Annotated in this window: 57 protein-coding genes (1 of these 57 cut by a window edge); 26 read left to right on the plus strand and 31 right to left on the minus strand. The window is 74.3% G+C overall.

From position 1 onward, the window contains the following. Positions 1-409: 409 nt before the first annotated feature. Complete coding sequence (locus tag Ae505Ps2_RS22285; protein ID WP_075306353.1) at positions 410-886, plus strand: GNAT family N-acetyltransferase; 477 nt, start codon at positions 410-412, stop codon at positions 884-886. A 189-nt stretch (positions 887-1,075) separates the two neighbouring features. After that, positions 1,076-1,555: a hypothetical protein gene (locus Ae505Ps2_RS22290; RefSeq protein ID WP_075306352.1), complete on the plus strand. Its 480-nt coding sequence runs from the start codon at positions 1,076-1,078 to the stop codon at positions 1,553-1,555. Positions 1,556-1,558: 3 nt separating this feature from the next. On the opposite strand, the gene serA is transcribed toward Ae505Ps2_RS22290, so the two are convergent. The 3 genes from serA to Ae505Ps2_RS22305 form a co-directional block, all read right to left on the minus strand. After that, positions 1,559-2,758: a phosphoglycerate dehydrogenase gene (serA, locus tag Ae505Ps2_RS22295; RefSeq protein WP_075306350.1), complete on the minus strand. Its 1,200-nt coding sequence runs from the start codon at positions 2,756-2,758 to the stop codon at positions 1,559-1,561. Positions 2,759-2,945: 187 nt separating this feature from the next. Further along, positions 2,946-4,454, minus strand: a complete 1,509-nt coding sequence (locus Ae505Ps2_RS22300; protein ID WP_075333437.1) for a glycosyltransferase — start codon at positions 4,452-4,454, stop codon at positions 2,946-2,948. A gap of 302 nt (positions 4,455-4,756) precedes the next feature. Further along, complete coding sequence (locus Ae505Ps2_RS22305; protein WP_075306346.1) at positions 4,757-4,981, minus strand: hypothetical protein; 225 nt, start codon at positions 4,979-4,981, stop codon at positions 4,757-4,759. A 222-nt stretch (positions 4,982-5,203) separates the two neighbouring features. Between Ae505Ps2_RS22305 and Ae505Ps2_RS22310 the strand changes: the two genes are divergently transcribed. Continuing rightward, a complete protein-coding gene (locus Ae505Ps2_RS22310; protein ID WP_075306344.1) occupies positions 5,204-5,596 on the plus strand; it encodes a VOC family protein in 393 nt (130 codons plus the stop codon). A gap of 10 nt (positions 5,597-5,606) precedes the next feature. On the opposite strand, the gene Ae505Ps2_RS22315 is transcribed toward Ae505Ps2_RS22310, so the two are convergent. Beyond that, positions 5,607-5,834 carry a DUF3072 domain-containing protein gene (locus Ae505Ps2_RS22315; protein WP_075306343.1) on the minus strand — a complete coding sequence of 76 codons (228 nt, stop codon included), beginning with the start codon at positions 5,832-5,834 and terminating at the stop codon, positions 5,607-5,609. Between the two features lie 113 nt (positions 5,835-5,947). On the opposite strand from Ae505Ps2_RS22315, the gene ligD reads away from it, so the two are divergent. The 5 genes from ligD to Ae505Ps2_RS22345 all read left to right on the plus strand — a co-directional run bounded on the left by ligD (position 5,948) and on the right by Ae505Ps2_RS22345 (position 12,523). Continuing rightward, positions 5,948-7,921 carry a non-homologous end-joining DNA ligase gene (gene ligD, locus Ae505Ps2_RS34300; RefSeq protein WP_212567659.1) on the plus strand — a complete coding sequence of 658 codons (1,974 nt, stop codon included), beginning with the start codon at positions 5,948-5,950 and terminating at the stop codon, positions 7,919-7,921. A 5-nt stretch (positions 7,922-7,926) separates the two neighbouring features. Further along, the gene (locus Ae505Ps2_RS22330; protein ID WP_075306341.1) at positions 7,927-8,694 is read left to right on the plus strand and encodes a glycerophosphodiester phosphodiesterase family protein; all 768 of its coding nucleotides are present in this window, start codon (positions 7,927-7,929) and stop codon (positions 8,692-8,694) included. A gap of 64 nt (positions 8,695-8,758) precedes the next feature. Then, complete coding sequence (locus Ae505Ps2_RS22335; protein WP_075306339.1) at positions 8,759-10,084, plus strand: MFS transporter; 1,326 nt, start codon at positions 8,759-8,761, stop codon at positions 10,082-10,084. 240 nt (positions 10,085-10,324) lie between these two features. Further along, positions 10,325-10,666, plus strand: a complete 342-nt coding sequence (locus Ae505Ps2_RS22340) for an RNA polymerase-binding protein RbpA (protein WP_020627709.1) — start codon at positions 10,325-10,327, stop codon at positions 10,664-10,666. A gap of 114 nt (positions 10,667-10,780) precedes the next feature. Next, entirely contained in the window at positions 10,781-12,523 is a 1,743-nt protein-coding gene (locus Ae505Ps2_RS22345) for a DUF885 domain-containing protein (protein WP_075553960.1), read from the plus strand. A gap of 26 nt (positions 12,524-12,549) precedes the next feature. On the opposite strand, the gene Ae505Ps2_RS22350 is transcribed toward Ae505Ps2_RS22345, so the two are convergent. From Ae505Ps2_RS22350 to Ae505Ps2_RS22370, 5 genes are all read right to left on the minus strand, one after another. Continuing rightward, on the minus strand, positions 12,550-13,326 hold the full coding sequence (locus Ae505Ps2_RS22350; RefSeq protein WP_075553961.1) for a polyprenol monophosphomannose synthase: 777 nt from the start codon (positions 13,324-13,326) through the stop codon (positions 12,550-12,552). 224 nt (positions 13,327-13,550) lie between these two features. Beyond that, the gene (locus tag Ae505Ps2_RS22355; RefSeq protein ID WP_075553962.1) at positions 13,551-14,357 is read right to left on the minus strand and encodes a PIG-L deacetylase family protein; all 807 of its coding nucleotides are present in this window, start codon (positions 14,355-14,357) and stop codon (positions 13,551-13,553) included. A 305-nt stretch (positions 14,358-14,662) separates the two neighbouring features. Continuing rightward, the gene (locus tag Ae505Ps2_RS22360; protein WP_075311787.1) at positions 14,663-14,857 is read right to left on the minus strand and encodes a PspC domain-containing protein; all 195 of its coding nucleotides are present in this window, start codon (positions 14,855-14,857) and stop codon (positions 14,663-14,665) included. Between the two features lie 139 nt (positions 14,858-14,996). Then, positions 14,997-16,124: a Xaa-Pro peptidase family protein gene (locus Ae505Ps2_RS22365; RefSeq protein ID WP_020622649.1), complete on the minus strand. Its 1,128-nt coding sequence runs from the start codon at positions 16,122-16,124 to the stop codon at positions 14,997-14,999. A gap of 129 nt (positions 16,125-16,253) precedes the next feature. Beyond that, positions 16,254-17,108 carry a GAF and ANTAR domain-containing protein gene (locus Ae505Ps2_RS22370; protein WP_075311786.1) on the minus strand — a complete coding sequence of 285 codons (855 nt, stop codon included), beginning with the start codon at positions 17,106-17,108 and terminating at the stop codon, positions 16,254-16,256. A gap of 70 nt (positions 17,109-17,178) precedes the next feature. On the opposite strand from Ae505Ps2_RS22370, the gene Ae505Ps2_RS22375 reads away from it, so the two are divergent. After that, positions 17,179-18,144, plus strand: a complete 966-nt coding sequence (locus tag Ae505Ps2_RS22375; RefSeq protein WP_075306332.1) for a 5'-3' exonuclease — start codon at positions 17,179-17,181, stop codon at positions 18,142-18,144. Further along, positions 18,141-19,499, plus strand: coding sequence for a M20 family metallopeptidase (locus Ae505Ps2_RS22380; RefSeq protein WP_212567660.1), 1,359 nt, complete (start codon positions 18,141-18,143; stop codon positions 19,497-19,499). Before Ae505Ps2_RS22375 ends, Ae505Ps2_RS22380 begins: the two co-directional genes overlap by 4 nt. Positions 19,500-19,520: 21 nt before the next feature. On the opposite strand, the gene Ae505Ps2_RS22385 is transcribed toward Ae505Ps2_RS22380, so the two are convergent. Next, positions 19,521-20,123 (minus strand): XRE family transcriptional regulator, encoded by a 603-nt coding sequence (locus Ae505Ps2_RS22385; RefSeq protein WP_233147542.1) that lies wholly within the window; start codon positions 20,121-20,123, stop codon positions 19,521-19,523. A gap of 66 nt (positions 20,124-20,189) precedes the next feature. Between Ae505Ps2_RS22385 and Ae505Ps2_RS22390 the strand changes: the two genes are divergently transcribed. After that, complete coding sequence (locus tag Ae505Ps2_RS22390; RefSeq protein ID WP_084786391.1) at positions 20,190-20,966, plus strand: class I SAM-dependent methyltransferase; 777 nt, start codon at positions 20,190-20,192, stop codon at positions 20,964-20,966. Between the two features lie 119 nt (positions 20,967-21,085). Here Ae505Ps2_RS22390 and Ae505Ps2_RS22395 read toward each other — a convergent pair whose 3' ends face one another. The 8 genes from Ae505Ps2_RS22395 to Ae505Ps2_RS22430 all read right to left on the minus strand — a co-directional run bounded on the left by Ae505Ps2_RS22395 (position 21,086) and on the right by Ae505Ps2_RS22430 (position 30,645). Continuing rightward, positions 21,086-22,351 (minus strand): GNAT family N-acetyltransferase, encoded by a 1,266-nt coding sequence (locus Ae505Ps2_RS22395; protein ID WP_075333440.1) that lies wholly within the window; start codon positions 22,349-22,351, stop codon positions 21,086-21,088. A gap of 67 nt (positions 22,352-22,418) precedes the next feature. After that, the gene (locus Ae505Ps2_RS22400) at positions 22,419-23,363 is read right to left on the minus strand and encodes a DUF4333 domain-containing protein (RefSeq protein ID WP_075306326.1); all 945 of its coding nucleotides are present in this window, start codon (positions 23,361-23,363) and stop codon (positions 22,419-22,421) included. Between the two features lie 114 nt (positions 23,364-23,477). After that, entirely contained in the window at positions 23,478-26,381 is a 2,904-nt protein-coding gene (locus Ae505Ps2_RS22405; protein WP_075553964.1) for a DEAD/DEAH box helicase, read from the minus strand. Positions 26,382-26,454: 73 nt separating this feature from the next. After that, positions 26,455-27,201: a UMP kinase gene (gene pyrH, locus Ae505Ps2_RS22410; protein WP_020625403.1), complete on the minus strand. Its 747-nt coding sequence runs from the start codon at positions 27,199-27,201 to the stop codon at positions 26,455-26,457. Positions 27,202-27,302: 101 nt separating this feature from the next. Next, positions 27,303-28,355 (minus strand): twin-arginine translocase subunit TatC, encoded by a 1,053-nt coding sequence (gene tatC, locus Ae505Ps2_RS22415; protein ID WP_083702357.1) that lies wholly within the window; start codon positions 28,353-28,355, stop codon positions 27,303-27,305. A 13-nt stretch (positions 28,356-28,368) separates the two neighbouring features. Beyond that, on the minus strand, positions 28,369-28,671 hold the full coding sequence (tatA, locus tag Ae505Ps2_RS22420; RefSeq protein WP_075306322.1) for a Sec-independent protein translocase subunit TatA: 303 nt from the start codon (positions 28,669-28,671) through the stop codon (positions 28,369-28,371). A gap of 160 nt (positions 28,672-28,831) precedes the next feature. Continuing rightward, positions 28,832-29,863, minus strand: a complete 1,032-nt coding sequence (locus Ae505Ps2_RS22425; RefSeq protein ID WP_075333443.1) for a YafY family protein — start codon at positions 29,861-29,863, stop codon at positions 28,832-28,834. Continuing rightward, entirely contained in the window at positions 29,860-30,645 is a 786-nt protein-coding gene (locus tag Ae505Ps2_RS22430) for a WYL domain-containing protein (RefSeq protein WP_075311783.1), read from the minus strand. Before Ae505Ps2_RS22430 ends, Ae505Ps2_RS22425 begins: the two co-directional genes overlap by 4 nt. A gap of 193 nt (positions 30,646-30,838) precedes the next feature. Here Ae505Ps2_RS22430 and Ae505Ps2_RS22435 point away from each other — a divergent pair, with 193 nt between their 5' ends. The 4 genes from Ae505Ps2_RS22435 to glsA (Ae505Ps2_RS22450) all read left to right on the plus strand — a co-directional run bounded on the left by Ae505Ps2_RS22435 (position 30,839) and on the right by glsA (Ae505Ps2_RS22450) (position 33,991). After that, positions 30,839-31,078 carry a hypothetical protein gene (locus tag Ae505Ps2_RS22435; RefSeq protein WP_075306321.1) on the plus strand — a complete coding sequence of 80 codons (240 nt, stop codon included), beginning with the start codon at positions 30,839-30,841 and terminating at the stop codon, positions 31,076-31,078. A 63-nt stretch (positions 31,079-31,141) separates the two neighbouring features. Then, positions 31,142-32,203, plus strand: coding sequence for a glutaminase A (gene glsA, locus Ae505Ps2_RS22440; RefSeq protein ID WP_075306319.1), 1,062 nt, complete (start codon positions 31,142-31,144; stop codon positions 32,201-32,203). Between the two features lie 73 nt (positions 32,204-32,276). Next, on the plus strand, positions 32,277-32,930 hold the full coding sequence (locus Ae505Ps2_RS22445; RefSeq protein ID WP_075306317.1) for a DUF6226 family protein: 654 nt from the start codon (positions 32,277-32,279) through the stop codon (positions 32,928-32,930). 65 nt (positions 32,931-32,995) lie between these two features. Further along, positions 32,996-33,991, plus strand: a complete 996-nt coding sequence (gene glsA / locus Ae505Ps2_RS22450) for a glutaminase A (RefSeq protein WP_075306315.1) — start codon at positions 32,996-32,998, stop codon at positions 33,989-33,991. Positions 33,992-34,035: 44 nt separating this feature from the next. Here the strand turns inward: glsA (Ae505Ps2_RS22450) and pafA are convergent, their stop codons facing one another. Next, on the minus strand, positions 34,036-35,397 hold the full coding sequence (gene pafA, locus Ae505Ps2_RS22455; RefSeq protein WP_075306313.1) for a Pup--protein ligase: 1,362 nt from the start codon (positions 35,395-35,397) through the stop codon (positions 34,036-34,038). Positions 35,398-35,439: 42 nt separating this feature from the next. Here pafA and Ae505Ps2_RS22460 point away from each other — a divergent pair, with 42 nt between their 5' ends. The 4 genes from Ae505Ps2_RS22460 (at position 35,440) to Ae505Ps2_RS22475 (ending at position 40,475) form a co-directional block, all read left to right on the plus strand. After that, entirely contained in the window at positions 35,440-37,017 is a 1,578-nt protein-coding gene (locus Ae505Ps2_RS22460) for a phosphatase PAP2 family protein (RefSeq protein WP_226358165.1), read from the plus strand. A gap of 5 nt (positions 37,018-37,022) precedes the next feature. Beyond that, complete coding sequence (locus tag Ae505Ps2_RS22465; RefSeq protein WP_349289837.1) at positions 37,023-38,525, plus strand: amidohydrolase family protein; 1,503 nt, start codon at positions 37,023-37,025, stop codon at positions 38,523-38,525. Between the two features lie 2 nt (positions 38,526-38,527). After that, entirely contained in the window at positions 38,528-39,178 is a 651-nt protein-coding gene (locus Ae505Ps2_RS22470) for a methyltransferase domain-containing protein (protein WP_075306311.1), read from the plus strand. 64 nt (positions 39,179-39,242) lie between these two features. Beyond that, a complete protein-coding gene (locus Ae505Ps2_RS22475) occupies positions 39,243-40,475 on the plus strand; it encodes an MFS transporter (RefSeq protein ID WP_337819503.1) in 1,233 nt (410 codons plus the stop codon). 4 nt (positions 40,476-40,479) lie between these two features. Here the strand turns inward: Ae505Ps2_RS22475 and Ae505Ps2_RS22480 are convergent, their stop codons facing one another. Next, entirely contained in the window at positions 40,480-41,388 is a 909-nt protein-coding gene (locus Ae505Ps2_RS22480; protein WP_075306309.1) for an SDR family oxidoreductase, read from the minus strand. A gap of 45 nt (positions 41,389-41,433) precedes the next feature. Here Ae505Ps2_RS22480 and Ae505Ps2_RS22485 point away from each other — a divergent pair, with 45 nt between their 5' ends. Beyond that, on the plus strand, positions 41,434-41,988 hold the full coding sequence (locus Ae505Ps2_RS22485) for a TetR family transcriptional regulator (protein WP_075333446.1): 555 nt from the start codon (positions 41,434-41,436) through the stop codon (positions 41,986-41,988). A gap of 73 nt (positions 41,989-42,061) precedes the next feature. Here the strand turns inward: Ae505Ps2_RS22485 and Ae505Ps2_RS22490 are convergent, their stop codons facing one another. Further along, the gene (locus Ae505Ps2_RS22490; protein WP_198932178.1) at positions 42,062-42,850 is read right to left on the minus strand and encodes a molybdenum cofactor guanylyltransferase; all 789 of its coding nucleotides are present in this window, start codon (positions 42,848-42,850) and stop codon (positions 42,062-42,064) included. Positions 42,851-42,900: 50 nt separating this feature from the next. On the opposite strand from Ae505Ps2_RS22490, the gene fdhD reads away from it, so the two are divergent. Then, a complete protein-coding gene (gene fdhD, locus Ae505Ps2_RS22495; RefSeq protein ID WP_075306304.1) occupies positions 42,901-43,728 on the plus strand; it encodes a formate dehydrogenase accessory sulfurtransferase FdhD in 828 nt (275 codons plus the stop codon). 22 nt (positions 43,729-43,750) lie between these two features. On the opposite strand, the gene Ae505Ps2_RS22500 is transcribed toward fdhD, so the two are convergent. Beyond that, positions 43,751-44,707: a DMT family transporter gene (locus Ae505Ps2_RS22500; protein WP_075306303.1), complete on the minus strand. Its 957-nt coding sequence runs from the start codon at positions 44,705-44,707 to the stop codon at positions 43,751-43,753. Positions 44,708-44,780: 73 nt separating this feature from the next. Between Ae505Ps2_RS22500 and Ae505Ps2_RS22505 the strand changes: the two genes are divergently transcribed. Continuing rightward, complete coding sequence (locus tag Ae505Ps2_RS22505) at positions 44,781-45,728, plus strand: LysR family transcriptional regulator (protein ID WP_020626592.1); 948 nt, start codon at positions 44,781-44,783, stop codon at positions 45,726-45,728. A gap of 86 nt (positions 45,729-45,814) precedes the next feature. Here Ae505Ps2_RS22505 and Ae505Ps2_RS22510 read toward each other — a convergent pair whose 3' ends face one another. From Ae505Ps2_RS22510 to dop, 6 genes are all read right to left on the minus strand, one after another. Further along, positions 45,815-46,840, minus strand: a complete 1,026-nt coding sequence (locus tag Ae505Ps2_RS22510) for an LLM class flavin-dependent oxidoreductase (protein ID WP_075306301.1) — start codon at positions 46,838-46,840, stop codon at positions 45,815-45,817. Between the two features lie 102 nt (positions 46,841-46,942). Continuing rightward, positions 46,943-47,422, minus strand: coding sequence for a hypothetical protein (locus Ae505Ps2_RS22515; RefSeq protein WP_075553965.1), 480 nt, complete (start codon positions 47,420-47,422; stop codon positions 46,943-46,945). A 35-nt stretch (positions 47,423-47,457) separates the two neighbouring features. After that, positions 47,458-48,273 carry a proteasome subunit alpha gene (gene prcA / locus Ae505Ps2_RS22520; protein WP_075306297.1) on the minus strand — a complete coding sequence of 272 codons (816 nt, stop codon included), beginning with the start codon at positions 48,271-48,273 and terminating at the stop codon, positions 47,458-47,460. Between the two features lie 40 nt (positions 48,274-48,313). After that, a complete protein-coding gene (gene prcB, locus Ae505Ps2_RS22525) occupies positions 48,314-49,201 on the minus strand; it encodes a proteasome subunit beta (RefSeq protein ID WP_020626588.1) in 888 nt (295 codons plus the stop codon). A gap of 165 nt (positions 49,202-49,366) precedes the next feature. Then, positions 49,367-49,564, minus strand: coding sequence for a ubiquitin-like protein Pup (locus tag Ae505Ps2_RS22530; protein ID WP_020626587.1), 198 nt, complete (start codon positions 49,562-49,564; stop codon positions 49,367-49,369). 118 nt (positions 49,565-49,682) lie between these two features. Continuing rightward, positions 49,683-51,191, minus strand: a complete 1,509-nt coding sequence (gene dop / locus Ae505Ps2_RS22535) for a depupylase/deamidase Dop (RefSeq protein WP_075311775.1) — start codon at positions 51,189-51,191, stop codon at positions 49,683-49,685. 109 nt (positions 51,192-51,300) lie between these two features. Here dop and Ae505Ps2_RS22540 point away from each other — a divergent pair, with 109 nt between their 5' ends. Further along, on the plus strand, positions 51,301-51,858 hold the full coding sequence (locus tag Ae505Ps2_RS22540; RefSeq protein ID WP_075306295.1) for an NUDIX domain-containing protein: 558 nt from the start codon (positions 51,301-51,303) through the stop codon (positions 51,856-51,858). Between the two features lie 166 nt (positions 51,859-52,024). Continuing rightward, positions 52,025-52,219, plus strand: a complete 195-nt coding sequence (locus Ae505Ps2_RS22545) for a hypothetical protein (protein ID WP_020626584.1) — start codon at positions 52,025-52,027, stop codon at positions 52,217-52,219. Between the two features lie 61 nt (positions 52,220-52,280). On the opposite strand, the gene lpdA is transcribed toward Ae505Ps2_RS22545, so the two are convergent. Next, a complete protein-coding gene (gene lpdA, locus Ae505Ps2_RS22550; protein WP_075306293.1) occupies positions 52,281-53,684 on the minus strand; it encodes a dihydrolipoyl dehydrogenase in 1,404 nt (467 codons plus the stop codon). Positions 53,685-53,693: 9 nt separating this feature from the next. Then, on the minus strand, positions 53,694-54,212 hold the full coding sequence (locus Ae505Ps2_RS22555) for a MarR family transcriptional regulator (RefSeq protein ID WP_020626582.1): 519 nt from the start codon (positions 54,210-54,212) through the stop codon (positions 53,694-53,696). 90 nt (positions 54,213-54,302) lie between these two features. Between Ae505Ps2_RS22555 and Ae505Ps2_RS22560 the strand changes: the two genes are divergently transcribed. Beyond that, entirely contained in the window at positions 54,303-54,863 is a 561-nt protein-coding gene (locus Ae505Ps2_RS22560) for a YceI family protein (RefSeq protein WP_020626581.1), read from the plus strand. A gap of 75 nt (positions 54,864-54,938) precedes the next feature. Next, the gene (locus Ae505Ps2_RS22565; protein WP_198932179.1) at positions 54,939-55,703 is read left to right on the plus strand and encodes a helix-turn-helix domain-containing protein; all 765 of its coding nucleotides are present in this window, start codon (positions 54,939-54,941) and stop codon (positions 55,701-55,703) included. On the opposite strand, the gene Ae505Ps2_RS22570 is transcribed toward Ae505Ps2_RS22565, so the two are convergent. Further along, positions 55,700-56,280: the 3' portion of a LysR substrate-binding domain-containing protein gene (locus Ae505Ps2_RS22570; protein WP_075333448.1), read on the minus strand. 379 nt of this gene lie beyond the right edge of the window; 581 of the gene's 960 nt are visible here — the last part of the coding sequence; its start codon lies off the right edge, out of view; the stop codon is at positions 55,700-55,702. The genes Ae505Ps2_RS22565 and Ae505Ps2_RS22570 overlap by 4 nt on opposite strands.

Consider the following 56,280-nt stretch of genomic DNA (forward strand, 5'->3'; position numbering starts at 1 on the left):
GTGCCACGTCGACGGCGTTGAAGGACCAGGAGCCGCGCCAGATAGGCCACGGTGCGCTCCCCGATCGGGAGGACAGCGGTGTAGGTGACAGGATCAGACATGCAGGACCTCGGTGACGGTGTCGATCTGTGCTGGACCGAACCGATCTACCGGGGTCCTGCCCCGTTCCCGCTCATCTCACCACCCTCGGCGTGTCGCCACGACCTGCCACCCCGCTACTGAGAACACCTCAATGACCAGCACTACTGCGACGACTGCGCTCACGATGTTCTCCTCGCCGGTCGGTACGCGGCCGCCCGCCGCCGGTGAAAGTGCGATGCACCGACGATAGGAGCGTGCCGAATGGGTCGGCGCGGTATTTGAGCAATTCTTGAGCAGGGTCGGCCGGGGAAGGACAGGGACGGTACACATGGAGATCGACACCGACGACCTGTCCGGGGCGGAGGTCCAGGGGTTCCTCGCCGGGCACGTCGCCGACATGCACGCCCAGGGGCTGCCGGAGAGCACACAAGCCCTGGACCTCGACGGGCTCCGCGGGCCCGGGGTGACCCTGTGGGTCGCCCGCGACGACGACGGCTCCCTGCTCGGCTGCGGCGCGCTGAGCACGTTGGCAGCCGGGGCGGTGCCCGAGCACCCGGCCGCGGAGATCAAGTCCATGCGGACGGCCGAGCACGCCCGCGGTCGCGGTGTGGGCGCCGCGGTGCTGACCCGGCTGCTCGACGCGGCGCGTGAACGCGGACACCGGGCGGTGTACCTGGAGACGGGCTCGGGGGAGTACTGGACCCCGGCCCGGCGGCTCTACGAGCGTTCCGGCTTCGTCCGCTGCCCGCCGTTCGCCGACTACCCGGTCGATCCGTTGAGCGCGCACTACCGGCGCGAGGTGTGATCGGGCCGTCATGTGATCCCGCTCTCGCCCGGCTGCGAGATGTGATCTAGAATGCTCTACGAGCCGTAGAACACGGCGCCGACGCCGGACCGTTCGAGGGTCCTCCCACCCGGGCGTCGGGCCCCACCGCGCCGCCTCAGCGCCGGAGGTCCGTCCCGGGGCGCGGGGACGGGAATGAGGGCCACGGGAATGACGGTCGAAGCGCGTCTGGTCAACGCCGACCTGCGCCGCAAGCGTTCGGTGGATCTGGCACAGCTGATCCACGAACGACACGGGGGACCGGTCACCGCGCTGCGCGCGGGACTGCTGGCCTACCCCTACCCGCAGCCGGTGCCCGACTGGCACCGCGTGCGGACCGTCGTCCCGGCGATGCGGGGGGCTGGCGAGCTGACGCTGGTGGCCTCGACCGCGCCGGACACGAGCTCCCCGGCGACCGGTGTGGGGATCTGGGAGCTCGCCGTCACCGGGTCGGAGCCGCTGGCGCGCGGCGAGGCCGAAGGCTGGGCACGGGCCGTGTTCGGGTACCGCTGCGCTCCGCTGGTGTACCGACGCCGGACGGGCGGGTTGTTCCACCGCCCGACCGGCGTCGAGTTCGTCGTCTTCCACGGGGTGCACGGTCCGATGCACCCCTCCGACGTCGAGGAGTACGGCGCGAACGCCTGTGCGTGAGTCTCAGAGCCGGAAGGAGCGCAGCCAGACGGTCTGCGCGGCCCGGCGGAGCGCCGACAGCACGTCCTCGGGCAGGACCTGGTCGGTGTCGGTCAGCACGTAGCCGAGGTCGCCGCCGGTGGACAACGCCTGCCCGACGACGTTGACGCCGGCGTCGGCCAGCAGCCGGTTGATGTCGGCGAGCACGCCAGGGGTGCTCGTGTGCAGGTAGGCGGTCCGGAACACCCCGGGCGGGTTCGGGGCGCTGACATTGGGCAGGTTGACCGACAGGGGAGTGGCGCCCAGCTGCACGAAGTCGAGCAGCTTGCGCGAGACGAACGCCCCGATGCCCTCCTGCGCCTCCTGGGTGGATCCGCCGATGTGCGGGGTCAGGATCACGTTGTCCAGGCCGCGCAGCGGCGAGTCGAACTGGTCACCCTGGGCCTTGGGCTCGACCGGGAACACGTCGACGGCGGCTCCGGCGATGTGCCCGGACAGGATGTTCTCCCGCAGCGCCAGCTCGTCGATGACCATGCCGCGCGAGGCGTTGATGAACATCGAGCGGGGCTTCATCCGGGCGAACTGCTCGGCGCCGAACAGACCTGCGTTGCCGGGGCGGCCGTCGACGTGGATGGAGACGACGTCGGACTCGGCCAGCAGGGCGTCCAGGCTCGGCATCCGCCGGGCGTTGCCGTGGGCGAGCCGGTCGGCGGTGTCGTAGAACACGACCTGCAGGCCGATGGCCTCGGCCATGTTGGACAGCTGGGTGCCGATGTTGCCGTACCCGACGATGCCCAGGGTGCGGCCGCGGATCTCGTGGGCGCCCTTGGCCGACTTGTCCCAGACGCCCTCGTGCATCCGCTGGGTCTTCTCGGTCAACCGTCGCGCCAGGACGACGATCTCGCCGATGACCAGCTCGACGACGCTGCGCGTGTTGGAGTACGGCGCGTTGAACACCGCGATGCCGCGCTCGGCGGCCGCGGTGAGGTCGACCTGGTTGGTGCCGATGCAGAAGCAGCCGACGGCGAGCAGATCCTTCGCGGCGTCGAGCACCTCGGCGGTGATCGTGGTGTTGGAGCGGATGCCGAGCAGCTGCACACCGTCGAGCGCCTCGCGCAGTTCGTCGCCGCTGAGCGACCCGGGTCGGGTCTCGACCTCGAAGCCGTCGCGTCGGAACGCCTCGGCGGCGCCGGGGTGGATGTTTTCCAGCAGCAGGACCTTCACGTGTCCAACCTAGGACGCCGGGTGGGGCGCGGGGGTATCGGGGCCGGGGGAGCGGGGGGGGCGAGCTGCCGGGATGCCCGGACGTTCGAGGCGTCCTTGCAGACGAGGGGCCCGCCGAGCCGCTCGAACGTCAGCATCCATCGGCGGTGCTCGCGGTCGACGACGCGGGATGGCAGGCCCTCGGAGGTCATGCGGGGCAGGCGTGCCCCCGCCAGCTCGTGGCGGCGGCGACCCCGACGCCCTTGGCGCGGGTGCCCCACGAGGTGGAGCGCAGTGTGGCCAGCGACCAGAGCCGCAGGGGGAGCAGCGCGAGGACGTGGATCATCCCGTAGAGCGGGGCCATGAGGAACACCCCGGTCTGCACCCACCAGGGGCGGCCGGCGCGCCGCACCGAGAACATGTGCACCGAGCGGGCGTACCCGGCGAGGACGACCCACACGAGGTAGTCGATCCAGTGGGCCTCACCGGTCATCGCCGGGAGGATGAACAGCGCGAGCACCAGGCCCGCGGTGAACCCCACCCAGGACACGGTCTCCAGCAGCGTCAGCCACCACGCGGCCCGCTTCGGGCGCAGGTTCGTCAGCGCGAACAGGCTCTCGCGGAAGAAGCTGCGGCCCCACCGGACCTGCTGCCGGATGAGGTGGCCGCCCTTCTCGGGGACGGCGGTGCGGGCGACGGCGCGGTGCGCGATGACGACCCGGCCGTGCAGCAGGGACAAGTTGGTGAGGTGCCGATCGTCGCCGTAGGAGCAGGTCTCGCCGAGGAACTGCTGCCCGAGGAACTCGTCGGTGCGCTGCTTCACGATGTCGGCCCGCCAGAACGCCAGGCTGCCGCACACGCACAGCACCGACCCGAGGCGGGAGTAGGCGGCCCGCTCGTACAGGAAGGCGTTGACGTACCGCAGGTCCAGGAGCTGCGGGAGCAGGCCCTTGTCCTGGTTGAGGGCGACCACGGTGCCGGTGACCGCGGCGGTGCGCGGGTCGGAGAACGGGGCCAGTCCCTCGCGGATCGCGGACGGCTCCAGCACGGTGTCGGAGTCCACGCACACGAACACGTCGACGTCGTCGACGAGCTCGCGGAACGCACGGCCCATCGCCTCGCGCTTCCCCGCGTTCTCCTGGTAGATCACCTTCGCCCACGGGCGGGTCGACGCCCACTCGACGGCGTAGTCGTAGGCGGACCGGTCGGGGGAGCCGTCGTCGATGATCCGGACGTAGGTCGGCTGGTGGGTCTGGGCCTCGATCGATGCGAGCGACCGCGCGACGATGGCGGGGTCCTCGTTGTAGATCGGGACGACCACGCAGACCCGAGTGGTGTCGGGCGCCGGCGTCCAGCGTGGCGGGCGCAGCAGCGACAACACCAGCTTGCCGCCGAGCAGCACACCGACGGCGGCGCCGTAGTAGGACCACGACGGGACACCGCGCCACCAGAGCCACGCGGCGGCGGCCGCGAGGATGACGAGGAACAGGGTCAGCACGAGCCCGCGGCGTGGGGCGACGACGACCTCGTCGGGCTGCACGGGCGCCTTCGGGCGACGCGACGTGAGCTGGATCGTGGGGAGGTCGAGCCGCGCAGTCGGCGGGTCGAGTTCCGCAACACGCTGCTCGGGGAGAACGTGCGGGATGACCTCGGCGCAGGTCACCCCGGTCTCGGGAGCATGGGGGATGAGGCGCTCGGTCGGGTCGTGCAGGATCACGGAATGTGGTGCCTTTCCAGGGGCGCGGGGCCACGCATCACCTGGTGGAGGCGTGACCGGAGGGCCTGGGGCCGCCCTCACTGTCACGTATGTCGCCCGTACGGGTGAGAAGATTGCTTCGTCCGATGTAACTCATCAGAACTGACTAGATACGGTGCGTGCTCGAGAAGGAGGTCGCCCCACGCACAACGCTCGGCTGGAAACTCCAGCCGAGCGTCTGCGTCAACTGCTGTCCGCCTGACCCGCCAGCGGTGTTGCAGCGACCTCTTGAATCCGCCTTCCCGGGCGGGGGCCGCTTCGTTCTACTCGCCGCCCATCGCTTTCCGGGCGTCGGGCGTCTGCTGCTGCGCGTCGTCCTCGACCTTCTCCACGGCCTCGGCCAGCTCCTCGCGAAGGCGGTCGACCCTCGCCTGGAGACCCGCCACCCGCGCCTGTCGCCGCCTGCGAATGATCAACTCGCCGATCGACAGCACGGCAACGACGCCGACCACTGCCGCGGCGACGATCCACCACTCCGAGAGCATCACGCGGCCGCCTTCCCGGTCCCATGGCACGCCGGGCACCGGCTGGACACCAGGGCGGCCGTGCCGACGCCACCCACGAACGCCTGCCTGAACTGGGCGCGCTCGCCGGTGCCATGGCAGTCCTAGCAGATCGGGCGACGGGGCGCCGGGGTGGATCCGCGGCCCCTCCTCGCAGCACTCGAACTGTCATAACGTGCATTATCGGCTCAGCACTAAGATGTCCCGGTGACTGCCGCCATCCATCATCTCGAACTCTGGACCCGAGACCTCGCCGGGACGGCGCCGTCGTTCCACTGGCTCCTCACCGGGCTCGGCTGGACCCTGCGTGGCGACGACTGGGACCACGGACGGATCTGGACCCATCCGTCGGGCGTGTACGTCGTCCTGGAGCAGTCGCCCGCCGTCCACGGCGTGCACGACCGCATGCGGCCGGGCCTGAACCATCTGGCCCTGACCGTGCCCGGTCGTGCCCGGCTCGACGCGCTGCGGGCGGACTGCGCAGCGCACGGGTGGTCCGAGCTGTTCGGCGAGACCTACCCGCACGCCGGCGGCCCGGACCACACCGCGCTGTTCCTGGAGAACGCCGAGGGCTTCGAGGTGGAGCTCGTCGCGCCCTGAGCGGACGGTGTCAGTTCCCGCGGCCGGTGACGTCCTGCAGCTCGTCGATCCGCTTCGACGCCTCGGCCTTGGTGAGCCCGTCGAGGTCGTCCGGGGCGTCCTGCCCGGCCTGCTGCAGCAGCGTCTCCAGGTACGACCGCTGCGGGCCGGTCATCGGCTCGTCGCCGGTCGTCCAGTCGGCGGGGTCCTTCTCGGCCGCACCGGGGTCGACGGCGTCGGTGCTGTGGTCGTTGGTCATGGGTCGAACATATCTTCGACCGCCACTCCCCGCACGTCGAGCCGTCCCGCCGTCACCGGAACTGTCATAACAAGAACCCGGCCGGTGTCGGTGCCGGTCACTACGCTGCCGTCGTGCCCCTGGACGAGTACCGCCGCCGGCGCGACCCGCGGCGCACGCCGGAGCCGGTGCCCGAGCACGACGCCGGCCCGCCGGGCGCCGTGGGCAACCGGTTCGTCGTCCAGGAGCACCACGCGACGGCGCTGCACTGGGACCTGCGGCTCGAACGTGACGGTGTCCTGGCGTCGTGGGCGGTGCCCAAGGGGCTGCCGGAGGACTCCGAGACCGTCCGGATGGCGGTGCGCACCGAGGACCACCCCCTGGAGTACCTGGAGTTCTCCGGGGAGATCCCGCGCGGCGAGTACGGCGGCGGCAGGATGGCGATCTGGGACCACGGTCGCTACGACACCGAGAAGTGGGACGACCGCGAGATCGCGTTCGTCCTGCACAGCGAGCGGGTCCGCGGCCGGTTCGTGCTGCTGCACCGGAGTTCCGGCGGCCGGAAGGACGGCTGGCTGCTGCGTCGCACCCGGGACCAGCCCGACGGCATGGGCGCCGGCGGCGACCCGCTCCCCCACGACGTCGTCCTGGCCGTCCCCCGGTCCGCCGACCGCCTGCCCACCGGGGACGATTGGACGGTCCGCCCGGTCTTCGGTGGCCGGCGGGTGCTGGTGCGGTCCGACGGCGGCCGGCTCACCCTGCGCCCGGTGGACGCCGAGGGCCGCCCCGGGGAGGCGTTCGACCCGCCGGGCGCGCTGCGGGGCCTGGGGCCCGCGCTGGGCGCCGGTGGGCACCTGCTCGACGCCGAGCTGACCGACCGGGGCGAGCTGTGGGTCGCCGACGTGCTGCACACCGGTGGCCGCGACGTCCGGGCCCTGCCGGTCGAGCAGCGGAGGGCACTGCTGGAGGAGCTGCCGCTGGACGGGCCGCACCGGCGCGCGGTGCCGTCGTACCCGAACGCGGGTGCCCGGCTGCTCGACGCGGTGCGGGACCAGGGGCTGCCCGGGGTGGTCGCCGTCCGGGCCGGTTCCGGGTACCCCGAGGGCGCGGGCGACGACTGGCGGGAGGTCCTGGTGGACGGCGCGAGCCGGAAGGCGGCCCGGCGCGGGTCTGCACAGCGCGGGTCTGCACAGCGCGCGGGGTACGGGCGGGCGGCGCTGTCCAACCCGGACAAGGTGCTCTACCCCGCCACCGGCACGACCAAGGCCGACGTGCTGGGGCACTACCTGGCCGTCGCCGAGGTGATGGTGCCGCACATCGAGGCCCGGCCGGCAACGCTGAAGCGCTGGCCGGACGGGGTGGAGGGGCAGTCGTTCTTCGAGAAGAACGTGGCCCGGCACGCCCCGGACTGGCTGCGCACCGCCCGCGTGGGGACGCCCGGCGGCCGGTCGGAGTCCGCCGACTTCGCGGTGCTCTCCGACGCCGAGGGGCTGGCCTGGGCGGCGAACCTGGCGGCGCTGGAACTGCACGTGCCGCAGTGGCGGCTCGGCCCGCGCGACGGGCGTCGGCCGCCGGACCGGGTGGTGTTCGACCTGGACCCGGGCGAGGGCACGACGATCGTGGACTGCGCCCGGGTGGCGCTGTGGCTGCGGGACCTGCTCGACGATCACGGTCTGCCGGTGTACCCGTCGACGTCGGGCGGGAAGGGGATGCAGCTCTACCTGCCGGTGCGGGTCACCGACCCGGAACGGACCAGCGGGTTCGCCCGTGAGGTGGCCGAGCGGCTGGCGCTGGAGCACCGGCGGGAGGTGATCGCAGTGATGACCCGCGCGCGTCGCCGCGGGAAGATCTTCGTCGACTGGAGCCAGAACGCCACCGCCAAGACCACGATCGCCTCCTACTCGCTGCGCGGGCGCGAGCGCCCCACGGTGGCGACCCCGCTCACCTGGGCCGAGGTCGAGGGCTGTCGCGAGCCCGCCGACCTGGTGTTCACCCTCGACGACCTCCCCGCACGGCTGGACACCCACGGGGACCTGATGCGTCCCCTGATCGACACCCAGGGTTTCGTGCTCCCCCGTGGTGGGGTGATCGGGCAGGTGCCAGGCTGACCGCCGTGCACCACCCGTACCTCGACGGTCCGCACCCGCGCGCCTACGCCCACCGCGGTTGGCACGTCGGGGAGCTCGCAGGTTGCGAGAACACCGTCGCCGCGTTCACCGCCGCCGCCGACCACGGTCTGCGCTACGTCGAGATGGACGTGCACGCCAGTGCCGACGGGGTGCCGTTCGTGCACCACGACCCGACGCTGGACCGCACCACCGACGGCACCGGCCGGATCGACGCGCGCCCCGCAGCGGAGCTCGACACCGTGCGGGTCACCGGGGCACAGCGCACCGAGCCGCTGCCCCGGCTGGCCGGGGTGCTCGCCGCGCTGCCCGGGGTGCGGGTGACGATCGAGCTGAAGTCGGCCGAGGTCGTCGCGCCGACGCTGGCGGTGCTCGACGCCGCCGACGCCTGGGACCGGGTGTGCCTGGGCTCGTTCTCCGCCCGGTGGCTCAACGTCGCCCGGACGCTGGCCGGGGCGCGGCTGTGCACGTCGATGGGGCAGGCCGAGGTGGTCGCGCTGCGGGCCCGCGCGTGGGGTGTCCCCGGCCGGCTGCTGCCGTCGCCGGCGGGGGTGTTCGCGCAGGTGCCACCGGCGTTCGGGCCGATCCCGGTGGCCTCGGACCGGCGGTTCGTCGAGGCGGCGCACCGGGCCGGGCACGAGGTGCACGTGTGGACGGTGGACGAGCCCGATGAGATGCGACGGCTGCTGGCCCTCGGGGTGGACGGGCTGCTGTCCGACCGGCCGGACCGGCTGCTCGACGTCGTCGGGAGCTGACCGGGGTGGGCGTCTGCGTAGATGATCGGAGGCCGGGTCCCGCGGGCGTCGATACGCTCGCGCCGTGACCGCCTCGACCGTCCCGACCGCAGAGCCGGCCCCGCCCCGCCGATCCCGGGTGTGGGCCTGGGGGCTGTGGGACTGGGGTTCGTCGGGGTTCCAGCACATCGCGCTGACCTTCGTGTTCTCGGTGTACCTGACCGACGCGGTCGGGGCGGACCTGCCCGGCACGGTCAGCGCGAACAGCTGGCTGGCCTGGTCGACGGCCGCGGCCGGGGTGCTGATCGCACTGATGGCGCCGGTGATCGGGCAGAGCGCGGACCGGACGGGCCGGCGGGTGCGCGCGACCGGGTTGTGGACGGCACTGGTCGTGCTCTGCATGGCCGGGATGTTCGCCGTCCGCGACGACTGGTCCTACCTGTGGCTGGGTCTGCTGCTGCTGGCCCTGGCGTCGATCTTCGTCGAGCTGGCGTACGTGTCCTACTACGCGCTGATGGCGCAGGTGTCGACGCCGGCGACGGTCGGGCGGGTGTCGGGATTCGACTGGTCGCTGGGCTACATCGGCGGGATCGTGCTGCTGCTCGCGGTGTACGTGTTCCTGCTGTCCGGCGACGGCGGGCTGCTCGGTGTCCCCACCACCGACGGCCTCGACGTGCGGATCGCGGTGCTGGTGGCGGCGGTGTGGTTCGCGGTGTTCGCCGCGCCGATGTTCCTCCTGCTGCCCGAGACACCGCCGGCGACGCCGGACGCGCCGAAGCTGGGCGTCGTCGGCTCGTACCGCAGGCTCGTGGCCGACCTGCGCGAGCTGTACCGGACGAGCCCGCACACCGTGTACTTCCTCGGGGCGAGCGCGCTGTACCGGGACGGCCTCAACGCGGTGTTCGCCTTCGGCGGGGTCCTCGCCGTCACCGTGTACGGCCTGGAGCCGGGACAGGTGCTGATCTTCGGCGTGGCGATCAACGTGGTCGCGGCGCTGGGCTGCGTGGTGGGCGGCCGGCTCGACGACCGGCTGGGGCCCAAGGCCGTGGTCGTGGGGTCGCTGGCCGGCAGCGTCGCGGTGGGCGTGGTCCTGCTGTTCGTGTCCGGTCCGACCATGTTCTGGATCTTCGGGCTGGTGCTGGGGCTGTTCGTGGGGCCGGCGCAGGCGTCGTCGCGGTCGTACCTGCTGCGGGTCAGCCCGGCGCGGCAGGAGGGCCAGCTGTTCGGCCTGTACGCGACGACCGGGCGCGCGGTGTCGTTCCTGGCGCCGGCGCTGATCGGGGTGTTCACCTACGCGTTCGGCTCCGACCGGGCCGGGACGGTCGGGATCGTGCTGGTCCTGGCGGCGGGACTGGTCGCGCTGCTGCCGGTGCGCTCCCCCGACCGTGCACCGGTCCGGTCCGCCGTGTGAACACTCGTCGACGTCGACGTGAGCACCATCACACATGGCTGACACGTCACATCAGAGTGTGTAGATGGCGGCGATAGGGAACACTGGTCAATCGGGCGCAGAGCGGGTTACCGCGAGGTAACTCGAGCGGTCCGTTCTGCCCTGCCGCCGGAATATCCTAGCTCTACGCACGTTACACCCGGTGGCGGAGACGTAACCGTCGAGGTGCTCCCTCGACATCGCGCTACAGGAGGGTGACGCATGGCCGACCGCGTTCTGCGTGGCAGCCGGCTCGGGGCTGTCAGCTACGAGACGGACCGCAACCACGACCTGGCGCCGCGGCAGATGGTCCGTTATGTGTCCGAGTCCGGCTACGAGTTCCAGGTGCCGTTCGCGAACGACGCCGAGGCTCCCGCGACGTGGGAGTCCCCGCAGGGCGGCGTCGGTCGTCGGGTGGACGGGACCGAGCCGGAGCAGAAGAAGCAGAAGCCGCCGCGTACGCACTGGGACATGCTGCTCGAGCGCCGGTCGATCGCCGAGCTCGAGGAGCTGCTCGACGAGCGCCTGGAGCTGCTGCGCGAGCGGCGCGCCGAGATCGCCTGATCCCGGCCGCGCCACAGGCACATACCGGACCACCGCCCGGTGACCGCGGTGATCATGGAGCCCGGACCCCTGAGGGGGTCCGGGCTCCATGGCGTCCGGGCATGATGACCGGCGATGAACGACACGCAGACCGGGACCCACCGCACCGCACGCCCCAGCCGGGCGGTCCGGGACCTCGCCGACGACCACGTCCGGCGCCTCACCGAGCTCGACCCGATCCTCGCCGGTGAGCTCGGCGGTACCGCGCGGCAGGACGAGCTGCCCGACCTGTCCCCCGACGGCACCGCCGCGCTCGTCGCCGTCTGCCGGGAGACCCTGGACCGGCTGGACGCCACCACGGGCGCACGGGAGCCGGCCGACCCCGACGAGCGTCGCTGCGCGCGGCTGCTGGGCGAGCGTCTCGACCACCTGACCTCCGGGGAGCCCCTGCGCGCGGTGCAGGAGCTCTTCGGCCCGCTGGCGACCCTGCGGACCGCGTTCACCCTCATGCCCGTCGACGGCGACGAGGACTGGGCCACCGTCGCCGCGCGGATGACCCGGGTCCCCGAGGCACTCGCCGGGTACCGGGCGTCGCTGGCGGAGGGATGCCGTCGCGGGCTGTTCGCCGCGCCGCGCCAGGTCGTGCGGGTGACCGAGCAGATCGACGCCTGGAACCGCGACGCGGGCAGCCGCGGCTGGTTCGCCGCGTTCGCCGCGGAGGCCTCCGTCGGTGACGCCGTGCGCGCCGACCTGGACCGCGGCGCCCAGGAGGCGACGACCGCGCTGGGCGAGCTGCGGGACTGGCTGGCCGCGGAGTACCTGCCCGCCGCCGCGGGGACCCCGGACGGCGTGGGCCCCGACCGGTACCGGATCGCGAACCGGTTCTGGAACGGCGCCGACATCGACACCACCGAGGCCTACGAGTGGGGCTGGTCGGAGTTCCACCGGATCCGCGCGGAGATGGCCGTCGAGGCCGCGCGGATCGTGCCCGGCGGCAGCGTGCGCGAGGCGATGGAGCTCCTGGAGACCGACGGGGGCACGACCGGGGTCGTCGTCGGTGGGGAGGCCGCCCGGGCGCACCTGCAGAAGATCATGGACGAGACGATCGCGGAGCTCGACGGCGTCCACTTCGACCTGTCCGGCCGGCTGCGGGAGGTCGAGTCACGGCTGGCGCCCGCGGGGAGTGCGACGGCGCCGTACTACACACCGCCGGCGCTGGACTTCTCCCGTCCGGGCCGCACCTGGCTGCCCCGGAGCGAGGACGACCGCTACCCGCTGTGGGACCTGATCAGCACCTGGTACCACGAGGGCGTCCCGGGTCACCACCTGCAGCTGGCGTCGTGGGCGGTGCGCAGCCGGGAGCTGTCGACGTTCCAGACGTCGCTGGTGGGCGCGGTGAGCGCGGACGTGGAGGGCTGGGCGCTCTACGCCGAGCTGCTGATGGACGAGCTGGGCCACCACACCGACCCGGGCTCGCGGCTGGGCTACCTCAACGCGCAGATGCTGCGCGCGGTGCGCGTGGTGATCGACCTGGGGATGCACCTGTCGCTGCCGATCCCCGACGACTCCCCGGTCGGGCCCGGTCTGCGGTGGACCCCGGAGCTGGGACGGGAGTTCTTCGGCCGGCACGTCGGCGGCGGGGACGCGATGGCCGACTCGGAGCTGCTGCGCTACCTCGGCGGTCCGGCCCAGGCGATCGGCTACAAGCTCGGTGAGCGGGCCTGGCTGACCGGGCGGGAGCGGGCGCGGGCCGCGCACGCCGCGCGCGGCGAGGAGTTCGACCTGGCCGCGTGGCACGCCGCCGCGCTCGCGCAGGGCACTCTGGGTCTCGACGACCTGGTGCCGGAGCTGGCGGCGCTGCCGGCAGCGCGCGCCTGACGGCGCACCGGGGCGCCGCGCGCGGCTCAGCCGTGTGTGGCGCCCTCGGTGACCGGGCCCGCGGGGTGCTGGGGGATGTCGCGGCCGAGCCGGTGCGACAGCCCCCAGCAGGTGACCCGCCACAGCGCCTCGGCGACGATGCCGCCGCTCATCTTGGAGGCGCCGCGCTCACGCTCGGTGAAGGTGATCGGGACCTCGCGGACCCGGAATCCGGCCTGCAGCGCCCGCCAGGCCATGTCGACCTGGAAGCAGTAGCCCTGCGAGGCGACCGAGTCCAGCTGCAGCTGCTCGAGCACCGTGCGCCGGTAGACCCGGTAGCCGCCGGTGATGTCCCGCAGCGGGACACCGAGCGCGAGGCGGGAGTAGAGGTTGCCGCCGCGGGAGAGGACCTCGCGGTGCCAGGGCCAGTTCACGACGCGCCCGCCGGGCACGTAACGGGAACCCAGGACGACGTCGGCGTCGGCCATCGCCGCGAGCAGCGCGGGGAGGTCCTCGGGGGCGTGCGAGCCGTCGGCGTCCATCTCGACGACCACCTGGTGCTCGCCGGTCAGCGCGTGCCGGAAGCCGTCGAGGTAGGCGGCGCCGAGGCCGTCCTTGCCGGAGCGGTGCATGACGCTGATCCGCTCGTCGGCGGCGGCGAGGGAGTCGGCGAGCTCGCCGGTGCCGTCGGGGCTGGCGTCGTCGACGACGAGGACGTCGGCGTCGGGCAGCGTGGCGTGCAGCCGCGCGACGGCGGGACCGAGGTTCTCCCGCTCGTCGTAGGTGGGAACCACGACCAGGACCGGGCCCGGCGGTTCGACCATGCTCGTCCTCTCCCCCGCCCGATCGGTGTCGACCGGACGACCCTACCCGTACGGACCGCACCTGTTCGGTCACCGCTCGTCGTGCTGTGGCCGAGCGCGGTCGTGCGGACAGCGTAGTGGAGCGGTGCGATCGCCCGACGCGGTGGCTTCTGCCACGGAACCGGACAGGGGATCGCACCCGGGCCCGGACGCGGTCGGTGCCGGGGCAGGGACGGGGGCGGCGGTCAGCGGGTCCCGGCGAGCAGGTGGGCGTTGCCGAGCGCCTCCAGGACCCCGCCGCCGACCCGGCCGCCGGTGTTCTCCCCGGGGAGGAACCACTCGTAGCCGTAGGTGGCGGCGAAGCTCTCCTCGTCGACCGAGCCGGGCGCGATCTGGCTGGCGTGGGCGAGCATCGCGGCCCGCTTGACGGCGAGCTCGGCAGGCCCGCCCCCGACGGCGACGGCGATCTCCGCGGTGACCCGGCCGTAGCCGACGCCCGCGGCGTGCGCGGCGCCGTGGACGAGGTGCCGGTCGCGCGCGGCCAGCGCCAGGTGCTCGCGGTCGACGGTCATCCGGTAGCCGTGGGCACCGGTGAGCGAGCAGGCGATGGCGCCCGCGGCGTGTGCGGCGCGGTGGTCGGGGTGGCCGTAGATGCCGGCGTCGTCGTCGTGCAGGACGGTGCCGGCGCCCTCGGCGTCGACGATCTCGGCGACGGCGCGGCCGAGCGCGACCGGGTCGGCACCGGCGAGTGCCTGCGGGTGGCGCAGGCCCTCGCCACCGGGCAGGCCGGAGTCGCGGTGCCCGAGCAGCACCAGCCGGTGCACGCCGAGCAGCGCTGCGGCGTCGGCGAGCTCGCGGCGGCGGCGGTCGGGAACGGTCTCGCCGGGCTCCAGCGGGAGCCGGGAGCCGCCGAGGTCACCGCCGGTGGCCATGACGAGCACGACGCGGGCGCCGGCGTCGGAGAGGCGGCGCAGGGTCAGGCCGGTGAAGATCGACTCGTCGTCGGGGTGGGCGTGGAGGGCCAGGACGGTCTGGCCGGAGAGGGTGTGCACCTGGTGATCGCTTCGCGTGCGGGGCCGGGGTGGCCGGTACGGACGTCGGTCCGGAGCGGGTCGGTACCCGGGCGGCGGGAGCGGTCCACGGACGGTGAGTCGGGACGGCGGTGTCAGCCGCGCGGGGACGGACCCCGACGACAGCGACACGCGGCGGCACGCACGGGGCGCGCGGCGGCGGTGGCGGTCGTCGGGTCGATCACGCGGGAGATGATGGCAGGGCCGCCGTCGCGGGTCCACACCGGGTCCCGCGACGGCGCTCACAGCGCTCGGTCAGAGCTCGGTCAGCCCTCGATCGGCGCTGGTCAGACCGTGCTCTTCGGCATGATCAGCCAGAGCGCGAGGTAGATGACGAACTGCGGGCCGGGCAGCAGGCAGGACAACACGAACAGGAACCGCACGGTGTTGCGGCCCAACCCGAAGCGGTCGGCCAGCCCGGCGCACACCCCGGCGATCACATTCCCGTTGCGGGGACGGACGAGGCGCTGGGACACGGGCATGTTCACGGGTGCTCCTTGGTGGTGCGGATCGGACCTCCCCCACCTTGGCACCACCGGGCCCCGGCGCGCTCGGGGAACACCCCGACGGTGACCCCGAACGCACCCGGAGACCCTGCAGAGGCGGCGCTACAGGACGGCGCTACAGGACGACGAGGTCGCGGGCGGTGGTGTTGAGCCGCTCCACGCCGTCGGCGGTGACGACGACGATGTCCTCGATCCGGGCGCCCCACCTGCCGGCCTGGTAGATGCCGGGCTCGACGGAGAAGGTCATGCCCTCGGCGAGGACGAGGTCGTTGCCGTCGACGATGTAGGGCTCCTCGTGCACGTCGAGCCCGATGCCGTGCCCGGTGCGGTGGATGAAGTGCTCACCGTGCCCGGCGGCGGCGATGTGCTCGCGGGCGGCGCGGTCGATGTCGGCCGCGGTGGCGCCGGGCCGGACCGCGGCGACGGCGCGCTCCTGGGCCTCCTGCAGCACCGCGTAGGTCTCCTTGACCTCCGCGCCGGGCTCGCCGCCGACGGCGTAGGTGCGGGTGCAGTCGGAGTTGTAGCCGCCGGGGAGCGGACCACCGATGTCGATGACGACGACGTCGCCGGGCTCGATCACGCGGTCGGAGACGTCGTGGTGCGGGCTGGCGCCGTTGGGTCCGGATCCGACGATGACGAACGCGGCCTCGGTGTGGCCCTCGGCGACGATCGCGGCGGAGATGTCCGCGCCGACCTCGGCCTCGGTGCGGCCGGGGCGCAGGAACTCGCCCATCCGCCGGTGCACCCGGTCGATGGCGGCGCCGGCCTCGCGCAGGCGATCGATCTCGGCCGGGTCCTTGCGCATGCGCAGCTCGCGCAGCACGGTGCCGCCGAGGTACTGCGGGACGTCGGGGAAGGCGTGACGCAGGCCGAGGACGTGGCGGGCGGGCATGTCGTCGTCGACCGACATCCGGGTGGGACCGCCGGCGAGGTCACTGACCAGCAGGTACGGGTCCTCCCCGTCGGTCCAGGTGACCAGGTCGATGCCGAGGGCCTCCAGCGGCACATCCGCGAACCCCGGCGCCTCCAACGACGGGACGACGAGCGCGGGCGGCGCCCGGTGCCCGGCGGCCGGGACGATCAGACAGGTGAGGCGCTCGTGCGAGGACCCGTCGAACCCGGTCAGGTAGCGCAGGTCGGTTCCCGGGGTCAGGAACAGCACGTCGGAGCCCTGCTCGGCGGCGTGCTCGCCGGCACGGCGCAGCCGGTCGGCGAACAGCTCGGTGGGGACGGCATCGGTCATGACCGTGAGCGTAGGCGGGCACGGGGGGTACACGACCGCCACCCGGAGCACCGCGGCGTGGACCGGGCGGCGGCCGGAGCGCGGCCGGACGCGCTGCGTGACCGGACGCCCGCGGAGCCGGTCGGCGGGTCAGTCGGTGTCGAGGGCGGTCGGGTGCGCGGTGACGGTCCCGGCGAGCTCGACGAGCTTGACGTTCAGGTCCTGGGAGGTGCGGCGGAGCACGTCGAAGGCCTCGTCGGCGGTGAGTCCGCGGCGCGCCATCAGGATGCCCTTGGCCTGGCCGATCACGTCGCGCGAGACGATGGCCTGGCGCAGCTGGGTCTCCTGGAGCGCGGAGCTGGACACGGCGACGCAGGTGGCCAGGGCCAGCGACGCGTGCGTGGCGAGCAGCATGAGGCGGTCGCGGTCCTCGGGGGTGAACGCGTGCCGCTCGGTGGCGTAGACGTTGAGCGCGCCGGGCAGCCGCGGCGGCTCGGCGTTGGGGATGAGCGAGACCGCCAGCACCGAGTGGTAGCCGTGCCCGACGGCGGCACGGGCGAAGTCGGTCCAGCGGGTCTCGGTGGTGAGGTCGTCGGCGGAGGCCAGCGCGGGGCCGTCCGCGCGGGCGGCCTCGACACAGGGTCCGAGGCCACTGGCGTACTGGGCCTCGTCGATCGACGAGGCGGCGGGGTCGGTCTCGACGGGGGTGTGGAAGCGGCCGTCCTCGTCGCGGAGGGTGACGCTGACCATGTCCGCGCCGGGCACGACCCGGCGGACCGCCGCGACGATCCGGGCGAGGACGTCGGCGACCGAGCCGGAGGCGAGCAGGGCGGTGGTGAGGGCGGTGAACTCGCGGGCGAGCGGACCGGTCTCGGCGAGGGCGGCCTCGGCGGGCCCGCCGCGCTGCTCGGCGGCCACGAAGAGGGCGCGCTCGGCGCTCCAGTCCTCGTCTCCCGCGGCGGCCGCCGCAGGTCCGCTGCTCGTAGTGGTTCCGCTGTTCTCCACGACCACATTCTGCACGGTCCGGCCGGGTCCGGCGCCCACCCGGGTACGGCGACGGTGCCAGACTCTCGGCATGAGTGAGCGCCCGCTGATGCTGCTGGACTCCGCGAGCATGTACTTCCGTGCCTACTTCGGCGTCCCGGAGAGCGTCACCGCCCCGGACGGGACGCCGGTGAACGCGGTCCGCGGGTTCACCGACATGATCGCGCGGCTGGTCACCGAGCACCGCCCGGCGCGGCTGGTTGCCTGCCTGGACCTGGACTGGCGGCCGGCGTTCCGGGTGGCGGCGCTGCCGTCGTACAAGGCGCACCGGGTGGAGGCGGGCCGGGCCGGGGACGAGGTCCCGGCCGGGGTGGCCGAGGAGGTGCCGGACACGCTCGCCCCGCAGGTGCCGCTGATCATGGAGGTCCTGGCGGCGGCCGGGATCGCGACCGGCGGGGCCGCGGGCTGCGAGGCCGACGACGTGATCGGGACCCTGGCCCACCGCGAGGCCGTCGACCCGGTGCTGGGGGTGTCCGGGGACCGGGACCTCATGCAGATCGTGCGCGACGCCCCGCCGGTGCGGCTGCTCTACATCGGCCGCGGGCTGAACAAGGCCGAGAACCTGGGCCCGGACGACGTCGCGGCGAAGTTCGGGGTGCCCCCGGAGCGGGCCGGTGCCGCCTACGCGGAGATGGCGATGCTGCGCGGGGACCCCTCCGACGGGCTGCCCGGCGTGCCCGGGGTCGGCGCGAAGACCGCGGCGACGCTGGTGGGCCGGTTCGGCTCGTGGGCGGAGCTGCTGGCCGCCGTCGGCGACGGCGACCCCCGGATCGGCGCCGGGCCGCGGGCGAAGCTGGCCGCGGCGCGGGACTACCTCGACGTCGTCGAGCCGGTGGTGCGGGTGCGGACCGACGCCGAGGTGGACCTCAGCCGCGACGACGTGCTCCCGGTGGCGTTCGCCGACCCGGACCGGCTCGACGAGCTGGCGGCGCGGTGGGGTCTGGAGTCCTCGGTGGGGCGGCTGCGCAAGGCCCTCGACGCGGCGGCGTCGTCGTGACCCGCCACGACCAGCACGACCATGACCACGACCACTGCCTGCCGGTCCCGCCGTCGTCGGCGTACGACGAGGCGGTGGCCCGGGAGACCGCGGTGCGCGCGGCTGCGGCCGAGCCGATCACCTCTCCGTACGACGGCGCCCCGGCCGCGGTGCGCGAGGCGGCGGCGTCCGCGGTCGACGGGCTGCGGGACGAGCTGCTGGCGCTGTCGCACGACCTGCACGCCCACCCCGAGACCGCGTTCTCCGAGCACCGCTCCGTCGCCGCGGTGGCCGCGCTGCTGGCCGGGCACGGGATCGACGCGGCCGTCGGCGTGCACGGGCTGGACACGGCGCTGCGGGCGACCCTCGGCTCCGGGGAGGGCCCGACGGTCGCGGTGCTCGCCGAGTACGACGCGCTGCCCGGCATCGGGCACGCCTGCGGGCACAACGTGATCTGCGCGGCGGCGGTGGGGGCGTTCCTGGCGCTCGCGCGGGTGCTCGCGGCGCACCCGGTGGGCGGCACCGTGGTGCTGCTCGGCACACCGGCCGAGGAGGGCGGCGGCGGGAAGGAGACGATGGCCCGCGACGGCGCCTTCGACGGCGTCGACGCCGCGGTGATGCTGCATCCGTTCGCCCACGACATCGCCGACCACCCGTTCCTGGGGCGCCGGCAGCTCGAGGTGACCTACCACGGGGTGGCCGCGCACGCCTCGGCCCAGCCGCACCGCGGCCGCAACGCCCTCGACGCGGTCGTCATGGGGTACCAGGGGATCGCGATGCTGCGCCAGCACATCCCCGACGGGGACCGGGTGCACGGTGTCGTCGTCGACGGCGGGCAGGCACCCAACGTCGTCCCGGAGCGGGCGGCGGCGCGCTACTACCTGCGCTCGCAGCACCCGGAGACGCTGCGGGACCTGACCGCCCGGGTGGAGGCGATCGTGGTCGCGGCGGCGGCGATGACCGGCTGCGGTCACACCCTGGACTGGGACCCCCGCCCGCCGTACCTGCCGATCCGGCACAACCGGACCCTCGCCGCGCGCTGGGCGGTGGCCCAGGCCGGGCGGGGGCGCACGGTGTACCCGCGCGGGGTGGTGCCGGAGTCCGAGACCGGGTCGACCGACCTGGGCAACGTCTCGCTGCGGGTGCCCTCGATCCACCCGATGATCGCGATCGCCGAGCCGGGCACCGCACTGCACACCACCGGGTTCGCCGAGGCCGCGGCGGGCGCGGCCGGGGACCGTGCGGTCCTCGACGGAGCCGCCGGGCTGGCGACGGTGGTGGCCGACCTGCTGCACGACGCGGCGCTGCGCGAGGCGGTCGCGGCGGAGTTCGCCGAGGCGGGCGGCCCGGTGGACGTGCCCGCGTTCTTCGAGTGAGCCGTTCTCCCCGGGTGGGGCTCAGTCGTCGGTGCTGCCGGGACGGCGGTCGCGGGGCGCCGCGCGGGTGTGGATCTTCTCGCCCTGCGGGCCGAACAGGCTGAGCAGCTCGACGGCGCGGTCGCGGTCGGCCGAGCCGAACCAGTGCGGGACGTGGGTGTCGAACTCGGCGGCCTCCCCCGGGCCGAGCACGACGTCGTGCCCGCCGAGGACCAGGCGCAGCCTGCCGTCGAGGACGTAGAGCCACTCGTAGCCCTCGTGCACCCGCGGGTCGGGCTCGTCGCCGCGGAACGGGATGACCATCTTGAACGCCTGCAGCCCACCGGGCCGCTCGGTCAGCGGCACGACGGTCATCCCGTTGGCCCGGCGCGGCCGCAGCCGGACCCTCGGGTCGCCGACCGGTGGGGCGGCGACGAGCTCGTCGAGCGGCACTTGGTGGGCGGCCGCGATCGGCAGCAGCAGCTCCAGGGTCGGGCGGCGCCCGCCGGACTCGAGCCGTGACAGCGTGCTCACCGAGATGCCGGTGGCCTCCGATAGGTCGGCCAGGGTCATGCCCTGCGCGGTGCGCAGCCCGGCCAGCCGGGGGCCGACGCCGGCCAGGGTGTCCGCGATCGCCTCGTCCACCCGGGCAGTTTGCCACTTCGGCAACGAGCTTTGCCAGCTCCGCGTCGTGGCGCGCACGCTGGTGCCATGACGCCCTCCCCCACGGACCCGTTCGGTGCCGCCTCCGAGCGCCGGGTCGCCGCGCTCGTCGGCGGCGACCCGCACGGGCTCACCGCCGGCACCGCTGCACCCCGCACACCCACTCCCTCTTCTGCACCCACCCGAGGAGCCACCGTGACCGAGGACCGCTGGTCCGCGGCGTTCTGGGACACCCACTACGCCACCCGCCCGCAGCTGTGGAGCGGCGACGCCAACGCCGCCCTCGTCGCCGAGGCCGCGGACCTGCCGCCCGGGCGGGCCCTCGACGTCGGCTGCGGGGAGGGCGGCGACGCGGTCTGGCTCGCCGCGCGGGGATGGCGGGTGGATGCCGTCGACGTCTCCCCCGTCGCGCTGGAGCGGGCCCGGGCCGCCGTGGCACGGGCCGGGGTCACCGACGCGGTCACCCTCACCGCGACCGACCTGCGCTCCGACCCGCCCGCCGCGGGCGTCTACGACCTGGTCACCGCCCAGTTCCTGCACCTGCCCCCGGACGTGCGCCGCCCGCTGTACGCCGTGCTCGCCGACGCCGTCGAGCCCGGCGGGACCCTGCTGCTGGTGCTGCACCACCCGCGCGACCTGGCCGCGGGGATCCCGCGCCCGCCCGAGCCGGAGATGTTCCCCGACGAGCACGAGCTCGCCGGGGCTCTCGACCCGGACCGGTGGGAGGTGCTGGTCGCCGACGCCCGTCCGCGGCCGGTGACGCTGCCCGACGGGAGCACGGTGACCGGGCACGACGCGGTCGTGCGCGCCCGCCGCCGGGCCTGAGCGCCCCGTCCGTCCCGCCCCGTTCGTCCGCCCCGGCCGCCGGGCCGGTGGCGCCGGATCGGGACGGATCGGGTCGCCGGCGGGGGCAGGAGCCGCCGGATCCGGGTCGCCCGCCGCGCTCAGAAGAACGTGCCACACCACGGGGCCGGGCCGGGCACCGCGAACAGCGCGTCCGCGCGGACCGCCGCTCCGGGGGTGCGCTCGCTCCAGCGCCCCGCCGCCACCAGCGACGACGGCGACCGGTCGCCGAGGAACGCCGCCGACAGCGCGTCGACGGTGCACTCCAGGTCCGGATCGGCGGCCGCGGCGGGCTCGGCGGCGCCGCCGGCGAGGCGCCAGGTGCCGGTGTCGCCGAGGAACGCGTCGTGCACCCGCAGCACGACCGGGTCGCCCGGCCCCCAGGTGCGGGCACTCAGCGCCGCGCCCGGGTCGAGCAGGCGCAGCCACAGGTCGTCGCCGCGCCCGGTGACCCGGTGGGCCCGGGAGTCGGTCAGCATCAGGTCGAGGTCCTCGTCGAGGGGGCGTACCCAGCCGATCACCGCACCGGCCAGGTCGAGACCGGTCAGGAACCGCCACAGCCCGGCCGTCGCGGCGGGCCCGGCGGCCCAGAGCTGCTGCAGGCGGACCTCGTCCGTGGCGCCGGTGGCCAGGTCGCCCTCGGAGACGCCCCACACCACGAACCCGTCGTCGACGCCGTCGGTGCCGGTGTGCACCGCCACGCCCTTGTACTCCCCGGCGGACGGGCCAGCGGGGCGCAGCACCCGCCGCCACCAGCGCGCGGAGCGGGTCATCCCGCCCGGGCGGTGCGCGGCGAGGCGTTCCTGCAGGTCGGGCAGCAGCGCGGTCGCCTCGTCGGGGTCGAGCATCCGCACCGCGCCCCCGGCCGGGGCCTCCGGGCGCCACGTGGCGCCCGTCGTGACCCGGACGTGGTCGCCGCGGGAGGCGACGCCGTAGCCGTAGCGGCCGTAGATGGTGGCCTCCGACGCGCGGAGCACGGCGGCGACGTCGCCGCGGTCGCGGGCCGCTCTCAGCTGGGCGCGCATGAGGGCGGTCAGCCGCCCGGCGCGGGTCCTGTCGGGTCGCACCCCCACGCCGCTGACCGCGGCCGCGGGGATCCGGGTCCCGCCGGGCAGGGTCAGCCGGGTCGGGAAGGAGTACGCGGAGCCGACGATCGCGCCGGAGGGGTCGGTGACGCCGAGCCAGTGCTCTTCGGCGGCCTGGCCGTGGGCCTCCCACGCGTCGTCGGTGATCGGTCCGTGGTGCAGGGTGCCCAGGAACAGGTCGAACGCACGCCGCCGGTCGGCGGGGTCGGTCAGGGTGCGGACCGTGTGCGGGGCGACCGTCGGCGGGGCGGGGTGCGGGGCGAACGGGGCATCGGTGCTCACATCCGACGAGCCTCGCGCCCGCGCGCCCCGCGCGCCAGCCGATTAGCCGGCCGTCACCGCGGCCCGGTCAGACCCGCCCGACCTGGTAGTCGCCCTGGTCGCTGGTCACGACCACGGGGACCTCGACCTGTTCGCCGTCGACGACGGCCTGGCAGGTGAACCGGGTGCCGGCCGACACCTCGACGTCCTCCGGGCAGGCGATCGCACCGACCTGCAGGCCGTAGTCCCGGGTGAGGACCTGGGTGACCCCGGCCTGCAGCGCGGTGCGGTCGAGCCGGTCGCTGCCGAGCACGCCCGCCCAGAACAGCGCACCGACGACGAGCGCGGCCACCACCACGGCGCCGATCCCGGCCAGGATCCACACCCGGGTCCTCGACGGGGAGCGGACCGCGTCCCGCGACACCCAGGGCTCGTCCTCGCCGGGGCCGGGGTTCTGCCACCCGCCCGCACCGGCCCCGCCGTCGGCGGGGACCGCCGCGGTGGACTGCGCGTCGGCCCAGGGCGACCCGGGCGAGGACGCCGGCACGGCGTCGGTGGGGGCTCCGGCCCCGGCGGCCCGGCGACGGGCGCGGCGCCCGGTCGGGACGGCCCACCCGCCGTCGGTGCCGGTATCGGTGCCGGTGCCCGCCTCGTCGCCCCACAGCGGCTCGGCGCGGGTCCGGTCCCCGGTGTCGCCGCCGGGGGCCGATCCGTCGTGGGCGGCCCAGCCGCCGGTGTCGCCGCTGTGACGCCCGCCGGCGGGCGGGACGGCGTCCCAGCCGCCGGTGCCCTGCACGGGCGCGCCGCCGGCGTCGTGGGTGGCGTCCCGGCGGGCCGTGGCCGGGTCCCAGCCCGCGTCGGTGCTGCCGTGGGTGGCCCAGCCGTCACGGTCGTCGCGCTCGGGGGACCAGGCTCCGGTGGTCTCGGGGTCCGCGCCCCACCCGCCGGGCGGTGGCGTGCCCCAGGCGGGGATCTCCCCGGTCCGCTCCGCGGCATCCTCGGGATGCCGGTCCGGTCCCTGCGGGTTGTTCATCGCCTACTCGTCCGCCCGTCTCTCTCGTCGTTCCTGCTGCCTGTGGCCGTGCTCGTGGCCGCTGTTCGTGGCCGTCCGTTCGTGCCGTGCGCTGGTGCCGTGTGCCGGTGACCGCTACTGCATACCGGCCGCGACCACACCGCGCCGGACGGCACCGGAGGCCCGGTGGGCCGCCTTCCCGACCGGGCTCGACCGCCCGGCGACCCCGGCGATCTGGTCGAGCAGGTCGAGGACCTGCCGGGTCCAGCGTACGAAGTCACCCGCGGACAGCTCGTGCCCGTTCCGCTCGGCGGCCTCCAGGACCTGCGCCAGGGACTCCCCGCGGGCCCACCGGTGCATCGGCCAGGCGAAGGCCAGGTCGGGTGCCCGGGTGCGTTCGGCCTTGTGCCGGCGCTGGTCGGCGTCGAGCTCCTCCCACAGCCGCACGGTGCGCTCCAGCGCCTCGGACACCGGGCCGGGGGGCAGCCGCGGCATCGGGGCGTCGTCCCGACGGGACTCGTAGACCAGCGCCGAGACGACCGCCGCCAGCTCCTCGGGTTCCAGGCCGTCCCACGCGCCGTGCCGCAGGCACTCGGCGGCCAGCAGGTCCGACTCGCCCCACAGCCGGGCCAGGATCCGGCCGTGCGGGGTGATCTCCTCCTCGCCGGGCTCGGTCTCCCCGGCCGGGACGAGGTAGCCGCGCTCGGCGAGCAGCGCCCGGATCCGGTCGAACGCCCGGGCCAGCGAGTGCGTCGTGGCCCGCACCTTCTGCCGCAGCGACTCGGTCTCCCGCTCCAGGCGGGCGTGCCGCTCGGCCCAGCGGGCGTGCGCCTCCCGGTCGTCGCAGCCGTGGCAGGGGTGCGCCCGCAGGGCCCGACGCAGCGTGGACAGCTCCGGGTCGTCCTGCACCCCGGGCCGGCGACGACGCCCGACGGCGCGCCCCTCCCCCAGCCGGGAGGCGCGCAACGAGGCGGCCAGGTCCCGGCGGACCTGCGGGGAGCGGTGCTCCACCCGCTTGGGCAGCTTGATCCGGCCCAGCACCTCCACCACGTCCGGGAAGTCCGCGGCCGACAGCCGCCCCGCCCACCGGTCCTCGGTGCACACCAGCGGCCGGACCTCGGGGTCACGGCCCGCGGCCGACACCGCCCCGATCCCCGGGTCGAGCACCACGGCGATCCCGGCGCGCCTGCCCGAGGGCACCGCGATCACGTCGCCGGGGCGCAGCTCGCGCAGCGACTCCGTGGCCTCGTCCCGGGCGGCGACGGTGTTCTGGCGACGCAGCGACTTCTCCCGGTCGGAGATGCGCCGCCGCAGGTCGGCGTACTCGGCGAAGTCGCCGAGGTGGCAGGTCATCGCCTCCCGGTAGCCCTCCAGGGCCTCGTTGTTGCGGTCGATCCGCCGGGCCAGCCCGACCACCGACCGGTCGGCCTGGAACTGCCCGAAGGAGCGTTCCAGCAGCTCGCGGGCGGCGTCGGTGCCGAGGCGCCCGACCAGGTTGACCGACATGTTGTAGACGGGCCGGAACGAGCTGCGCAGCGGGTAGGTGCGGGTGGAGGCCAGCCCGCCGACCTGCTCCGGGTCCATGCCGGGGGTCCAGAGCACGACGGCGTGGCCCTCGACGTCGATCCCGCGCCGCCCGGCGCGCCCGGTGAGCTGGGTGTACTCGCCGGGGGTGAGGTCGACGTGGGCCTCGCCGTTGTACTTGACCAGCCGCTCCAGCACGACGGTGCGGGCGGGCATGTTGATGCCCAGCGCCAGGGTCTCGGTGGCGAACACGCAGCGCACCAGGCCGGCGACGAACAGCTCCTCGACGGTCTCCTTGAACGCCGGCAGCAGCCCCGCGTGGTGGGCGGCGACGCCGCGTTCCAGCGCCTCGCGCCACTCCCAGTACCCGAGCACACCCAGGTCGGCCTGCGGCAGGTCACCGGTGTGCTTCTCGACGATCCGGCGGATCTCGTCGACCTCCTCGGGCACGGTCAGGCGCACCCCGGCCCGCACGCACTGCCCGACGGCGGCGTCGCAGCCGGCCCGGGAGAAGACGAACGTGATCGCGGGCAGCAGCCCCTCGCGGTCGAGCCGGTCGATCACCTGCACCCGCGACGGCGGCCGGAACCCCCCGCGCGACGGCCCGCCCCCGCGCGGCCCCCTCCCGACGACGGCCGTGGAGTCGGTCTTCCCGCCCCGGGTGCGTCCGCGCTGCGGGCCGCCCCGCCCGCGCGGACCGCGATCGCCCGCCCGGTCCGCGGCGCGGGAGGTCGTGAAGTCCCGCCGCGCCATCTCGCAGGTGTAGCGGACCAGCTCCGGGTCGACGACGACCTCCCCGGGCCCGCCGGGGGTGCGCCGCTCGCCGAACATGTCGAACAGCCGGTTGCCGACCATCATGTGCTGCCACAGCGGCACCGGGCGGTGCTCGTCGACCACGACGCGGGTGTCGCCCCGGACCTCGACCAGCCAGTCGCCGAACTCCTCGGCGTTGCTGACCGTGGCCGAGAGACCCACCACCGCGACGTGCTCGGGCAGCTGGAGGATGACCTCCTCCCAGACCGCGCCGCGGAACCGGTCGGCCAGGTAGTGGATCTCGTCCATCACCACGTAGCCGAGGTGGTCCAGCCGCCGGTTCGCCGCCTTGTCCGAGTCGGCGTAGATCATGTTGCGGAGCACCTCGGTGGTCATCACGACCACCTGGGCGTCGCCGTTCACCGCGGTGTCGCCGGTGAGCAGGCCGACCGCGTCCGCGCCGTAGCGGGCGACCAGGTCGGCGTACTTCTGGTTCGACAGCGCCTTGATCGGCGTGGTGTAGAAGCACTTGCGGCCCTCGGACAGGGCCAGGTGCACGGCGAACTCGCCCGCGACGGTCTTCCCGGCGCCGGTGGGCGCACACAGCAGGACACCGTGGCCGTCCTCCAGTGCCTCGCACGCCTCGCGCTGGAACGGGTCCAGGTCGAAGGGCATCAGACCGGTGAACTCGGCCAGCCGCGGGTAGGCGGCGCGGGCCTTCGCCGCCGCGTACGCGGCGGCCGGGTCGGCGGAACCATTCACCGCCCCAGGCTGTCACACGGCACCGACACCCTGCTCCGTCACAGGGTGAGCCGGGCCACGTGTGACCGCCGGCCTACTCCGGCCGGGCGAACTCCGCCTCGACGATGTCCGGGTTGATCTCGGTGCCGTGGTGCTCGCCACGGCAGATGGCGGCCATCAGGCCGTCCTTCTCGATGTCAAACACGTGCAGCGGCAGGCCGTGGTCGCGGGCCAGGATGAACGCGGTCTGGTCCATCACGGCCAGCCGGCGCGACAGCACCTCGTCGTAGGGCAGGCGCTCGTAGCGGCGGGCGTCGGGGTTGGTGCGCGGGTCGGTGTCGTAGACGCCGTCGGTGCCGTGCTTGGCCACCAGCAGCGCGTCCGCGCCGATCTCCAGGGCGCGCTGCACGCTCGGGTAGTCGGTGGTGATGAACGGCTGCCCGTTGCCGCCGGAGAAGATCAGGATCGCGTCCTTCTCCAGGTGCCGCTTGGCGCGCAGCCGCAGGAACGGCTCGGCGACGGCGTTGATCGGGATCGCGGTCATGACGCGGACGTTCTCCTCGCCGCCGGCGGACAGCTTGCCGCGCAGCAGGAGGCCGTTGATCACGGTGCCGAGCATGCCGATGTTGTCGGCCTCGACGCGGTCGATCCCCCAGGTCTCGGACCGGTTGCCGCGGAACACGTTCCCGCCGCCGACGACGACCGCGACCTGCACCCCGAGCGCGCGCATCTGCCGGATCTGGTCGGCGAGGTGGGCGAGGGCCTGCGCGGAGAACCCGAAGCCGTCGGCACCGGCCATCGCCTGTCCGCTGAGCTTGATGACCACCCGGTTGTACTTCATCTGTCCCGACCCGCTCCTCAGTGCCGCCCGACCCGATCCGGGGAGCCAGCCTACGGAGCCGTGCCGGACCGGGCCGCGGGGGGATCTGCGGCGCCGCCCGGTCAGGTGATGTCGTCGTAGCGGGGCGGCTCGGGTGCGGTCCCGTTCGCCCCGGCACCGGGGCGGCCGTTCGCCGCGCCCGTGGCGCCACCGGTCGGGGGAACGACGTGCGTCGGGGTGGCGGACACCGGGGCGGACACCGGGGCGGGCGGCTCGATCCGGGACGGCCCCTCGATCGGCGACGGCGTGGTGTCCAGCGGCGACGGCTCGTCCGGGTCCAGGGAGTCCCAGCCCTCGGCGGCCCGCCGGCGGGCCCGGCGGCGGTCGGTGATCCGGCAGACCTGGATGGCCGCCTCGAACAGCAGGGTCAGCGCGAACGCCAACGCCAGCATCGAGATGGGGTCCTGGCCGGGCGTGGCGATCGCGGCGAAGCAGAACAGCCCGAAGATCAGCCCGCGCCGGGAGCGGCGCAACAGGTCGTAGGACACGACCCCGGCCGCGTTGAGCGCGACGACCAGCAGCGGGATCAGGAAGCTGACCCCGAAGATGACGATCAGGTTGACGACCAGGGAGAAGTACGACGTGCCGGTCAGTGCCGTCGTCTGGATCTCGCTACCGATGGTGAGCAGGAAGCCGAGCGCCTGCGGGATGATCAGGTAGGCCAGCACCGCGCCGGCGACGAACAGCACCGCGGCGACCGAGACGAAGCTCAGCGCGTAGCGGCGCTCCTTCTTCAGCAGACCAGGGGTGATGAACCCCCACAGCTGGTAGAGCCAGATCGGGCAGGCCAGGATCATCCCGGCCGTGGCCCCGACCTTCAGGCGCAGCATGAACTGGTCGAACGGGGTGGTGCCGAGCAGGGTGCAGACGTTCGGGTCCGCCGTCAGCGACGCGCGCGCCGAGGGCGGCAGGGAGCAGTAGGGCTCCTTGAGCAGCTCCCCCAGGCTGGGGAAGCCGAAGAACGAGACCTCGAACCAGATGTAGCCGAACACCGTCGTCACCACGATCGCGGCGAGCGAGATGCCGAGCCGGTTGCGCAGCTCGTAGAGGTGCTCGATCAGGGTCATGGTCCCGTCGGGGTTGAGCCTGCGCTTCCGACGGAACGGTGCCTTCACGGGAGGAGGTGCCTCAGGCGGCCGGGCCGGCGGGCCGGTCGGTGGCCTGCGCCGGTGCCTGCGGTTGCTGCGGGGCCTGCTGCTGCGGGGCCGGTGTGGTCTGCTGCGGCGCCGGGGCGGCCGCGGGCAGCTCCTGGGCGGGCTTGGGCTCCTCGCCCTGACGGGTGCGGGCGTCGTCGTCCTTGAGGCCCTTCATCTCGCCCTTGAACACGCGGGCGGACTGGCCGACCGAACGCGCCATCTCGGGCAGCTTCTTCGCGCCGAACAGCAGGAGCAGAACGGCGATGATGATCAGCCACTCGTAGCCACCGGGCATGGGTCCACCTCGCGTCGATCGGGCCGGGTCAGGACCGAGTGTAGACACGGGCGAATCGGTCGCCCGGTCCCCCCGTCGTCGGACGTGGCCACGGTCACCCGGTGTTCATCCCGTCGTCGTCATCCTGTCGCATTCACGCGTCGGTGACGGGCGGTGTGACCTAGGGTGACGCGTCGGCGGTCCGCAGGGCCTCGCGGGCCCGGTCGCGCACCGCCGTGGCCAGCTCGGGCGGTTCGAGGATGCGGGCCGCGCCGCCGAGGCCGAGTACGAGACGGACCAGCCAGTCGTCGTCGGCGAAGCGGAGCAGCACCCGCAGCCGGTCGTCGCCGCCCGCCGGTGCGGGCACCGGGTCCGGCGCGCCGGGCGGCGGGTCGCCCTCGACCAGCTCGCCGGCGGCGGTGCGCACCTCGTCGACCGGGTAGTACTCGGCGACCCAGTGGGCGTCCGGTTCGAGCTCCAGGACCGCGTACCGGTGCTCGGCACGCGGGCTGAACAGCCCGTGCGAGACGTCGACGGGCCGTGCCTCGGGGTGTGCGCGGGCCGGTTCGTCGAGCTCCTCGGCCTGCTCGACCCGGTCCAGGCGGAACATCCGCACGTCCTCGGCCCGGCGGCACCACGCCTCCAGGTAGCCGCGCCCGCCGCTGACGACCAGCCGCATCGGGTCGACGTCGCGGCGGGACACCGCGTCGCGGCCCGCGGTGAAGTAGACGATGCGCAGCGCGCGCCCGCGGTCCAGGGCCCGGCGCACGACGGCGGTGGTGTCGCGCTCGCCGATCCCGGACTCGACGGTGACCAGGCCGCCCGGACCGGCCGCCTCCCCCACCGCGGCCTCGACCTTGGCGATGGCCCGCCCGACGGCGTCGGAGTCGACCACCCCGGCGGTCTGGTGCAGCATGCGCAGCGCCACGAGCAACGCGGTCGCCTCGGTCGTGGTCAGGCGCAGCGGCCGGGTCAGCCCGGCGTCGAAGACGACGTCGACGGTGTCCCCGGCGAAGGACAGGTCGACCAGGTCACCCGGCCCGTAGCCGGGCAGGCCGCACATCCACAGCAGCTCCAGGTCCTTGCGCAGCTGCCGCTCGTCGACGCCGAAGTCCGCGGCGGCCTCGGCGACCGGCACCCCTGGGTGCGCGCGCAGGTAGGGCACCAGCGACAACAGCCGGGGCAGGCGCTGGGCGACGCCCTGACGGCTCACGTGCGGGCCCCCCGGGCTCCGGCGCCGAGCGCGGCCTCCCACAGCTCGCGGACCGCGCGGGCCAGCTCCGGCGGGTCCAGGACGGCGACGTCCGGGCCGTGCCCGGCCAGCCAGCGCGCGACGGTGCCCCGGTCACGCAGGTCCAGCTCGATCTCCACGCCCGGACGGCCCGCGTGCTCGCGCGGCCCGCGCTCGCGGCCGGTGCGGCGCAGCCCGGCCGCGCGTCCCGCCGCGACCCAGACCCGCGCGGTCCCCGACACCGGCTGCGGGCCCGCCGAGGCGCGCACCAGGGCCCGCAGGTCGACGCCGTCGGGCACGGTGACCGCGCCCAGCAGCGGCGCGAGCGCCGGCTCGCCCGCGGCGGCACCGGGGCGGATCGCCGCGGCCGGGGTCTCGGCGACCTCGACGCCGGCGGCGCGCAGCTTCACCAGCGCGCCGTGCGCGGCCCCGGCCAGCTCCGGGGAGTCCCAGAGGTTCCCGGCCAGCGCGACGACGGTCGCCTCGTCCGGGTCGAGGTGGATCTCGCCGAGCTCGTAGTCGGCCCGGGCGATCCGGTAGCCCTCGACCGTGTCGAACACCGAGTTGTGGCCGGTCTCCAGGGGCACGCCCAGCTCCCGCAGCTCGGCCTTGTCCCGCTCGAACATCCGGAAGAACGCCTCGTCGCCGGCGCCGTCGGCGTAGCCGGGGACGATGGACCGGATCCGTTCCGCGGACAGGTACTGGCGCGTCGACATCAGGCAGAGCACCAGGTTGACCAGTCGCTCGGCGCGGGCGGAGGACACGACGGGCATCGTAGCCAGGCCGGACGGGGCGGATCGGGCGCCCCGGGCCGCGGGCACCCGGGACCGCGCCGGGTACCGGTCACCGCTGACCGGTGTCTCATCCTGCGACAGGGTCGTTGACGACGGCCCGCGCACGGCAAAGGCTCGACCCCGGGTGCGGCGCCGCGGCCGTACCGGCACGTGGAGGTGGCGCATGTCCGGCGAGCAGGAGACCTACAACCCGTGGACCGTGGTGAACCTGGTGTTCCACCACCTGGCCGACCAGGGCCTGCGCCCGGTGCTCGGGGAGACCGGGGACCCGGCCGCGGCCGCGACCGGGCTGCTGCGGTCCCTGGGGATCGCCCCGGCACCGGAGAAGGCGGGTCCGGCCGACCCGGAGGTCCAGGACGAGCTGGCCGAGCTGCGGCGCCGGATCATGCCCGGGATCGAGTGACCGCGCGCCGGTGATCTAGTTTGCGCTCCGCACGGACGGACCGGTCCGCGGGGAGGGGCGCCGATGGAGCAGCAGACCGAGCGCGCGATCGTGCAGCGGCAGCTCGAGGAGCTGCACGCGGCGATCGGGGGCCCCGGTGGGGTGCCCGACGGGCGGGTCGTCGCCTACTACCCGCCGGCGATGGCCGAGCGGGCGCACCTGTTCGGGCTGGCCGCCACCGACATCGAGGGCACCCAGTGGGAGGTCGGCGACGCCAGGGTCCGCTTCCCGCTGCACTCCATCTCGAAGGTGTTCACCTACGGCCTGGCGCTGGAGGACAACGGCCGCGAGGAGGTCCTGCTGCGGGTCGGGGTCGAGCCGTCCGGGGACCCGTTCAACTCGATCAGCTTCGACGAGGTCAACCACCGCCCGTTCAACCCGATGATCAACGCGGGGGCGCTGGTCGCGGTGAACCTGGTGCACGGCGCGACCCGGGAGGAGAAGGTCGAGCGGCTGCTGACCCGGCTGCGGATCTACGCGGGCAACCCCGACCTGGCCGTCGACGAGGACGTCCTCGCCGAGCAGCTGGTCTCCAACGACCGCAACGTCGCCCTGTCCTACCTCATGCGCAGCCTGGGGATGCTGCACGGCAACATCGAGGACAACCTCTACGTCTACCTGGCGGCCTGCTCGGTCACGGTCACCGCGAGCGAGCTGTCGACGATGGCGGCGACCCTGGCCCGGGGCGGGGCGAACCCGTTCACCGGGGTGCCCGCGCTGCCCCGCACCTACACCCGGGACGTGCTGAGCGTGATGAGCATGTGCGGCATGTACGACGCCGCCGGACAGTGGGCCTACGAGGTCGGCATCCCGGCCAAGTCCAGCGTGTCCGGGGCGATCCTGGCGGCGATCCCGGACGCGATCGGGGTCGGCGTCTACTCCCCCGGGCTGGACCGGCACGGCAACTCGGTCCGCGGAGTGGCGGTGTGCCGGGAGCTGTCCGACCGGTTCGGGCTGCACGTGTTCGCCGACCCGTCGGAGTCGCGGCTGGGCCGGATCGTGCGCCCGGGCCGGCGCGAGGAGACCACCGAGATGTACCCCTCCGGCGACGGCTGGCTGCCCGACGGGATCGGCGAGGCGCCCTGACCGGGGCGCGGGCCGTCGCCCCGGCGGACGGAAACCGGGTGCCGCGGGTCCGGGCCGCGGTCATGCTGCGGGGGTGTCCAGCTACCGCCGTCCGGTCGTCGTGACCGGGCCGTTCCGCGACGCCGACGGCTCGGTGATCCCCTACGGCCACCGGTGGGACTCCGACGGCCCGCCCGAGGACAGCTACTCGGTGGTGACCCACCCGGAGCGGTTCCGGCCGCTGCACGCCGTCGCCGACGCGCTGGTCGCGGACCTGGCGGAACGGTTCGACGTCGAGCTGTCCGAGCTGCCCGAGGACCCGGCGACCACCGGGGACGCCGCGGAGCTTCTGCCCGACACCGTCCTGCGGACGACGTCGCTGCGTCCGCGCGATCCGGCGGCCGCCACGCTGACCGTTACGTGGACGGCGCTTCCCGGGCTCGGCCTCGCCGCCGGGGCCTGGTGGCGGTCGTCGCTGCCCGTGTGCGGCTGCGACGCCTGCGACGACGACGTGGAGCGGCTCGCCGACGAACTGGAGCGGACCGTGGGGGCGATCACGGCGGGCGCCTTCCGGGAGTGGCGGGTCCGCCGGGCCGACCGCATGTGGCACGGCCACGCCCTCGGCCCCTACGCGGGCGGGTCGTCCTCCGGCGAGTCGTGGGCCGCGACGGAGGACGAGGAGGACCTCGGCCCGGCAGGCCCGAACGACCGTCGCTGGGCCCCCTGGCCCACCCGGCGCGACGGCTGAGCCCGCGGCCGGGCCCGTCGCCGTCGGTACGGTGCGCCCGGACACCCCCGACGAAAGGGACACCGATGGTCGCCCAGGCCGAGCGTGAACTGGTCCAGCAGCAGTTCGAGGAGCTCCGCAGCACCTGCACCGCGGGGAGCGGCATCCTGCTGCCCGGCGAGGAGGTCGTCAGCTACTACCCGCCGGAGATGGAGGCCCGGGCCGAGGAGTTCGGCCTGGCCGGCACGAACGTCGACGGCACGCAGTGGCAGGTCGGCGACTGCGAGGTCCGCTTCCCACTGCACTCGATCTCGAAGGTCTTCACCTACGGGCTCGCGCTGGAGGACAACGGCCTGGCCGAGACGCTGCGCCGGATCGGCGTGGAGCCCTCCGGGGACCCGTTCAACTCCATCACCTTCGACCACGTGCACCACCGCCCGTTCAACCCGATGATCAACGCCGGGGCGCTGGTCGCGGCGAACATGGTGCAGGGGGCGACGAAGGAGGAGCGGGCCGGGCGGCTGCTGGAGCGCAACCGGGTCTACACCGGCAACCCGTCGCTGGAGATCGACCAGGACGTCCTCGACGAGCAGCTGGTCTCCAACGACCGCAACCTCGGGCTCAGCTACCTCATGCGGAGCCTGGGGATGCTGCACGGCGACATCGACGACACCCTCTACGTCTACCTCGCCGCCTGCTCGATCACGGTCACCGCGCCGGAGCTGTCGGTGATGGGCGCGACACTCGCGCACGGCGGGGTCAACCCGCTGACCGGTGAGCGGGCGCTGTCCCGCGAGCACCTGCGCACGGTGATCAGCGTGATGAGCATGTGCGGCATGTACGACGCCGCGGGCGAGTGGGCGCACGACGTCGGCATCCCGGCCAAGAGCGGGGTGTCCGGCGGGATCATGGGTGTGCTGCCGCGCTGGTTCGGGCTCGGCGTGTACTCCCCCGGCCTGGACCGGCACGGCAACTCGGTGCGCGGGGTCGCGGTCTGCCGGGAGCTGTCGTCGCGGTTCGGGCTGCACGTGTTCGCCGACCCGCAGGAGTCGCGCTTCGGCCGGATCGCCCAGCCGGACTGAGCCGTGGCCCCGGGGTGGGTGCACCCCCACCCCGGGGGCGGCGGTCAGAGCGAGGCGATCAGGCGGTCCACCCGCTCGTCGACGGCGCGGAACGGGTCCTTGCACAGCACGGTGCGCTGGGCCTGGTCGTTCAGCTTCAGGTGCACCCAGTCGACGGTGAAGTCCCGCCCGGCGGCCTGGGCCGCGGCGATGAAGTCACCGCGCAGCTTCGCCCGGGTCGACTGCGGCGGGGTGTCCTTCGCGGCCTCGATCTCGCCGTCGTCGGTGACCCGGTCGACCAGCGCCTTGCGCTGCAGCATGTCGAACAGGCCGCGGCCCCGGCGGACGTCGTGGTAGGCCAGGTCGAGCTGGGCGACCCGGGCGCTGGACAGGTCCAGGTCGTGCTTGGCCCGGTAGCGCTCCACCAGCCGGTGCTTGATCGCCCAGTCGATCTCGCGGTCGATCTTCGACAGGTCCTGGGACTCGATGGCGTCCAGCGTGCGTCCCCACAGCTCGACGACGCGCGCCATCGCCGGGTCCGGGTGCCCGGTCGCCTCCAGGTACTCGACGGCGCGGGCGTGGTACTCGCGCTGGATGTCCAGCGCCGAGGCCTCCCGGCCACCGGCCATCCGCACCGGGCGACGCCCGGTGAGGTCGTGGCTGATCTCGCGGATCGCGCGGATCGGGTTGTCCAGGGTGAAGTCCCGGAACTGGACGCCGGCCTCGATCATCTCCAGCACCAGGGTGGCCGACCCGACCTTGAGCAGGGTCGTCACCTCGGACATGTTCGAGTCCCCGACGATCACGTGCAGCCGCCGGTAGCGCTCGGCGTCGGCGTGCGGCTCGTCGCGGGTGTTGATGATCGGCCGGGACCGGGTCGTCGCGGAGGAGACGCCCTCCCAGATGTGCTCGGCGCGCTGGGACAGGCAGTAGACCGCGCCGCGCGGGGTCTGCAGGACCTTCCCGGCACCGCAGATGAGCTGGCGGGTGACCAGGAACGGCAGGAGCACGTCGGCGATCCGGGAGAACTCGCCCTGCCGCGCGACGAGGTAGTTCTCGTGGCAGCCGTAGGAGTTGCCCGCGGAGTCGGTGTTGTTCTTGAACAGGTAGATGTCGCCGCCGATGCCCTCGTCGACCAGCCGTCGTTCGGCGTCGACGAGGAGGTCCTCGAGGATCCGTTCACCGGCCTTGTCGTGGGACACCAGCTGGGTCAGGGAGTCGCATTCCGCCGTGGCGTACTCGGGGTGCGACCCGACGTCGAGGTAGAGACGGGCACCGTTGCGGAGGAAGACGTTGGAGGACCGGCCCCACGACACCACCCGACGGAAGAGGTAGCGCGCCACCTCGTCCGGGGACAGCCGGCGCTGCCCGTGGAAGGTGCACGTGACACCGAACTCCGTCTCGACCCCGAAGATCCGACGCTGCATGCCGTTCAGGGTAGGCGCCCGACCCCCTCTACTGTCACGACTGTGAGTGGATGGTTCGAACGCGTCGCCCGCAGGTCCCGTCGACTGGACCGCGGGGCGGACTCGGTGTCCCGGGCCGACCGGGCGGTCACCGAGTTCATCTCGAGCCGTCCACCGAGCCGGGTGGACACCTCGCTGCGGCGGCTGACCCGCACCGCCGACCACAGCGTGCTGTGGTTCGCGATCGCCGCGGTGCTGTCGGTGCGCCGGGGAGCCGGGCGCAAGGCGGCGATGCGCGGGATCGCGTCCATCGCGCTGACCAGCTTCACCGCGAACGCGCTGCTCAAGCCGTTGTTGCCGCGCCGGCGCCCGGCCGCGGCCGAGCTGCCGGCCTACCGGACGGTGGCCGACCCGCCGTCGTCGTCGTCGTTCCCGTCGGGGCACGCCGCCTCGGCCGCGGCGTTCGCGACGGCGGTGGTGATGGAGAACCGCCGGGCCGCACCGGTCGTGGTGCCGCTGGCGGCGCTGGTGGGCTGGTCACGAGTGCACGTGGGGGTGCACTGGACCTCCGACGTGCTCGTCGGCGCGGCGATCGGCACCGGCGTGGCGAAGCTGACGAACCGCTGGTGGCCGGTGCGCCCCAGCGACGAGGCCCGTGCCCGCCCGATCGACACCGTGCCGGCGCTGCCGCAGGGCGAGGGCCTGGTCATCGTGTCGAACCCGTTCTCCGGGCCGCCCGACACCGACGTGTCCGAGGAGGTCCGGGAGCGGCTGCCCGCCGCGCACCACCTGGTGGTCGGCGACGGGGTGAAGGTCGAGGACATGCTGGAGGACGCGCTGGCCGAGCGCGGGCAGTGGGTGCGCGCCGTGGGTGTCGCGGGCGGCGACGGCACCGTCGCCACCGCCGCCGCGGTCGCCGACCGGCACGGCCTGCCGCTGGTCGTCGTGCCGGGCGGGACGCTGAACCACTTCGCGCGCGACGTCGGCGTCTACGACACCCAGGAGGCCGTCGACGCCACCCAGGCCGGGGAGGCCGTCGCGGTCGATCTGGCGCTGGTCGAGGCCCACCCGGGCCGGCTCGACGACCCCGAGGACATCTCGGTCACCCGCACCCGCTACTTCATCAACACCGCCTCGATCGGCTCCTACCCGGAGCTGGTGCGGCTGCGGGAGCAGTGGCAGCCGCGCTACGGCAAGTGGCCGGCGTTCGCCGCGGCCCTGATCACCGTGCTGCAGCGCTCGGAGAAGATCAGCGTGAAGATCGAGGGCCGCTGGTACAAGGTGTGGTTCCTGTTCGTCGGGAACGGGCCGTACTACCCGCGCGGCGCGGTCCCGGCGTGGCGGCCGACGCTGGACTCGGGCCTGCTCGACGTGCGCTGGCTGCGGGCCGACGTGCGGTTCTCCCGGCTGCGGGTGGTGATCGCGCTGATCCTGGGCGCCCTGGGGCACAGCCGGGTCTACCACCAGCGGGAGGTGCCCAGCCTCGACGTCGAGCTGCTGGAGCCGAGCATGCTGGCCACCGACGGCGAGGTCGTCGAGGAGGCCGGGCGCTACACCTTCCGGCTCGCCGAGAAGCCGATCCCGGTCTACCGCCGCGACGAGGAGCGCTGGACCGGGCGGGACCGGCCGTTCCAGGGGTGAGACCCGTGCTGCTGCGCTCGGTCCGCCCGCTGCGGCCCGGCTGCGACGGCCTGGGCGGTCCGGTCGACGTGCTCCTGGACGGGGGCCGGGTGCGCGCCGTGGGCGCCGGGCTCGACCCGGGCGGCGCCGAGGTCGTCGAGTGCGACGGGCGGGCGCTGCTGCCGGGGTTGTGGGACCACCACGTGCACATGGCCCAGTGGGCGCTGGCCCGCCGCAGGCTGGACGTGTCCGGCGCCCGCTCGGCCGCCGACGCCGCGGCGCTCGTCGCGCGGCGGCTGGCGACCGCGCCACCGGCCGCCGGTGAGGTGCTGGTCGGGTTCGGGTTCCGCGACGCGCTGTGGCCCGACGAGGCGCACCGCGCGCTGCTCGACCCGGTCACCGGTGACACCCCCGTCGTGCTCGTGTCCGGGGACCTGCACCAGGGCTGGCTCAACGGCGCCGCGCTGGCCCGCTTCGGGCACGACGGGCACCCGACCGGCCGGATCCGGGAGTCGGAGTTCTTCGCCGTCGTCTCCCCCGCGCTGCAGGACGCGCCGACCGAGGCCCTCGACGGGTTCGGCGCCGACGCCGTCACCGCGGCCTCGGCACGCGGGGTGGTCGGCGTCGTCGACTTCGAGGCGCCGTGGTCGCTGCCGGACTGGCGACGCCGGATCGCCGGCGGCACGACCGGTTTGCGGGTCGAGGCGTCGGCGTGGCCCGACCGTCTCGACGACGCCCTGGCCACCGGGCTGCGCACCGGCGACGTCGTCGAGGGCACCGACGGCCTGCTCACCGCCGGCCCGCTGAAGGTGATCACCGACGGGTCGCTCAACACCCGCACCGCCTACTGCTACGACCCCTACCCCGCGCCGCCGGAGAACCCCCTGGAGCACCCGTGCGGGCTGCTGCTGGTGCCGCCGGACGAGCTGCGCCCGCTGCTGGCCCGTGCGCACGCGGGTGGGCTCACCGCGGCCCTGCACGCCATCGGTGACCACGCCAACACCCTGGTCCTCGACGCGTTCGCCGCGACCGGGGCCCGCGGGCGGGTCGAGCACGCCCAGCTGCTGACCGGCGACGACGTCCCCCGCTTCGCCGGTCTCGGCCTGGTCGCGAGCGTGCAGCCCGAGCACGCCCTCGACGACCGCGACGTCGCCGACCGGCTCTGGGCGGGCCGCACCGACCGGGCGTTCGCGTTCGCGTCGCTGCACCGCGCCGGAGCCCGCCTCGCCCTCGGCTCCGACGCCCCGGTCGCGCCGCTGGACCCGTGGATCGCGCTCGCCGCCGCCGTGCACCGCACCGCCGACGACCGGGACCGCTGGCACCCCGAGCAGGAGATCGACCGGGCGACCGCGCTCGACGCGTCGTTCGGGGTGGTCGACGGCGCGACCGCGGCGGTCGCCGTCGGCGCCCGGGCCGACCTCGTGCTCACCGAGGCCGACCCCACCTCCTGCGAACCGGCCGTGCTGCGCGCCATGCCGGTGGCCGGGACGCTGGTCGGCGGGCGCTGGACCCACCGCTCGGGGGTCTGAGGGTGCACCGCCGGGTCACCGGGCCGACCGGGCCGGGTGTGCTGGAGGAGATCGCGCTGCCGTCCGGGCCGTTGACGGTGCTGCGCCCAGCCGACCCGGACGTCGTGGCGTTCGAGCCGGTGCCGGGGCCCGGTGGCAGCGAGGAGCTGCACCCGCCCCACTGGGCGCGGCTCTGGCCCGCGGGCCGGGCGCTGGCGCACGCGGTCGACGAGGCCGGTCCGGGGTGGCTCGCCGGGCGTCGGGTGCTGGAGCTGGGGTGCGGGCTGGGACTGCCGTCGCTGGCCGCGGCCCGCGCCGGGGCCGGAACGGTGCTCGCCACCGACCGGTCGGCCGCCGCCGTCGCCTGGGTCGCGGCGTCGGCCCGCCGGTGCGGGCTGGCGGTGGGCACCGCGGCGGTCCCGTTCGACCGGGCGGGCGACGGCGGCGCGCGCTGCGACCTGGTGCTGGCCGCCGACGTGCTCTACGGCGTGGCCGCCGCCGACGCGCTCGCCGCGCTGCTGCCGCGGGTGACCGCCCCCGACGGGCAGGTGTGGCTGGCCGACCCGGGTCGCCCCGAGACGCCGCGCTGGCTCGCCGCCGCCCGGGAGGTCTGGACGGTCACGACCCGGCCGCTGCCCGACGGGGTGGACCTGCACGTCCTGCGCCGTCCCTGACCGTGCGGCGGGGTGTGCCGGGCGCTGCGGATGCCGTCGCCCCGACCGGCTGCGATCATGAGCGGTGCGCCGCGCAACGACCTCCGGAAGGGGTTCCGCCATCCTCCGACTGCCTCGGGCCGCCGCCTTCGCCGGCCTGGCCGTGACGTTCGCCGTGGTCATGCTCGGGGCGACGATGCCGACCCCGATGTATGCGCTCTACCAGCACGAGCTCGGGTTCTCCGCCACCGTCCAGACAGTGATCTTCGCCGTCTACGCGGTCGGGGTGCTCGCCGCGCTGCTGGTCACCGGACGGTGGTCGGACCAGCTGGGACGGCGGCCGATGCTGCTGGCGGGGGTGGCGCTGTCGCTGGCGTCGAGCCTGGTGTTCCTGGTGGCGGGCCCGGTGTGGGTGCTGCTGGTCGGACGGCTGCTGTCCGGCTTCTCCGCCGGCATCTTCGCCGGGGCGGCGACCGCCGCGGTCATCGAGGCCGCGCCGGAGTCCTGGCGGGAACGCGGGGCCGCGGTCGCGACCGTCGCGAACATCGGCGGGCTCGGGCTGGGCGCGGCGCTCGCCGGGGTGGCCGTGGAGTACCTGCCGGCGCCGCTGCACCTGTCCTTCGCGGTGCACGCCGTCGCCGTCGCGCTGTGCGGGCTGCTCGTGCTGGGCGCACCGGAGACCGTGACCGACCTGCCCGCGCGCCCGGTGTTGCGGCCCCAGCGCCCCGAGGTGCCGCCCGCGGTGCGCGCGGTGTTCGGGGTCGCCGCGACGGCCGGGGTCGCCGGGTTCGCGGTGCTGGGCCTGTTCACCGCGCTGTCCCCGCGGATCGTGTCCGAGCTGATCGGGAACCCGAGCCACGCCGTCGCCGGGGCGATGTCGCTGCTGCTGCTGGGCGCCTCGGTGCTCGCCCAGCTCGCGGTCCGCACCGCGCCGACCGGGCGGATCCTGCACCTGGGCTGTGTGCTGTTGGCGGCCGGGGCGGCGCTCGTCGCGGTGTCGGTGGCGCGGGGCTCGATGGTCGAGCTGGTCGTCGGCGCGGTGGTCGCGGGCGTCGGTCAGGGGATGACGTTCTCCAAGGGCCTGGCCGCGGTGAACGCGCGGGTGGCGGCCCACCAGCGGGCGGGGACGACGTCGTCGTACTTCGTGGTGCTCTACGTCGCGATCTCGCTGCCGGTGGTCGGGCTGGGGGCGGCGAGCCAGGCGTGGGGGCTGCGGACCGCGGGCATCGTGTTCTGCGTGGCGGTCGCGGTGCTCGCGCTGCTGGCGCTGGCGGCGCTGCTGGTGCTCGACCGTCGTGACGCGCGGAGCCCGGGGTGAGCCGTCACCGGTAGCCCGTCGTGTCGGCGGGCAGACCCGCGTCCTGCACCTCGGTGACGTAGCGCCAGGCGTCGGGGCGGGACCCGTCGACGTCGTCGACGCCGTAGACCCGGCCGAGCTCCCCCGAGGAGGTGGAGCGGCCGTTCCACCGGTGCCGGTCGGGGTCGGCGGCCAGCGCGGCGATCCCACGGCCGACGAACCGCGGTGTCTCCGAGATCGCGAAGTGCGGCTGGGCCGCGCACGCGTCGCGCCAGGTGTCGGCGGTGACCCCGTAGTGTTCCAGCATGATCTCCGAGCGCAGCCAGCCCGGGGTGACCGCGACGGCCGTTCCGCCGTGCCCGCGCAGCTCGTGCGCCCAGGACCGGGCCAGCCGGATCGGTGCGATCTTGGCCAGGTCGTAGAAGACGTTGAGCCGGTAGTTCTCGGCGTTGTAGGCGTCGGTGCCGTCGGTGATCTCGACGACGAGCCCACCCGGGGTCCGGGAGAGCAGCCGCAGCGCGTGGTGGGCGGTGACGAGGTGGGTGTCGATCGCCAGGCGCAGGGTGCGCAGCCCGTTGTCCAGGTCGTGCTCCCAGACCGGGGTGTCCCACTCGACCATCATCTCGCCGCCCCAGATGTCGTTGACCAGCACGTCGAGCCGGCCGTGGTCGCGCTCGACGCGCGCCACCAGCGTGGCGACCCTCGCGGGGTCGAGGTGGTCGGTCGGCACCGCGATGCCGGTCCCGCCCGCGGCGGTGACCAGGTCGGCGGTGTCCTCGATCGTCTCCGGGCGGTCGTACTCGGACCGACGGTCGCGGGTGGTGCGCCCGGTGCAGTAGACGACCGCGCCCGCGGCGCCCAGCTCGACGGCGATGCCGCGGCCCGCGCCGCGGGTCGCGCCGGCCACCAGGGCAATGCGTCCGGTGAGGTCCATGGTCCTCCTTATATAAACGAGTGTTCGTTCATATAAGCTGGTGTCATGCCCCGGCGCAAGCAGGTCCCCGACGCGGACGTCCTCGACCTCGCCCTCGGCGTCCTGCACACCGGCGGCGCCCAGGCGCTGACGTTCGCGGCGCTCGCGCAGGTCAGCGGTCTGGCCCCGGCCACCCTGGTGCAGCGCTTCGGCGGGAAGGCCGAGCTCCTGCACCGGGTGCTGATGCACGCCTGGGACCAGCTGGAGCGCCGGACCGCCGAGCTCGGCGAGGCCGCCGCGCCCGGGCCGGAGGGAGCCGTGGCCTTCCTGGTCGGGCTCTCCGCGCAGTACGGGGGCATCGACAGCTACGCCGACGCGCTGCTCGTGCTGCGCGAGGACCTGCTGGACCCCGAGTCCCGGCGCCGCGGCCGCGAGTGGCGGGAGACGCTCGGCCGGATCCTGGACACCTGTCTGGAGGGCCCGCCGGGCGCGGGCGCGGTGCTGGCGACCTACTGGCAGGGCACGTTGCTGTGGTGGAGCTTCGACCCGGCCCTCCCGGTGACCGAGTACGTGCGGCGCGAACTGACCGCGTTCGTCACGACCGTGCTGCGCCCGGCCTGACCGGCACAGGAGCGCGCCGTGGGACCGGCCGGCTTGTCACCGGCTCCCCGCACCCCGGGGAAGCCAGGGCGCGTCAGAGACCGTCGAGCTCGTCGCCGGTCACCAGCGGGAACCACGACGGCAGCGGCTCCGTCCCGCCGGCCACGGCCACCGGGCGTCCCAGCTCCCCCGCCGTGCGGGCGCGGACGGTGCGGCCCCGACCCCCCTCGTGCAGCCGCACCGCCGGCAGCGGCCGGGCCCGGGCGGCGGCGAGCTCGCCGGGGGTGTTGACGTTGGTCAGCGACGCCAGGTCCGGGTCGAGGCGGGCCAGCACCGGGTCGCTGCGCAGGGTCTGCTCGCCGATCCGGCGGACCGAGACCCGCTCGAACAGCGACGGCGGGCGCCCCCGCCCGGCCGCGGTCAGCCCGTCGATCACCGGGGCGAGCGTGGTGGCGTAGGCGGCGGCGAGCGGCTGGTGGTGCCCGAACGCCTCGGGCAGCGCGACGTCGTGGTCCCCGCGCAGGTCCAGCACCCGGGCGACGAACGCGGGATGCAGCAGCGGCAGGTCGACCGACGCGACGAACGCCACCTGCGCCCGGCCCGAGACGGCGGCGAGCCCGGCCCCGATCGCGGGCAGCGGGCCGAGGCCCGGCACCGGGTCGTCGACGACCTCGGTGCCCGGCGGGAGCTCCGGCAGGTCCTGCCCGGCGGCGCGGACCACGACCAGCGGCCCGTCCACCGCCCGGCCCAGGACGGCGACGGTGCGGGTCAGCAGCGCCGCCCCGTGCCAGTCCAGCGACGCCTTCGCCGTCCCCATCCGCGACGAGGCACCGCCCGCCGGCACGATCCCCGCCCCCGGCCGCCGACCCCCGTACCCGCGCACGCCGCCGATCCTCCTCCTACCCTGGGGGTCGACAGCGGGAGGGGATCGGAATGGGACGGCTCACCGTGCGGCGCCCGGTGCTGCACCTGAACGCGGACGGCAGCACCCGCTCGCGGCCGGACACCCTCGTCGCCGAGGAGCCGCTGGAGCTGCGCGTCGGGGGGAAGGCGCTGACGGTCACGATGCGCACCCCCGGCCACGACGTGGAGCTCGCGCACGGCTTCCTGCTGACCGAGGGTGTGATCGGCTCCGGGCTGGACCTGGCCGGGGCCCGCTACTGCAACTCCGTCGACGAGCACGGCCGCAACACCTACAACGTGCTCGACGTCGACCTGGCCGAGGGCGTCGCCCCGCCGGACGTGTCGGTGGAGCGCAACTTCTACACGACCTCGTCGTGCGGGGTGTGCGGGAAGGCGTCGCTGGACGCGGTGAAGCTCAAGACCCGGCACTCCCCGGCCGCGGACCCGCTGCGGATCGGCCGGGAGCTGCTGCTGGAGCTGCCCGACCGGCTGCGCGAGCACCAGAAGGTGTTCGGCTCCACCGGTGGGCTGCACGCCGCCGCCCTGTTCGACGCCGACGGCGATCTGCTCGCCGCCCGCGAGGACGTGGGCCGGCACAACGCGGTGGACAAGGTGCTGGGCCGGATGGTGATGGACGGCCGGGTGCCCGCGGCGGGCACCGTGCTGATGGTGTCCGGGCGGGCGTCGTTCGAGCTCGTGCAGAAGGCCGTGATGGCCGGGGTGCCGATGCTCGCGGCCGTGTCGGCGCCGTCGTCGCTGGCGGTGGAGCTGGCCGAGGAGTCGGGGATGACCCTGGTCGGGTTCCTGCGCGGCGACACCGGCAACGTCTACACCGGGGCCGAGCGCATCGACCTGTGAGTGCCGCCGCGCCCGGCGGTGGTCAGACGCGCGGGGTGAGCGTGGCCCAGGCCCGCTCGTGCCGGTCCACCACCCGGCGCAGCCGCCCCGCGGTCCCGGCCGGGCCGACCAGTGCGGCGACGGTGGCGACGACCAGCGCGCAGCCCGCGGCCTGCCAGCCGGTCAGGGTCTCCCCGAGCACCAGCATGCCGAGCACGACCGACAACACCGGGTGCACCAGCAGCAGCGCACCCGCGGTGCCCGGCGCCAGCCCGGCCGAGCCGCGCCCGATCAGCACCCAGGACACGACCTGCCCGGTCAGGGCCAGCACGATCAGCCAGGCCCATGTCGTCGCGGGCAGTGCCACCGCGATCCCGCCCCCGGCGACGCCGACGAGCCCGCAGGTCAGTCCGGCCCCGACGGTCGCCAGCGCGACCGGGGTCACCAGGTGGCGCGCACGGCGCCGCGACACCGAGCGGTTCAGGTGCAGGAAGCCGGCGTAGGCGATCCCGGCGAGGGTGCCGAGCACCGCGCCACGCACCGGTTCCGGCCCCCCGACGCCGGCGCCGAGCACCCCGCCGGCCAGCGCGATGCCACCCAGCAGCAGCGGCGCGGCGTACACCAGCCTGCGCGGCACCCGCTCGCCCGCGACGACCCAGGCGATCAGCGGCAGCGCCAGCACCTGGATGTTGAGCACGACGTTCGCGATCCCGGCGCCCGCGTCGAGCACCGCGTGGGTCCAGAGCAGGAAGTCCGCACCCAGGAACACCCCGGACAGCAGCGAGGTGCCGACCGTCGCGAGCGGGAGCCCGCCCACCCGCCGGTACTCGGCCAGTGCCCACGGACCCAGCACGACCAGGGCGAGCACGCACCGCCAGAACGACGCCGTCGCCGGGTCGGTACCCGCCATCGCGACGAGGATGCCGGTCCAGGCCAGGACGGAGGCGCCGGCGAGCAGGAGCAGGGCGGAGTGCGGGTCGGGGGCGGTGCGTGCGTTCACGTGATCCACGATCCCTCTCCGCACCGCGAAGATCCAATGATTGTTCCTACCCGATACCGCTAAGCTCTGCTGTGTGATCTCCTGGGACCGGCTGCGCGTGTTCGACGCCGTCGCCGAGCACGGCTCGGTCGGCGCCGCCGCGGCCGCACTGCACATCACCGGGCCGGCGGTGACCCAGCAGCTGCGCAAGCTCGAACGCGAGACCGGCACCCGGCTCGTCGAACCGGACGGGCGCGGCATCCGGCTCACCGCCGCCGGACACGTGCTGGCCGGGCACGCGGCCGCCGCGGCGGCGACCGTCGCCGGTGCCGAGCGCGACCTCGCCGCCCTGCACGACGACGCCGCCGGACCGCTGCGGATCGGCTCGGTCGCGAGCGCGCTGCGCACGCTTCTGCCCGAGGTCATCGACGGGCTGGCCGCCGCGCACCCGCGGCTGGTCCCCACCGTCGACGACGGCGAGGTCGTCGACCTGCTGCCCGCCCTGCAGTCCCGCGACCTGGACGCGGTGCTCATGGAGAGCTGGACGCAGGCCCCGGCCCGGCTGCCCGCCGGGATCCGGGTGACCGCGCTGGCCACCGAGCCCGCGATGCTCGCCGTCCCCGCCGACGACCCGCTCACCGGGCCCGATCCGGTGCCGCTGCGCACCCTGGCCGGTCGGGTGTGGACCTCCGGCCCGGTCGGCACCGAGCCCTACGCGGCCCTGCTGCAGCTGCTGCGCGGTGTCGGGTTCGAGCCGGACATCCGCTACCGGGTGGGCGACTTCGCCACCCAGCTGGCGCTGGTCCGCGCGCGGCTCGCGATCGCGCTGGTCCCGGGCATGGCGGTGGCGGGGTCGGCCGTCCCCGGCGGCACAGGCCCGGTCCCGGTCACCGCCGACGACGGCGTCCGGCTGCTCCCCTGCCGGCCCGCGGCGGGCCGCTCCCTGGTGCTGGCCACCCGCGGGTCCGACGCCGACCTGCCCGCGCTGCGCGCCCTGGTCGACGGCCTGCGCGCCGCCGCGGCCCGCATCATCCCCGCCTGACCGCCCCGGCCCGCAGCCACACCCCCTGGCCGCCAGCCACACCCGTCGCACTGGGTGTGACTGCCCGGGAGCGGGTGCGGATCCGCTCAGGCGAGCATGTCGCGGACCATCGGGATCACGCGGGTTCCGTACAGCTCGACGGCACGGAGGCGTGCCGAGATCGGCTGCGGGCCGACGGTGTAGATCAGGTCGAAGCGCTGGGCGCCCAGCGAGCGCACCGAGTCGGCGATGCGGCGGGCCACCGTCTCCGGGGACCCGACGTGCAGCGCCCCGTCGGCGACCTCGGCCTCGAACCGGGCGCGGTCCAGCGGGGGCCAGCCGCGCTGGGCGCCGATCCGGTCCATCTGCGCCTTGTAGGGGGCGAAGAAGATCTCCTTCGCCTCGGCGTCGGTGTCGGCGACGAACCCCGGCGAGTGCATGCCCACCGGCTTCGCCGCGTGCCCGAACTGCTCGACGGCGCGGTGGTAGAGGTCGACGTAGGGCGCGAACCGCCCGGCGGGGCCGCCGATGATGGCCAGCATCAGGCCGAGGTCGTGGCGGGCGGTGCGCACCACCGACTCCGGCGAGCCGCCGACGCCGACCCACACGGGCAGCCGGCGGCCGGTCGTCGGGAAGACCTCGATGCCGTCGATCGCGGCGCGGGTCCCACCCGGCCAGTTCACCGGCTTCTCGTCGAGGAGCTGCACGAACAGCTCGAGCTTCTCCTCGAACAGCCGCTCGTAGTCGTTCATGGAGTAGCCGAACAGCGGGAAGGACTCGGTGAACGATCCGCGGCCGACGATCACCTCGGCGCGGCCGTCGGACAGCGCGTCGAGCGTGGCGAAGCGCTGGTACACCCGCACCGGGTCGTCCGAGCTGAGGACGGTGACGCCGGAGGACAGCCGGATCCGGGAGGTCCGGGTCGCGATGCCGGCGAGCACCGTCTCCGGGGTGGAGATCGCGTACTCGGGGCGGTGGTGCTCCCCCAGCGCGACGACGTCGACGCCCACCCCGTCGGCCAGCACCACCTCGTCGACGACCTGACGGATGGCCTGCGGGTGCGACAGCAGCGTGCCGTCGTCGCCCACCGGGACGTCGCCGAAGGTGTCCATGCCGAAGATGATCTCGCTCATCCGGTCCCCCAGTTGGTTGATGGCTCAATCATGCCACGGGTTCCACGGGCCGGAGGCACCGCACGGCGGGGTGGTGGTGCTGGTCGACCACCCCGGACAGGACTAGCGCTCCCGCGCCCCCAGGCGACGCAGCAGGTTCGCTCCGAACCGGTCCCCGGTCACGTCCATCGTCGCCTTCATCGTGCGGGTCACCACCGGCGCCGCGAGCCGCGACAGCGGCATGTCGACGTCGACGGTCAGCGAGATCTCCAGATGTGTCGCGGGCGTGCCGTCCGGTTCCGGCTCGGCGGCGCTCAACGCGTAGTAGCCCTCCGCGCCCGCCCACTCGGTGGCCCCGGCGGGCGGTGCGTGGGTGAACTCGATCCGCTTGCCCTCGACGAAGGTCATCCGCTCGGTGAACACCGGCTTGATGCCCACCCCGAGCACCGCGATCCGCACCATGTGCCAGCGCCACAGCTCGTAGCCGTCGACGGCCGCGTCCCGCGCGGGGTCGGCCTCGATCCGGTTGAGCAGCGGCGTCAACGTCGGCAGCACGGCGGGGTCGGTCAGGACGCGCCAGACGTCGTCACGCGAGGCCGTCACGACGGCCTCGGACGCGGTGGTCGCGGAGAAGCGGGTCAGGACGCCCCGTCCCCACCCAGCGCCCCACCGGCGGCCGGGGTGTCGTCCCCGCCCGCCACGTCGGGCTCCGGCTCCTCGGTGCCGCGGTTCGCGGCCGGCAGCAGGTCCGCCAGCGCCGCCCCCTCGAGACGACGGAAGGTCCGCCGCGGACGGGTCCGGTCGAGCACCGCGACCTCGAGCGCCTCGGCGCCCAGGACCCGCGGCTGCGCGTTCGCACCGTTGCCGGCCGACGCCGGGTCCGCCCCGGGCACCTGCAGCCCGCCGAGCGCGACCTCGATCGCCGCGCCCAGCTCCAGGCCGTGCGCGTAGGTCTCGGACAGCTTCTGCGAGATCGGCTCGGTCTGCCCGCCCATGACGACGAACCGCGGCTCGTCGGTGATCGAGCCGTCGTAGGTGATCCGGTACAGCTGGTCCCCGGAGGCCTCGACGCCGACCTCGGCGACGCACAGCTCCACCTCGAACGGCTTCTGCTGCTCGACGAACGCCGTGCCCAGCGCCTGGGCGTAGGCGTTGGCCAGCATCCGGCCGGTCACGTCGCGCCGGTCGTAGGTGAACCCGCGGAAGTCGGCCATCCGGATCCCGCCGGTGCGCAGGTTCTCGAACTCGTTGTACCGGCCGACCGCGGCGAAGCCGATCTTGTCGTAGATCTCGGAGACCTTGTGCAGGGCCGTCGACCGGTTCTCCGCGACGAACAGCACGCCACCGGCGTAGGTCAGCACGACCACGCTGCGGCCGCGCGAGATGCCCTTGCGGGCCAGCTCGGAACGGTCGCGCAGCAGCTGGTCGACGGAGGAGTAGAACGGCATCGTCATGGGGAGGCGCTCCAGGCTCGTGCTTCGTGCAGGGAGGGGGTCAGCGGGACGGGCCGCCCGGGCGCTCCCGGCGCCCGGCGATCACCTGGTCGACGACGGCGGCGATCTCGGCCTCGTCGCGGCGCACGGCGCCCTCGGCGGTGATGCCGACGACCACCGGGTAGATGCGCCGCACCGTGTCCGGCCCGCCGGTGGCGGTGTCGTCGTCCGCGGCGTCGTAGAGCGCCTCGACCGCGGTGCGCACCGCGCCGTCGAGGTCTGCGGCCGGGTCGTGCAGCTTCTTCAGCGAGGACTTGGCGAACACCGAGCCCGATCCCACGGCGTGGAAACCGAGGTTCTCGTCGTACCGGCCGCCGGTGGGGTCGAAGGTGACGATCCGGCCGGCCTGGGCCGGGTCGGCGGCGTCGGTGTCGTAGCCCGCGAACAGCGGGACGACGACGAAGCCCTGCATCGCCGCGCCCAGGTTCTGGCGGACCATCCCGGCGAGCTTGTTGGCCTTGCCGTCCAGCGAGAGCGGGACGCCCTCGAGCTTCTCGTAGTGCTCGAGGTCCACCGAGAACAGCCGGACCATCTCCAGCGCGATCCCCGCGGAGCCGGCGATGCCGACCGCGGAGTGGGTGTCGGTGACGAACACCTTCTCGATGTCGCGCTGGGCGATCACGTTGCCCGCGGTCGCGCGCCGGTCACCGGCGATCACGACGCCGCCGGAGAACAGCAGCGCGACGATCGTGGTGCCGTGCGGGACGCCCAGGGCGTCGGCGGAGGTGCCGGGACCGGCTGTCCGGTCCAGGCCCGCGCCGGGGAGCAGGTGCGGGGCCGCGCCGCCGACGAAGTCGGAGAACGACTGCGACCCGGTCAGGAAGGTGCCGAGCTGACCCGTGTGGTGCCCGGGCACCAGCCCGGAGGTGACCGACGGCCGGAACTCCATCTCTCGGACGTGCCTTTCGTTCGAACTGCGTGCGCCGGGGGTCCCGCTCCCCCATCTCGGCGGGGGTCGGCGGCCCTTCCGGCACGGCCGGGCCCGCAGGTGCGGACCCGGCCGGGACGGTACTGCTGGTGCCGGGGTGCGGCACGGTGAATGGCCCCGTGGAGCTCACTCACCGCCCTTCTGCACGTAGGACCGCACGAAGTCCTCCGCGTTCTCCTCCAGCACGTCGTCGATCTCGTCGAGGATGGTGTCGACGTCCTCACCGAGCTTCTCGCGGCGCTCCTGGCCGGATCCGGACGCGTTCTCGCCGGACTCGTCGTCTCCGTCGCCGCCACCCTGGCGCTTGGTCTGCTCCTGGGACATGACGCTCCTCCTTGCAGATCTCCTCGCAGAGAATTGCCTGCCTGCTCACCCTACCTACCGGGGGCGACAAAATCGCCTGTTGCGCAGCGGCGTGTGATCCGCTTCCCGGCGGGACGGCTCAGGAGGCGGTGAGCTTGTCGACCAGCTCCTCGGCCGTCGACACCGCCTCGAACAGCTCCCCCACGTGCTTGCGGGTTCCGCGCAGCGGCTCCAGCGTCGGGATCCGGACCAGGGACTCGCGCCCCAGGTCGAAGATCACCGAGTCCCACGACGCGGCGGCGACCTCGACCGGGAACCGGCCCATGCAGGTGCCGCGGAAGTAGGCCCGGGTGTCCTCGGGCGGCTCGGTCATCGCCGCGGCGACCTGCTCCTCGGTGACCAGCCGGCGCATCGACCCCCGGGTGACCAGCCGGTTGTAGAGGCCCTTCGCCAACCGGACGTCGGAGTACTGCAGGTCGACCATCCCGAGCCGGCCCGACGCCCAGGTCAGGCCGTCGCGCTCGCGGTAGGCCTCGAGCAGCTTGAGCTTGGCCGTCCAGTCGAGCCGGTCGGCGGTCAGCATCGGGTCGCGCTCCAGGTCGACCAGCACCGACTCCCACTCCTCGACGACCTCGCGGGTGTCGGGGTCCCACTCCTCGCGGCGCGGGGAGACCGTCTGCTCCAGGTGCTCGACCGCGCGGGCCAGGTACTCCTGCTGGATCTGCACCGCGGTGAGGTGACGGCCGTCGGCCAGCGGGACGGTCCGCTGCAGCGTCGGGTCGTGGCTGATCCGCGAGACCGACTTCACCGGCTCGGCCAGGCGCAGGTCCTCGAACGAGCGCCCCTTCTCGATCATGTCGAGGACCAGGGCGGTGGTGCCGACCTTGAGCAGCGTCGCGACCTCGGACAGGTTCGCGTCGCCGATGATGACGTGCAGACGGCGGTACTTGTCGGCGTCGGCGTGCGGCTCGTCGCGGGTGTTGATGATGCCGCGCTTGAGCGTGGTCTCCAGGCCGACCTCGACCTCGACGTAGTCCGAGCGCTGGGCGATCTGGTAGCCGGCCTCGTCGCCCTGCTGGCCCAGGCCGACCCGGCCGGCGCCGCAGACGACCTGGCGGGTCACGAAGAACGGGGTCAGCCCGGTGACGATCGACGGGAACGTCGTCGAGCGGGCCATCAGGTAGTTCTCGTGGGAGCCGTAGCTGGCGCCCTTGCCGTCGACGTTGTTCTTGTACAGCTGCATCCGCGGCGCGCCCGGCACGGTGGCCGCGCGGTTCGCCGCCTCCAGCATGATCCGCTCGCCGGCCTTGTCCCAGGTCACGACGTCGCGCGGGGACAGGACCTCGGGTGTGGAGTACTCCGGGTGGGCGTGGTCGACGTAGAACCGCGCACCGTTGGTGAGGATGACGTTCGCCGCACCGAGGTCGTCGAGGTCGGTGTCGAGCTGCGGCGCCAGCGACGGCGCCGACAGGTCGAACCCGCGGGCGTCGCGCAGCGGCGACTCGACCTCGTAGTCCCAGCGCGCCCGACGGTTGCGGGGCACGTCCGCCGCGGCGGCGTAGGCGAGCACCACCTGCGTCGAGGTGACGACGGGGTTCGCGGTGGGGTCACCCGGCACGGCGATGCCGTACTCCACCTCGGTGCCCATGATCCGGCGGGCCGTCACGACCGGCCCCCTGCGCGAGAGTGCATTGCACGAGACTAACCGTCCGCGCCCCGGTCCGGGGTGCACCGCGGCCCGGCGGGATCATCGTGGCGTGACCGATCCCGCACGTGAGCGCCTGACCGTCTTCGACGCCGAGGGCAGGCCCACCGGCGTCGCCGAGCGCGGCGAGGTCTACGCGCGCTCGCTGTGGCATGCGACGACCGCGGTCCTGCTCCGCTCCGCCGACGGCACGCGGGCCTACGTGCACCGGCGCACCGACACCAAGCTGGTCATGGCCGGGATGTGGGACTGCCTGGCCGGCGGGGTCCTCGACGAGGGCGAGACGCCCGACGCCGGCGCCGCCCGCGAGCTGGGCGAGGAGCTCGGCGTCACCGGTGTGCCGCTGGAGAAGCTCGCCGTGGTCCCCTTCGACGCCGCCGCGCTGGGCGTCGACACCGGGCCCGGCACCGGCCCGGACGGGCTGCGGGCCCACGTGCACGTCTACCGCGCCTTCTCCGACGGCCCGGTGACCCACCAGCCCTCGGAGGTGGCCGAGGGCGGCTGGTGGACCCTCGACGAGCTGGTGGCCCGGATCGGCACCCCGGACCGGCCCTGGGTCCCCGACGGCCTCTACGTCACCCGCCTCCTCCTGGCAGATCTCGTCCGTTAAAGTCCTCGGGCCAGCGCGTTTACCAATGGGTAACATATGTCACCCACACCGGTACCTGAATCGGTCCATGCCGAGCGGGTCGCGCGACGCCACCCCGGGAAGGGCCCAGCGTGAGGCCTCCCCGACGGACCACCACACCCACCACGCGACAGTTCCAGGAGCCACCATGGTCAGCATCTCGGTCTCGGCCCGATCCCTCGCCGCCGCCAGGCTGATCGATCCCGATGTCAACACCGCCGCCGTGCAGGCCGCGGTGGAGGCGGCACTGGCCGCCGAGCGGCACGAGCAGCGCGTCGCCGCGAGCTCGACCACGCGTCGCGAGCACACGGCCCGGCGCGAGCCGGACGCCCGCAGGTCCTGACCCCCGGTACGCCGACGGGCCCGCACCCCGGGGTGGGGATGCGGGCCCGTCGCGGCCGTCGTCAGAAGTTGATCATGTGGCCGGCCAGGCCGTGGATCGCCTCCTGCAGGCACTCCGACAGGGTCGGGTGCGCGTGCACGTTGCGCGCCATCTCGTGGACGGTCAGGTCCCACTTCTGAGCCAGGGTCAGCTCGGGCAGCAGCTCGGTCGCCTCGGCGCCGATGATGTGCCCGCCGAGCAGCTCGCCGTAGGTGTCGTCGGCGATCAGCTTCACGAAGCCTGCGGGCTCGGCCAGGCCGTGCGCCTTGCCGTTCGCGGTGAACGGGAAGGTCGCGGTGTTGACCTTCCAGCCCTTCTCGTCGGCCAGCTGCCGGGCCTCGGCCTCGGTGTAGCCGAACGACGCGACCTGCGGGTTGCAGAAGGTCGCGCGCGGCATCATCTTGTAGTTCAGCTCCTGGGTCTCGGCGCCCGCCAGGGTCTCGGCGGCGACGATGCCCTGCGCCTCGGCGACGTGGGCGAGCATGAGCTTCGCGGTGACGTCACCGATCGCGTAGACGTGCTCCACGCTGGTGCGCATGTAGTCGTCGATCTCGATCGCGCCGCGCTCGGTGAGGTTCACGCCGAGCTTGTCCAGGCCGTAGCCGTCGACCCGGGGCGCGAAGCCGATGGCCTGCACGACCTTGTCCGCGCGCAGCTCCTCGCTGCCCTTGGACGAGGAGACCGAGACGGTGACGCCCTTGCCGTCGTCGGTGATGGACTCGACCTTGGTGGAGGTCCGCACCGTGACGCCGAGCTTCTTGTAGGCCTTGGCCAGCTCCTTGGACACGTCCGCGTCCTCGAGCGGGAGCAACCGGTCCAGGTACTCCACGATGGTGACGTCGACGCCGTAGTTGGCCAGCACGAACGCGAACTCGACGCCGATCGCACCGGCGCCGGCGATGATCACGCTCTCCGGCAGCTCACGGGTGAGGATCTGCTCCTCGTAGGTGACGACGCGCTCGGACAACTCGGTGCCCGGCAGCAGCTTGACCGTGGAGCCCGCCGCGATGATCACGTCGTCGTAGGTGACGGTCTCGTTGCCGCCCTTCGACAGCTCGACCTCGATCTCGCCCGGCTTGGTGAACCGACCGAACCCGTCGAACTCGGTGATCTTGTTCTTCTTCATCAGGAAGTGCACGCCCTTGACGCGCCCGTCCGCGACCGAACGGCTGCGGTCGAAGGCGGCGCCGAAGTCGAGCGACACCTCACCGGACAGGCCGAAGGTCTTCTGCTCCTTGGTGACGATGTGGGCGATCTCGGCGTTGCGCAGCAGCGCCTTGGACGGGATGCAGCCCACGTTGAGACAGACACCGCCCCAGTACTTCTCCTCGATCACCGCCACACTGCGGCCGAGCTGGGCGGCACGGATGGCCGCCACGTATCCACCGGGTCCGGCTCCGAGTACGACGACGTCGAAATGAGGCATGTGCCCAGCCTAGGACGCCTGAGCCGGGCTCGGGCCGTCCGGTCCCGAGTCCCGGGTCACCGGCCACTCCCCGCCACCGGACAGGTGGGCGACGACGGCCTCGCAGGCCTCGCGCAGCCCGGCCTGCTGAGCAGGGGTCAGGCCGTCGAACACCGCCTCGCGGACGCTCTCGACGTGGTCCGGTGCGGCGCCGGCCAGGACCTCGAAGCCGCGGTCGGTCAGATGGGCCAGCTGGCCACGCCGGTCGGTGGGGCACGACCGCCGTTCGATCCAGCCCGCCTCCTCCATCCGGGCCACCGCGTGCGACACCCGGCTGCGTGAGGACAGCGCGGAGTCCGCGAGGACGCTCATCCGCAGGGTCCGCTCCGGCGCCTCGGACAGCCGGACCAGGATCTCGTAGTAGGCCTGGGGCATCCCGGCCCCGGACTGCAGCCGTCGCTCGACCTTCTCCGAGACCAGCCGCTGCGCGGCCAGGAAGGCGCGCCAGGTGCGCTGCTCCTCGTCGTCGAGCCAGCGTGTGTGACCCACAGCACCCTCCGAAACATCTTGACGTGCGATCCGTTAGTTCTAGTATCGCTCTCAACAAGTGAGAGTTCAACTAGTTCTCCGGGAGAGATCATGACCACCGCCACCGCCATCCCCGGCTACGTCGTCGGCACCTGGGACATCGACGCTGCGCACTCCGACGTCTCCTTCTCCGTCCGTCACATGATGGTCAGCAAGGTCCGGGGCCGCTTCACCGGCGTGACCGGCGAGCTCGTCACCGCCGAGCGCCTCCAGGACTCCAGTGTGACCGCGACCGTGGACGCCACCTCGATCACGACCGGCCAGGAGCAGCGCGACGGCCACATCCGCTCCGCCGACTTCTTCGACGTGGAGAAGTACCCGGAGTGGACCTTCCGCTCCACCGGCCTCGTCGCGAAGGGCGGCGACGACTACGTCCTCGCCGGCGACCTGACCATCAAGGGCGTCACCCGCCCCGTCGAGTTCGCCCTCGAGGTCAACGGCTTCGGCCCGGACGCCTACGGCGGCACCCGCGCCGGCTTCACCGCGACCACCACCATCAAGCGCTCGGAGTTCGGCGTCGACATCGAGATGCCGATGGACGGCGGCGGCGTCGTGGTCGGCGACAAGGTCAGCGTCGAGCTGGAGATCGAGGCGGTCCTGCGCGCCTCCTGATCTCCGCACACGCGGCCACGGCCCCGGACCGGCGACGCCGGTACCGGGGCCGTGCCGCGTCCGTAGGCTGGCGCGGTGCGCAGCTACGCCGAGACGCCCCCGACCGGACCGCTGCGCGCCGTCGTCGAGGTGGCCTGGCAGGCGCGCTCGGGTGCCGAGCCGCACACCCAGCGAGTGCTGCCCGACGGCTGCATGGACCTGCTCCTGTCCGGTGGTGACCTCGTCGTCGCCGGACCGGACACCACCGCGCACCTCGCCACCTCGCCGGCGGGCGGGGTGACCACCGGCCTGCGGTTCCGTCCCGGCGCCCTCCCGGAGCTGCTGGGCGTCCCGGCGGACGCGCTGCGCGACCGCCGCGTCCCCCTCTCCGAGGTGCTCGACCCCGGACGGCGCAGGCTGCTCCGACCCGCCGCCCCCGGGACCGGCGACCCCGGCGACACGGGCAGCGGCGACGTCGTGTGGCTCACCCGGCTGGCACTCGCCCTGCGTATCGCCGCCGCGGACCGTCCGACGCCCGCTCCGCTGCCGCACGCCGCGCTGCGCGCCCTGGCCGGGGGTGTGCCCGCCGCCGAGCTGGCCGACCGGCTCGGCGTCACCGGCCGCACGCTGCACCGGCGCTGCGTCGCCACCCTCGGCTACGGACCGGCCGTCGCGCGGCGGGTGCTGCGCTTCCGGGCCGCGGCCGCCCTGCTCTACGACGGCGTCGCCCCGGCCGAGGTCGCCGCCCGCACCGGCTACGCCGACCAGCCCCACCTGTCCCGCGAGGTCCGCGCCCTGGCCGGGGTGTCGCCGGGCTCACTGCGGGCCGTCCCCGCCGCCGACGCCGCCGACATCCGCTAGCTCCCGTCGCCCGCGCCGGACGCCCCGTCCGGTGGCGCCCACCGGGCGTGCGCCGGCAGCGACGGACGCCGCACGGAGCCGGTGAGCAGCCCGGCGAAGGCGGCGGCGGCCGGGACCGGCTGCCGTCCCCGCGGCAGGACCAGCGCGATCCGCCGTCGTACGACCGGGTCGGTCAGCGGGACCGCGGTCAGCCCGGCGAAACCGGTGAGCGGCACGACCAGCCCCGGGACCGCCGTCGCACCGAGGCCGGCGGCGACGAGACCCGCCACCGCGGCGATGTTGCGGGCCGCCAGGCCACGGCCGGGCCGGCATCCAGACTCGTCCAGGGCGCGGTCCACGTGCTGGCGGATGCTCGTGGAGGAGTCGAAGTCGACGAACTCGACGCCGTCGAGCTCGGCCCAGCGCAGCGTGCTGCGCCCGGCGAGCGGATGGGTGGGAGGCACCAGAGCGCAGAACCTGTCGGCGGCCACCGGGGTGACCACGAGGTCGTCGGGGACACGGCCGTGCACCACGGTGACGGCGAGGTCGGCACGCCCCGAGCGCACCCGTGCGGTCACCTCGTCGGCCAGGGCGTCGG

Source organism: Pseudonocardia sp. Ae505_Ps2, assembly GCF_001932425.1.
GTDB lineage: Bacteria > Actinomycetota > Actinomycetes > Mycobacteriales > Pseudonocardiaceae > Pseudonocardia.

Coding starts and splice junctions, on each gene's coding strand:
- prcB (WP_020626588.1), bottom strand. CDS start 49,201: ATGGAGTTCCGGCCGTCGGTCACCTCCGGGCTGGTGCCCGGGCACCAC.
- glsA (WP_075306315.1), top strand. CDS start 32,996: ATGGTCGCCCAGGCCGAGCGTGAACTGGTCCAGCAGCAGTTCGAGGAG.
- Ae505Ps2_RS22345 (WP_075553960.1), top strand. CDS start 10,781: ATGAACGACACGCAGACCGGGACCCACCGCACCGCACGCCCCAGCCGG.
- Ae505Ps2_RS22485 (WP_075333446.1), top strand. CDS start 41,434: ATGCCCCGGCGCAAGCAGGTCCCCGACGCGGACGTCCTCGACCTCGCC.
- Ae505Ps2_RS22340 (WP_020627709.1), top strand. CDS start 10,325: ATGGCCGACCGCGTTCTGCGTGGCAGCCGGCTCGGGGCTGTCAGCTAC.
- glsA (WP_075306319.1), top strand. CDS start 31,142: ATGGAGCAGCAGACCGAGCGCGCGATCGTGCAGCGGCAGCTCGAGGAG.
- lpdA (WP_075306293.1), bottom strand. CDS start 53,684: ATGCCTCATTTCGACGTCGTCGTACTCGGAGCCGGACCCGGTGGATAC.
- Ae505Ps2_RS22480 (WP_075306309.1), bottom strand. CDS start 41,388: ATGGACCTCACCGGACGCATTGCCCTGGTGGCCGGCGCGACCCGCGGC.
- pafA (WP_075306313.1), bottom strand. CDS start 35,397: ATGCAGCGTCGGATCTTCGGGGTCGAGACGGAGTTCGGTGTCACGTGC.
- Ae505Ps2_RS22545 (WP_020626584.1), top strand. CDS start 52,025: ATGGTCAGCATCTCGGTCTCGGCCCGATCCCTCGCCGCCGCCAGGCTG.
- Ae505Ps2_RS22285 (WP_075306353.1), top strand. CDS start 410: ATGGAGATCGACACCGACGACCTGTCCGGGGCGGAGGTCCAGGGGTTC.
- Ae505Ps2_RS22400 (WP_075306326.1), bottom strand. CDS start 23,363: ATGAACAACCCGCAGGGACCGGACCGGCATCCCGAGGATGCCGCGGAG.
- prcA (WP_075306297.1), bottom strand. CDS start 48,273: ATGACGATGCCGTTCTACTCCTCCGTCGACCAGCTGCTGCGCGACCGT.
- Ae505Ps2_RS22365 (WP_020622649.1), bottom strand. CDS start 16,124: ATGACCGATGCCGTCCCCACCGAGCTGTTCGCCGACCGGCTGCGCCGT.
- Ae505Ps2_RS22290 (WP_075306352.1), top strand. CDS start 1,076: ATGACGGTCGAAGCGCGTCTGGTCAACGCCGACCTGCGCCGCAAGCGT.
- tatA (WP_075306322.1), bottom strand. CDS start 28,671: ATGCCCGGTGGCTACGAGTGGCTGATCATCATCGCCGTTCTGCTCCTG.
- Ae505Ps2_RS22360 (WP_075311787.1), bottom strand. CDS start 14,857: ATGCCCGTGTCCCAGCGCCTCGTCCGTCCCCGCAACGGGAATGTGATC.
- Ae505Ps2_RS22375 (WP_075306332.1), top strand. CDS start 17,179: ATGAGTGAGCGCCCGCTGATGCTGCTGGACTCCGCGAGCATGTACTTC.
- Ae505Ps2_RS22350 (WP_075553961.1), bottom strand. CDS start 13,326: ATGGTCGAACCGCCGGGCCCGGTCCTGGTCGTGGTTCCCACCTACGAC.
- Ae505Ps2_RS22315 (WP_075306343.1), bottom strand. CDS start 5,834: ATGACCAACGACCACAGCACCGACGCCGTCGACCCCGGTGCGGCCGAG.
- Ae505Ps2_RS22560 (WP_020626581.1), top strand. CDS start 54,303: ATGACCACCGCCACCGCCATCCCCGGCTACGTCGTCGGCACCTGGGAC.
- Ae505Ps2_RS22530 (WP_020626587.1), bottom strand. CDS start 49,564: ATGTCCCAGGAGCAGACCAAGCGCCAGGGTGGCGGCGACGGAGACGAC.
- fdhD (WP_075306304.1), top strand. CDS start 42,901: ATGGGACGGCTCACCGTGCGGCGCCCGGTGCTGCACCTGAACGCGGAC.
- Ae505Ps2_RS22510 (WP_075306301.1), bottom strand. CDS start 46,840: ATGAGCGAGATCATCTTCGGCATGGACACCTTCGGCGACGTCCCGGTG.
- dop (WP_075311775.1), bottom strand. CDS start 51,191: ATGGGCACCGAGGTGGAGTACGGCATCGCCGTGCCGGGTGACCCCACC.
- Ae505Ps2_RS22435 (WP_075306321.1), top strand. CDS start 30,839: ATGTCCGGCGAGCAGGAGACCTACAACCCGTGGACCGTGGTGAACCTG.
- pyrH (WP_020625403.1), bottom strand. CDS start 27,201: ATGAAGTACAACCGGGTGGTCATCAAGCTCAGCGGACAGGCGATGGCC.
- Ae505Ps2_RS22390 (WP_084786391.1), top strand. CDS start 20,190: ATGACGCCCTCCCCCACGGACCCGTTCGGTGCCGCCTCCGAGCGCCGG.